The organism is Thiohalobacter thiocyanaticus (assembly GCF_002356355.1).
Lineage (GTDB): Bacteria > Pseudomonadota > Gammaproteobacteria > Thiohalobacterales > Thiohalobacteraceae > Thiohalobacter > Thiohalobacter thiocyanaticus_A.
Genome location: NZ_AP018052.1, coordinates 2,959,699 through 3,016,987, shown reverse-complemented (window position 1 = coordinate 3,016,987; position 57,289 = coordinate 2,959,699). Strand labels below are relative to the sequence as shown.

Genomic DNA, 57,289 nt, shown 5'->3' with positions numbered 1-57,289 from the left:
GCGCCGCTCGGCGATGGCGCGCGAAAGCTGGTGTACCGCCATGGCGTAGAGCGGGCTGCGGTTGTAACGGGTGATGACATAGAAATTGTTGAATATTACCCAGTACTCCTGGCCGGTGGCGGTCTCGAGCGCGATCAGGCCCACCTCGGCATCCGGGGCGATGGCCGCCTGGGGGCTGACCCCGTATCGGCTCAGTTCGTCGGCGCGGACGCTCGGCTTGATCCCGGCTTCCAGCAGCTGCTCATGTGCCTTGCCCTCGACCCGGGCCGGTATGGCCACCGGCGCGCTGTGTTCCCAGCCGTGTACCTGCAGGTAATTGCCCACGCTGCCGAGGATGTCCTCGGGGCTGTGCCACAGGTTGCGCTGGCCGTCCTGGTCGAAGTCCACCGCATAGTGGCGGTAGCTGCTGGGGATGAACTGGCCATGGCCCATGGCGCCGGCGTAGGAACCCAGGGCATCGGCCATGTCGATGCCTTCCTCGCGGCTGAGCAGGAAGAACTGATGCAGTTCCCTGCGGAAGAAGTCGGCCCGGGGCGGGTAGTCAAAGCCCAGGGTGGCCAGCGCATCCAGCACCCGGTAGCGGCCGGCGTGTCGGCCGTAGCGGGTCTCGACGCCGACGATGGCGACGATCACGTGGGGGTCGACGCCGAGTTCCTGCTCGACCCGGTCCAGGATGGTCTCGTGCTCATCCCAGTAGATGGCGCCGAGTTCGATGCGTTCGCGATTGACGAAGATGGGGCGGTACTCGAACCAGGGCTTGGCCTCGGCCGGCCGCGAAATCGCGTCCAGGATGCTCTGCTTCTTCTCCGCCGCGCGCAGCCAGCCGCGTACCTCGTCGGCCTCGAAGCCGGCGGCGACCAGTTCCTGCACGAAGGCGTCGGCCTGTGGGTGATCGGCATAGGATGCGGCGCCGGCCGGGCCAGAGAGCAGGGCGAGCAGGGCGAGAATCAGGGACTGGCGCATGGGCGGTTAACTCTGCAGCAATCTGCGGTGGGTGTGTATGGACATCAGCATACCGAATCCGGCCAGCAGGGTCACCATCGAGGTGCCGCCATAGCTGACCAGGGGCAGCGGTAGCCCGACCACCGGCAGCAGGCCGGTGACCATGCCGGTGTTGACGATCAGGTAGACGAAGAAGGTCAGCGACAGGCTGCCGCCGAGCAGGCGGGTGAAGGTGTCCTGGGCGCGGGTGGCCAGATACAGGCCGCGCAGCAGGATGAAGGCGTAGATCCCGAGCAGCAGCAGCACTCCGACCAGGCCGAATTCCTCGGCCAGCACGGCGAAGATGAAGTCGGTCGAGCGCTCGGGCAGGAACTCCAGGTGCGACTGGGTGCCGTTGAGCCAGCCCTTGCCGTACAGGCCGCCCGAGCCGATGGCGATCTTGGACTGGATGATGTGATAGCCCGCGCCCAGCGGGTCCTGCTCCGGATTGAGGAAGGTGATCACCCGCTGGCGCTGGTAGTCGTGCATGAAGTACCACAGCACCGGCAGCAGGGCGCCGGCCAGCACGCCCAGGCCGGCCAGCAGCCGCCAGGACAGTCCGGCCAGGAACAGGACGAAGAAGCCGGCGCTGGCGATCAGCAGCGAGGTGCCCAGATCCGGCTGGCGGGCGACCAACACGGTGGGAATGATGATCAGCAGTCCGGCACCCAGCAGCCGTTTGGCGTCGGGCGGCAGCCGGGCATCGGCCAGGAACCAGGCGATCATCATCGGCACCAGCAGTTTCATCACCTCCGAGGGCTGAAAGCGGATCACGCCCAGATCAAGCCAGCGTTGGGCGCCCTTGCCGACATCCCCGATCACCAGTACCGCCACCAGCAGGCCGATGCCGGCGCCGAACAGCCAGGGCGTCCAGCGGTGCAGCAGCGAGGGCGGGATCTGCGCCACCACGAACATGACCACGAAGGCCAGGCCGAGACGGATGAGTTGGCGCTGGAGTACGGCATCGCTCTGGCCCGAAGCGCTGTAGAGCACCACCAGGCCCAGCATGCACAGGCCGAGCAGGCCCAGCAACAGCATGCCGTCCAGGTGCAGGCGCTGCATCAGGGTGCGTCGGGTGCCGGAGCCGGGGTTGATTTCCATGTGGGTTGCGTTCGTCCCTTCAGCTCAAAAACATTTTAACCGCAACGGCGCAGACGGTGCGCAAAGGGATGAATGGATAAGTATATTCCTTGTTCGCCTTTGCGGTCCGCGTGTCTTCATGGTTGTCCGTCATTGTCCGTGGATGCCTGTTCCAGAGGATGGTCCGCGAAATAGCGGTCCAGGATCTTGCGCGCGATCGGCGCGGCCACGCCGCTGCCGGAACCGCCGTTCTCCACCACGACCGCCACCGCGATGCGCGGATTGTCGACCGGGGCAAAGGCGATGAACAGGGCGTGGTCGCGCAGGCGGAAGGCGATCTCCTCGGGATCGTATTCGTAGTCCTCCTCCTGCGGCATGCTGAATACCTGTGCCGTGCCGGTCTTGCCGCCGATGCGGTAACCCAGCCCCTCTCCGATGGCGCGGGCCGTGCCGCGCGGCCCGTGCACCACATCGATCATGCCCTGGATGACCTCGTCCCAGTTGCGGATGTCCGAGTGCGGGATGCGCTGGGCCTGGGGCTGGAATACCGGCTGCAGGCCGGGACTGCCGGGTGCGTGCAGCGCCTTGACCAGGTGCGGCTGATAGAAGTCGCCATAGGTGGCGAGTGCCGCGGTGGCGGCGGCCAGCTGCACCGGGGTGGTCAGGTTGAAGCCCTGGCCGATGCCGCTGATCAGGGTCTCGCCCGGAAACCAGGGTTCGTTTCTGGCCCGGCGCTTCCATTCGCTGGAGGGCAGCAGCCCGGGCAGTTCGCCGACGATATCGATGCCGGTGCGTTCGCCGAACCCGAACTGTGCGAGAAAGTCGTGCATGCGATCGATGCCCAGCGAGCGGGCCAGGTCGTAGAAATAGACATCGCAGGACTGCACGATGGAGTCGTGCAGGTCCATGTGGCCATGGCCGCTGCGTTTCCAGTCGCGATACAGGCGTTCCTTGCCGGGCAGGGTATAGAAGCCGGGGCAGAAGACATGGCTGTCCGGACGGATCACGCCCAGTTCCAGCCCGGCCAGACCGACGAAGGGCTTGAGCGTGGAGCCGGGCGGATACTGGCCGCGCAGGGCGCGGTTGAACAGGGGCTGATCGGGGTTGCGCTGCAGCGCCTGGTAGCGGTCGTATTCGATGCCCTTGACGAAGGGGTTGGGGTCGAAGCCCGGCAGGCTGACCAGCGCCAGCACCGAGCCGTCGCGCGGGTTTATGGCCACCGCCGAGCCGTTGAATTCGCCGAAGGCGGCCTCGGCGGCGGCCTGCAGTCGGGCGTCGAGGGTGAGATAGAGGTCGCTGCCGGGGAGCGGGGACTGACGTTCGAGTACCCGCAGGGTGCGGCCCTGGGCATTGGTTTCCAGCTGCTGGTAGCCGACCGTGCCGTGCAGGACGTCCTCGTAGGTCTTCTCGATGCCGGTCTTGCCGGTATGGGTGGTGCCGCGGTAGTTCTTCTCGTCCAGTACCTGCAGGTCGTTTTCGTTGATGCGACCGACATAGCCGACGGCGTGAGCGGCCTGGCTGCGCAGGGGATAGTGGCGGGTCAGGCCGGCCTGGATGTCCACGCCCTGGAAGCGATGCCGATTGATGGCGAAACGGGCCACTTCCTGGTCGTTGAGATGCAGCCGCAGCGGCACGCCCTCGAAACGGTGCATGCGCTGGCGCAGGCGGTGGAAACGCTCGAGGTCCTGCGCCCGGATCTCGATCAGCTCGCCCAGCCGGTCCAGGGTGGTATCCAGGTCATCGACCTGTTCGGGGACGATGTCCAGCCGGTAGGAAGGCAGGTTCACGGCCAGCAGCACGCCGTTGCGGTCGAAGATCAGTCCACGGGTGGGAGGCACAGGCTCGATGCGGACCCGGTTGTCCTCGGACAGGGTACGGAAATGCTCGTGGGAGACGATCTGCAGATAGGCCAGCCGGCCCAGCAGGACCAGCAGCAGCAGGAAGACGACCAGGATGGCGGCCAGGGTGCGACGCAGGAACAGGCGGCTTTCCTGGAGGTTGTCCTTGAGTGTGATCCTGCGTGCCACGGATGTTGGTCCCGGTGCCGGTTCAGCTGACGTGGAAGGCGCGGCGCAGCCCCCGCAGCAGCACGAACACGGCCGGCCACAGGGCCGCGCCCACCACCGAGGGCAGCCAGTACAGCCAGGACTGGATCGGCCGGCCGATGATGCCGTTGATCCAGAAGATGATCAGCTGGGCCAGCATCAGCAGCACCAGGATGCTCAGGCTCTGCTGCCACAGGGGGTGCAGACGCAGTCGCTGGTGCAGGTTGATGATGAGGTAGCTGGCCACGGCATAGGCCAGGGCATGCTGACCCAGCAGGGTGGCGGTGAGCACATCCTGGAACAGCCCGGTCAGCCAGGCGATGCCCACACCGATGCGCTGCGGCAGGGCCAGGCTCCAGTACAGCAGGATCAGCAATGCCCAGTCCGGGCGGTAGAGTTCCAGCACGCGCGGCAGCGGCACGATGCCGAGGACCAGGCCGATCAGCAGGCTGAGCAGGATCACGCCGCCGCCCTGGTGTCGAACCAGTGTGCTCATGGTGTCGATTCCCCGGCAGGTTCGTCTGCGGCCGGTTCCGTTGCGGCCGGATCCATGCCGGCCTCGCCCTGGGACCAGACCAGCAGCACCTCGCGGCTGCGATTGAGTTCGGCCAGCGGCCGGGCGAAGACCTGAGCAAAGGACTCGCCCGGGTCGCGGATCACGCTCTGTACCTCCGCCACCGGGTAGCCGGGGGGGAAGCGGCCGCCGAGTCCCGAGGTGATCAGCAGATCACCGGATTCGATGTCGGCGTTGTTGGGCAGATAGGGCAGGGACAGGCTGGTCAGTGAGCCGGTGCCCAGGGCGATGCTGCGCAGGCCGTTGCGGTTGACCTGCACCGGTACGGCGTGGGCGGGATCGGTGATGAGCATGGCGGTGGCGGAAAAGGGCCCGGCCTGGATCACCTGCCCCATCACCCCATTGGCATCGACCAGTGGCTGGCCGGTGTAGAGATCGGCATAGCGCCCCTTGTTGAGCAGAATCTGGTGGCGATAGGGGTCCAGGTCCACGGCCATGATCTCGGCGATCAGGACCCGTTCACGGACCTTGAAGGAAGAGTCCAGCAGTTCACGCAGGCGCAGATTTTCTGCCTCCAGCGCCTCCAGTTTCTGCAGTTCCGCCTTGAGAATGAGCTGCTCGGTGCGCAGGCGGGCGTTTTCCTCCTGCAGCGTCCGGCGGCTGGAGAGGGTCTCCTGAAACCAGTCCTGGCTGGCCGCCGGCAGATCGACCAGCCATTGAATGGGGAAGACCACCACCGACAGGGCCGAACGCAGGCTGTCCAGATGCTGCTGGCGCTGATCGAGGGTCATCAGGAGGATGGAGGCGAAGACGAAGACCACCAGCCTGGCAGTCAGGGAGGGGCCTTGTGTGAAGATGAGTTTGATGGTTCCGTGCTCCGCGTGTCCGGGTGTTGGACCAGCAGTAATGGTACCTGTCCGGGGCGGGATGGGCTATATGGGTAGAGCACTCAGCAGTGTTTGACGGTGAACTTCTCCCCCTTGATGGGGGAGGCCGGGAGGGGGTGAATGTCAATCAACGCACCCCCGCCTCAATCCTCCCCCATCAAGGGGGAGGAGGTTAGAGGTCACCCCTCCAGCGAGAATACGTCCCCGCCGCGCTCGTCCATCATCTCCAGGGCGCGGCCGCCGCCGCGGGCCACGCAGGTGAGCGGATCGTCGGCGACCACCACCGGCAGGCCGGTTTCCTCCATCAGCAGCCGGTCCAGATCGCGCAGCAGGGCGCTGCCGCCGGTGAGCACGATGCCGCGCTCGGCCACGTCCGCGCCCAGTTCCGGCGGGGTCTGTTCCAGCGCCGTCTTGACCGCGCTGACGATGCCGGACAGCGGCTCCTGCAGGGCCTCGAGGATCTCGTTGCTGTTCAGGGTGAAGCTGCGCGGCACGCCCTGGGCCAGGTTGCGGCCCTTGACCTCCAGTTCCTTGACCTCGTTGCCCGGGTAGGCCGAGCCGATCTCGTGCTTGATGCGTTCGGCGGTGGATTCGCCGATCAGGGTACCGTAGTTGCGGCGCACGTAGTTGATGATGGCCTCGTCGAAACGGTCGCCGCCGATGCGTACGGAGGAGGAGTAGACGATGCCGTTCAATGAGATCACGGCCACCTCGGAGGTGCCGCCGCCGATGTCCAGCACCATGGAGCCGCTGGCCTCGTCGACCGGCATGCCGGCGCCGATGGCTGCGGCCATCGGCTCCTCGATCAGGTAGACCTCGCGGGCCCCGGCGCCGGCGGCCGATTCCTTGATGGCGCGGCGCTCGACCTGGGTGGAACCGCAGGGTACGCAGATCAGCACCCGCGGGCTGGGCCGGAAGAAGCGGCCCTCGTGCACCTTGTGGATGAAGTGCTGGAGCATCTTCTCGGTGACGGTGAAATCGGCGATCACGCCGTCCTTGAGCGGGCGGATGGCGGTGATGTTGCCCGGGGTGCGGCCGAGCATGCGCTTGGCCTCGATGCCGACGGCGGCGATGCTCTTGGGGCCGCCCGGGCCGCGGTCCTGACGGATGGCGACGACGGAGGGCTCGTTGAGCACGATGCCGCGCCCGCGGACATAGATTAAGGTGTTGGCCGTGCCCAGGTCGATGGAGAGATCTTCCGAGAAGATCCCGACGAGACGTTTGAAACCCAGCATTGGTTGGTGATGCCTCCGCGAATTTCGGCGTACTGTAGCAACGGGTGGGGGTTTGGGCAAGACAGCTGTCGGCAGGCTGAGGCCGGCATCACAATGATTTCGCTGAAAAGCGGGGGCGCGCGATCGGTCCGGGAGCAGAATAACGCCTTTTCCCTGACAGGGGGGTGAGCAAGGCGGATCCGCCATGCATCACCCTCCCCTCGGTCGCCTCCCGTCAAGGAAGGGGAGAGGCTGGACAGCCTGGCGCTACACCCCGGGCCCGGGGTGTGTTAATTTTCGCGTTTCCCGCAAGCCTGATCAGTCATTCAAGGAGTCGTCCTCATGGCCCTGAAGCCAGCGGAAGTGGAAAAGATCGCGCATCTGGCCCGGCTGGCCATCGATCCGGCCGATGTCGAGGGCTATGCCCGCAACCTGTCCGATATCCTGGCCTTCGTCGAGCAGCTTGAAGCGGTGGATACCGGCGATGTGACCCCGATGGCGCATCCCCTGGAGGCGACCCAGCGCCTGCGCCCGGACGCCGTCACCGAGACTGATCAGCGCACGCACTTCCAGGCCAGCGCCCCGGCCGTCGAGGCCGGCCTGTACCTGGTGCCGCGCGTCATCGAGTAAGACGGTTCGAATTTCAGCGATCAGCAACGGATACCCCATGCATACCAAAACCCTGGCCGAACTGGCCCGCGGTCTGCGCGACCGGTCCTTCTCCAGCGAGGAACTGACCCGCCACTATCTCGAGCGTATCAAACGCCTCGATGGCGGGCTCAATGGTTTCATCACCCTGTGCGAGGACGCCGCCCTGGCCCGGGCGCGCGAGGCCGACATCCAGCTGGCCTCCGGCAGACCCGGGCCGCTCACCGGCATTCCCTTCGCCCACAAGGACATCTTCTGCACCGACGGGGTGAAGACCAGCTGCGGCTCGCGCATGCTGGACAACTTCATCGCCCCCTACGACGCCACCGTCACCGCCCGCTTCAAGCAGGCCGGGGCGGTCATGCTGGGCAAGACCAACATGGATGAGTTCGCCATGGGCTCGTCCAATGAAACCAGCCACTACGGTCCGGTAAAGAATCCCTGGGATACGAATACCGTCCCGGGCGGTTCCTCCGGCGGCTCGGCCGCGGTGGTCGCCGCGCGCCTGGCGCCGGCGGCCACCGGCACCGACACCGGCGGCTCCATCCGCCAGCCGGCGGCCCTGTGCGGCATCACCGGGCTGAAGCCCACCTATGGGCGGGTGTCGCGCTACGGCATGATCGCCTTCGCCTCCAGCCTGGACCAGGCCGGCCCCATGGCCGCCAGCGCCGAGGACGCCGCGCTGCTGCTGCAGGTCATGGCCGGTTTCGATCCGAAGGATTCCACCTGCGTGGACCGGCCGGTGGACGACTACAGCGCCGGTCTGAACAACGACCTCGAGGGTCTGAGGATCGGCCTGCCGAAGGAATATTTCGGCGAGGGGCTGGACACCGGCACGGCGAAGGCGGTGGAGGCCGCCATCGCGGAGTTGAAGAAGCTCGGTGCCGAGCCGGTGGAGATCAGTCTGCCCAATGCCGGCCTTGCTGTGCCCACCTATTATGTGGTCGCCCCGGCCGAGTGTTCCTCCAACCTGTCGCGCTTCGACGGCGTGCGCTTCGGCTATCGCTGCGAGAACCCGCGTGACCTGGAGGACCTGTACAAGCGCTCCCGCGGCGAGGGCTTCGGCCCCGAGGTCAAGCGCCGCATCATGATCGGCACCTACGCCCTGTCGGCCGGCTACTACGACGCCTATTACCTCAAGGCGCAGCAGGCGCGGCATCTGATCGCGGACGATTTCCGGGCGGCGTTCGAGCAGGTCGACGTCATTGCCGGTCCGACCGCCCCGAACACGGCCTTCCGCCTCGGCGAGAAGGTGGACGACCCGGTGACCATGTACCTGTCGGACGTGTTCACCATCGCCGTCAACCTGGCCGGCCTGCCCGGCATGTCGATCCCGGCCGGCTTCGTCGAGGAACTGCCGGTGGGGCTGCAGCTGATCGGCAACTATTTCGACGAGGCCCGGTTGCTGAGCGTGGCGCACCGCTACCAGCAGGTCACCGACTGGCATAGGCGCGTGCCGAAGGGCTATGAGTGATTTGCGGAATTCGGATTTCAACGCAGAGACGCAGAGGCGCAAAGTCTTATACAAGTATTCTTTGCGTCCTCTGCGTCTCTGCGCCTCTGCGTTGAATTGAGGATTTGAGTTATGGAATGGGAAGCAGTCATCGGGCTCGAGATCCACGCCCAGCTGGCGACGAAGAGCAAGATCTTCTCCGGCGCCTCCACCGCCTACGGCGCGGCGCCCAACAGCCAGGCCTGCGCGGTGGACCTGGGCCTGCCCGGGGTGCTGCCGGTGCTGAACGAGGAGGTGGTGCGCATGGCAGCCAAGTTCGGCCTGGCCACGCATTCCACTGTTGCCCCGCGCTCGGTGTTCGCGCGCAAGAACTACTTCTACCCCGACCTGCCCAAGGGCTACCAGATCAGCCAGTACGAGCTGCCCATCGTCCATACGGGGTATCTCGATATCGAGCTGGATGACGGCGAGACCAAGCGCATCGGCATCACCCGCGCCCACCTGGAGGAGGATGCAGGCAAGTCGCTGCATGAGGGCTTCCATGGCGTCACCGGCATCGACCTCAACCGCGCCGGCACCCCGCTGCTGGAGATCGTCTCCGAGCCCGACCTGCGTTCGGCGAAGGAGGCGGTCGCCTACATGAAGAAGCTGCACTCGCTGGTGCGCTACCTGGAGATCTGCGACGGCAACATGCAGGAGGGTTCCTTCCGTTGCGACGCCAACGTCTCCATCCGGCGCCGGGGCGAGCACCGCTTCGGTACCCGTGCCGAGATCAAGAACATCAATTCCTTCCGTTTCGTCGAGCGCGCCATCAACTTCGAGATCGAGCGCCAGATCGAGGTGCTGGAATCCGGCGGCGCCGTGGTGCAGGAAACGCGTCTGTACGATGCCAGCAAGGACGAGACCCGCTCCATGCGTACCAAGGAGGAGGCCAACGACTACCGTTACTTCCCCGATCCGGACCTGCTGCCGGTGGAGCTCGATGAAGCCTTCATCGAGGCGGTGCGCAACAGCCTGCCGGAGCTGCCCGATGCGAAAAAGAGCCGGTTCATGGAGCAGTACGGCCTGTCCGCCTATGACGCCGGCGTGCTGACCGCCAGCCGCGAGATGGCCGACTATTACGAGGCTGTGGTCGCCGCCGCGCAGGTGGACGGCAAGCTGGCCGCCAACTGGGTCATGGGCGAGTTGTCGGCCGCGCTGAACAAGGACGGCATCGAGATCGAGGATTCGCCCATCGACGCCGGCGGCCTGGCCGGGTTGCTCGCGCGCATCCACGACAACACTATCTCCGGCAAGATCGCCAAGACGGTGTTCGAGGCCATGTGGGCCGGCGAGGGCGATGCCGATGCGGTCATCGAGGCCAAGGGCCTGAAGCAGATCACCGATACCGGCGCCATTGAGCAGATGATCCGCGAGGTGATCGCCGCCAATCCGGAACAGGCTGAGCAGTACCGCTCCGGCAAGGACAAGCTGTTCGGATTCTTCGTTGGCCAGGTGATGAAGGCCTCCAAGGGCAAGGCCAATCCGGGTGAGGTCAACAAGCTGCTCAAGCAGCTGTTGAATGAATAGTTGCCTGCGCGACAGCAACACACAGGACGCGGAGACGCAGAGACGCAAAGCTTCGTGAAGCGGAGCGGTATTGGGTGTATCCCGTCGGTGTACTCTCCTGTTCCGTCATTCCGGCGCATGCCGGAATCCAGAAACCGCGGTGGTCAATGGATCCCGGCATGCGCCGGGATGACGGGATTCCTGGGTAGTCCGTAGGCCGGAATAAGGGCTGGATGCCCGTTTCCGGCATTATCCGCGTTGCCGGGAAAGTTGCGCTTATCCCGGCCGGCGAACTCTTCCGGTGGTCACCGGCAGGAGATTGCCACGCCGCTGACGCAGCTCGCAATGACAGGGAATCCGCCAGGTTTGTTCGCGTTCATTCGCGGCTCACGCAATAACGATTACCGCTTCTCTGGCATCACCGCCTCGAATCCACCAGCCCCTGACCTCGGGCGCATCCCGGTCCTGCAGTGAAATGATCAGATTCAGCGCCTCCGGGTAGGCGGCCTGCTCGATGTCTGTGGTCGAGGGGCGCGCCGGTGCGTCCGGATGGGAATGGTAGATGGCGAACAGCGTCTCGCCTTTCTCGCGCATGGTGCGCATGGCGGCGATCTGACCGGCCGGATCGAGTTCGAAGCGCGACTGCGGATGCTGCGCGACATTGGCAACCGGATAGATGTCATAACCGGCCTCCGGCCGGTGTCCGATCAGGCCGCAGACCTCCACTTCCGGCGTGGTCAGCGCTGTCTCCAGTAGCGGCTTGATCAGGGAAGAGGGCAGGGTGATACTGCGCGCAGGCATGATGTTCCGTTCTCTGAATATTTTTTGTGAGCATCGTAGGTCGGGTTAGTCCGAAGGGCGTAACCCGACATTGGGTCCGGATTCGTTGGGTTACGGCGCAGTTGCGCCTAACCCAACCTACAAGCCGCATGATAGTCCACGGAGTCCAAGATGTCCGAACGCCTGCTGCTGTGCAGCGATCTCGATCGCACCCTCCTGCCCAACGGCAATCAGCCCGAATCCCCCGAAGCGCGGCCGCGCCTGCGCCGACTGGCGCAGCACCCCGAGCTCATCCTGGCCTATGTGTCCGGCCGTAACATCGATCTGATCGAAGCGGCCATCGAACAGTATCACCTGCCGCACCCGGCCTATGCCCTGGCCGATGTCGGCACCTCCATCTACCGCTGGCAGGGCGGCGACTGGCGCCTGTGGGAGAGTTGGCGGCAGAAGATCGGCCATGACTGGCGGCATTACCGCAACCACGATCTGCGTCCGCGCCTGGACGACATCGAGGAACTGGCGCTGCAGGAGGAGACCAACCAGCACGACTACAAGCTCAGCTACTACGCCATGCCGGACCTGGTCGACAGCGGGGTGCTGCTGGAGCTGCGCCGGCGGCTGCGCGAGCTGCATATCGATTTCGAGATCGTGTGGAGCGTGGACGAGACCAGCAACACCGGCCTGCTGGACATCCTGCCGGCCAGCGCCACCAAGCTGGGGGCGGTGCGTTTTCTGATGCGGGAACTGGACCTGGGCCGGCATCACACCGTGTTCGCCGGCGACAGCGGCAACGATCTGAACGTGCTGACCAGCGACATCCCCGGCGTGCTGGTGGCCAATGCCACCGATGCCGTGCGTGAGCAGGCATTGCGCGAGGCCGGGGCGCGCAACCAGGCCGCAGGCCTGTACTGTGCCGCCGGCGACTTCATGGGCATGAACGGCAACTACAGCGCCGGGGTGCTGGAGGGGCTGGTGCATTTCCATCCCGAGACGCGGGGGTGGCTGGGGGGCTGAGTCGGGCGGTGGGAACGCGGAGCCGGGTAGGATGGGTGAAGGCGCCTGGCGCCGTAACCCATCTTCATGTACATGCCGATGGGTTGCGCTTCGCTCCACCCATCCTACCCTCTGGCGGCCAACTGCCGATCATGCACCCGCGACAGCGTCAGCAGCGCCACCGCCGCCCCGAGCAGCGCCAGGCCCATGTCCGACTGGGTGTCCCACACATAACCCTGGGTGCCGAGGAAGGATTCGGCGGCCTGTTCGTTGACCAGGGCCGCCCACCATTCGATCAGTTCATACAGGGCGCTGATGGCCAGGCAGATGGCCAGGATGAGGGGGGCGAGCCAGCCGCGCACACGGATGACCTCGAACCGCAGCAGGATCTCGCGGGCGACCATGGCCGGGACGAAGCCCTGCAGGAAATGCCCCAGCTTGTCGAAGTTGTTGCGCGGCCAGCCGAACCAGTCGCCGATGACATCGAAGACCGGCACCCGGGCATAGGTGTAGTGCCCGCCCACCATCAGGATGATGGCGAACAGCAGGATCAGGCCGTAGGCCAGCGGGGTGAGCGGGAAATGCCTGCGGGTGGCGATCAGCACCGCCAGGCCGAGCATGGCCGGCAGTACCTCCATCCACCAGGTCAGGCGGTCGTAGGGTTCGATGCCTGACCACACCAGCACCCCGACATAGATTGCCAGCCACAGCCAGCCGGTGGGGCCGGGCAGGAACCGCACGGCCTTCATTGATCCCAGTCCAGCAACTCGCCTCCAGGCGCGGCGCGTTCCCATTGGGCATACAGCACCTGCCAGTCGCCGCCGGTGCGTCGCAAACTGAGTTCGAGGCGCCGGCTGTCGAAGGCCAGGCGTCCGGTGTCGGCCGTGCCCAGCCACAACGCGACCTCGGCCCGGTCGGGGGCGGGAAAGCGGATATCCCGGATGCGGGTCAGCAGCTTCGGTTGCCGGTAGCGCAGAAACAGCAGCCGCAGACGGTTGAGGACCGCGGCGCGGTCGTTGCCGCGGCTGTCGCTGTAGTCCGCGGCGATATGGTCCCTGAACAGGTCCAGGTCGCGGTCCTGGGCGGCCTGCTCGGCGGCAGCGATCAGTTCGCGGATGGCGGCTTCCGGATCCGAGGGTGCTTCCCCGCAGCCGCTCAGGGCGAGCAGCAGAAACAGTGCCGCCAGCGGGCGGGCGAATCGGGCTGTCGCGGGTTGGCGCATCAGCCGGTGCCGGCCGGGTGGGCGGGTGTCTGCACGCGGGTCCCGCTGCACACCGGGCAGTCCGGGTCCGGATGCAGTTTCAGGGTGCGCAGTTCCAGACTGCGGCCATCGAGGATCAGCAGGCGGCCGTCCAGGGGCTCGCCGAGCCCGGTCAGCACCTTGATCGCCTCCAGCGCCTGCAGGCTGCCGATGATGCCGACGATCGGCGCCAGGATGCCGTTTTCGGCGCAGGTCTGTTCGGCCTCCGTGCCGTCGCGGTACAGACACTGATAGCAGGGTCCGGCGGCGAGATCGCCCCGGAACACGCTCAGCTGACCCTCGTAGCGGATGGCCGCGCCCGAGACCAGTGCTCGTCCGGCCTGCCAGCAGGCGGCATTCACGGCGAAGCGGGTGGCGAAGTTGTCGCTGGCATCGACCACCAGGTCGGCCGCGGCGACCGCCGCCTGCAGGGCGGCGTCTTCCAGCCGTTCAGCGATGGGAACGACCCGGGTGTCCGGGTTGATGTCCGCCAGTCGCTCACGGGCCGAATCCACCTTGGGCCGGTCCAGGTCGCGCTGGCCGTGCAGGATCTGGCGCTGCAGGTTGCTTACATCGACCCGGTCCGGATCGGCGATGGTGAGTCGGCCCACGCCGGCCGCGGCCAGGTACAGGGCGGCCGGGGAGCCCAGTCCGCCGGCGCCGATAATCAGCACATGTGCGTCATTCAGCCGCTGCTGCGCCTCGACACCGAAGTCGGGCAGCATGATCTGGCGGCTGTAGCGCAGGAGTTGATCGTCGTTCATGGGGAGAGTAAACGGTTGCGATATTGCGGGATGGTAGCCCCGGGCCGATCAAAGGTGAAGGGGCGGCAGTATGACAATGCAGTTTAAGGGGAAGATGTATGCCAGCCCGCATGAGTCGTATTTCACCTTACCCGTCATTCCCGCGAAGGCGGGAGTCCAGTGCCTGGCAGGGCAAACGCGCGTTGGATCCCCGCCTTCGCGGGAATGACGAAGTAAGTGCAATAGGATCAGAGGTAACGCCGCCAGTGTTCCGGCCGGCCGTCGCGGCAGCCGTGCGGTCGCTGCTGGTATTTCTCGATGAACACGGCCTGGGTGCAGTTGCCGCGGCCGCGCAGGCAGCCCAGCTGTTCCTGCTGGGCCTGTTCGCTGTAGTAGTAGAGGGCGCGCTTGAGCTTGATCATCAGGTTGTTGTCCAGATGGAAGCCCAGTTCCACCAGCAGTTCCTCGATGACCTGCAGGGTGAGCAGGGTGACGTCGTAGCTGACGTGCAGGAGTTCGGGCTGGGCCGGGTGGATGTGGAGCACGCCTTCGACATTGCTCAGGATGAGTGCGGCCGCCTGGGCCTGATGCGGCTCATGGTGGGGGCCGCGAAACAGGATCTCGCGGTGCTTGATGTGTTCCTGCAATTCGCTCATGGCTCCATGCTAGCCGGGTCGGGGCAGGAATCAAGCAGAATTGCCCGCTTCAGCCGCTGCCGGGGTGGCGGGCCGCCGTGGCGCGCGGCTGGCCGGCCAGGTCATGACGGCACTGGATGTCGATAAACCCCTTTTCCCTCAACAGGCTGGCGACGCTGTCGGCCTGGTCGAAGCCGTGTTCCAGCACCAGCCAGCCGCCGGGCTCCAGGTGCTCCGGCGCCTGCATGATCAGCTGTTCGAGAGCATCCAGACCGGCGGCGCCGGCGGCCAGGGCGCGGCGTGGTTCGAAGCGCACGTCACCGGCATCCAGATGCGGATCGCGCTCGGCCACATAGGGTGGATTGCTGACGATCAGCTGGAAGCGCCGGCCGGCGACCGGCGTGAACCAGTCGCCCTCCAGCAGTTCCAGGTTATCCACCCCGAGACGCTCCCGATTGCGGCGGGCCACGGCCAGGGCGGCGGAAGAGATGTCGATGGCGGTCACCCGGCAGCCGGGGCGTTCCAGAGCCAGCATCAGGGCCAGCGCCCCGCTGCCGGTGCCGAGGTCCAGCAGCGCCCGGTCGGCCCCGACCGGGATCTGCTCCAGCGCCAGTTCCAGGGTGATCTCGGTCTCGGGCCGCGGGATCAGGGTGTCGGGGCTGACTTCGAGTTCCCGCGACCAGAATTCGCGCCGCCCCAGCAGGTGGGCGATGGGATGCCCTGTCAGCCGCTGCTCCAGCAGGGCCTCGGCCTGCTGCCATTCTGATTCGGTGAGCAGGTCCTCGCCATGGGCATAGAGATAGCTGCGCGGCCGAGTCAGTACATGTCCTAACAGGATCTGGGCGTCCAGGCGCGGGGAGTCGCTGCCGGCCTCGTGCAGGCGCTGCGTGGCCCGGCGCAGCCAGTCCTGCAGGGTCTGGGGAACATCACTCGGCATGGATGGCGGCGAGTTGATCGGCCTGGTATTCGCTGATCAGCGGGTCGATCACCGGGTCCAGGTTGCCGGCCAGGATCTCGTCGAGTTTGTGCAGGGTCAGGTTGATACGGTGGTCGGTGACCCGGCCCTGAGGGAAATTGTAGGTGCGGATGCGCTCGGAGCGGTCGCCGCTGCCGACCAGGCTGCGCCGTGTCTGCGCCTGTTCGCTGGCGCGGCGGTCGCGCTCGATCTGTTCCAGCCTGGCCGCCAGCAGCGACAGGGCCCGGGCCTTGTTCTTGTGCTGGGAGCGCTCGTCCTGGCATTCGACCACGATGCCGCTGGGCAGGTGGGTCAGGCGCACGGCCGAGTCGGTGCGGTTCACGTGCTGGCCGCCGGCGCCGGAGGCGCGGTAGGTGTCCACGCGCAGGTCGGCGGGGTTGATGTCCACCGCTTCGGCTGCCTCCAGTTCCGGCAGTACCGCCACGGTGGCGGCCGAGGTGTGGATGCGGCCCTGGGATTCGGTCTCCGGCACGCGCTGGACCCGGTGGGCGCCGGATTCGAACTTGAGCCGCGAGTAGGCGCCCTGGCCGACGATGCGGGCGATGACCTCCCTGTAGCCGCCGTGTTCGCCCGGGGATTCGCTCAGAATCTCCACGTTCCAGTGATGCGTCTCGGCGTAGCGGCTGTACATGCGCAGCAGGTCGCCGGCGAAGATGGCGGCCTCGTCGCCGCCGGTGCCGGCGCGGATCTCGAGGAAGATATTGCTGTTGTCGTGCGGATCCTTCGGCAGCAGATGCTTCTGCAGTTCCAGTTCCAGCGCCTCGAGCCGTTCGGCGGCCGCCCGGCGTTCCTCGCCGGCCATTTCCCGCACCTCCGGGTCCGGGTCGTTCTGCATTTCCTCAGCGCTGTCCAGGTCGGCCCGGGCCCGGCGATAGTCGCCGTAGCACCTGATCACCGGCTCCAGCTGGCTGTATTCCACCGACAGGCCGCGGAAACGGTTCTGGTCGGCGATGATCTCGGGCTGGGACAGCAGGGCGCCGACCTCCTCGAAGCGGTCGCTGAGCTGATCGAGCTTTTTCCGGATCGAATCCTTCATGCGGGTATGCCCGCATATCGCGCAGCTATCCGGTTTCTCCCTTTCCCTCTCCCACCGCTCGCTTTGCGAGCGGTCCCCCCTCTTCCGCTGTGCGGGCGAGGGAAGGTCGCAGGTGGCCTGCGGCCACCGGTTCCTGGGTAGGGCCGGGGTGAGGGTGTCGGGGTAGCAGCGACAGTGAGGGCGCGTAGTGTCATTTCCCGGACTCGTCCAGCCCGAACAGCTCGCGTGCCGCCTCGATCAGTTCGGCGCGGCCATCGTAGCCGGCCTGGCGCAGATTGGCGCTGGGGGCATGCAGCAGCTTGTTGGTCAGGGTATGGGCCAGAAACTCCAGCACCGCTTCGGGTTCCCGGCCCTGGCGCAGCTGGGCCAGGGCCTTGTCCAGGACCTCCCGGCGGCTGGCATCGGCCCGGTCGCGGCAGGCACGGATGGTCTGCACGGCGTCCAGCGAGCGCAGCCAGCCATAGAAGTGTGAAGCCTGCACCTCGATGATCTCCTCGGCCTGATGGGCCGCCTCGCGGCGCGACTTCAACCCCTCCTGGATCACCTGCTGCAGGTCGTCGATGGTGTAGAGGTAGACGTCCTCGAGTTTGCCGACCTCGGGTTCGATGTCGCGTGGCACGGCGATGTCGACCATGAACACCGGCTTGTGCTTGCGAGCCTTGAGTGCGGTCTTGATCGTGTCGCGCCGCAGCACCGGGGTCTGGCTGGCGGTGGAGGCGATGATGATGTCGGCCTCGGCCAGATGGGCGGGGATCTCGTCCAGGGCGATGGCGTAGCCGTTGAACTGGCTGGCCAGGGCGTGGGCGCGTTCGACCGTGCGATTGGCGATGATCATGCGGCCGAGCTGCTGCTCGTGCAGGTGGCGGGCCGCCAGTTCGATGGTCTCGCCGGCGCCGATCAGCAGGGCGGTGGTCTCGCCGAGATCACCGTAGATCTGGCGGGCCAGGCGCACCGCGGCGAAGGCCACCGAGACCGGGCTGGCGCCGATGGCGGTGTCGGTGCGGATCTGCTTGGCCACGCTGAAGGTGTGCTGGAACAGGCGGTTGAGCAGGTGCGAGACCGTGCCCGCCTCGCTGGCCGCCTGGAAGGCATCTTTCAGCTGACCGAGGATCTGGGGCTCGCCCAGGACCATGGAGTCCAGCCCGGAGGAGACCCGCAGCAGGTGCTTGACCGCCTCCAGGTCCGGATGCACATAAACGTAGGGCTGAAGCTGGTCGCGCCCCAGTCGATGATAGGCGGACAGCCAGTCCAGCAGCTGCTGGTGTCCGGTCTGGTCCAGGTGGCAGTAGATCTCGGTGCGGTTGCAGGTCGACAGGATCGCCCCTTCCTGCACCATGGGCAGGGCGGTCAGTTCGCGCAGGGCCTCGGGCATGCGCTCGGGCGGAAACGCCACGCGCTCGCGGATATCGACCGGTGCGGTGCGGTGATTGATGCCGAGTGCGATCAGGGACATGGAAGGGCTGGTGGATGCAGTCGAACCGGAAATTCTGCGGGATATGCCGGGGGATTACAAGAAACCCCTGAACGGCCGGAGGGGCGTGGCTTGATAGAAATCGGTCGGCAAGTCGTCGTACACTGAGGTTTGGATTACGCATTGGCACAATACCCCAGATGAAGACTTCCGTTTCGATCCCGGCCGGATTGCTGGCCGCGCTGCTGCTGGGCGGCTGCCAGCACCTGGAACCCCTGGCGACGGCCCCGGAGGCCGCCGGGCCGGCCACCGAGACCGCGCCCGGGGCGGAGGCCGTCCAGCCAGTCGCGCCGCCGTCGGCCGCGGCCCCGGCCGTGGCCGAGCTTTCCGGCGATGTCCTGTTCGATATCCTGCTGGGGGAGATCGCGGGGCAGCGCAACCGGCTGGATGTGTCGGTGGAGCACTATCTGCGGGCCGCCGAGTCAAGCCGCGACCCGCGCGTGGCCGAACGGGCCCTGCGTATCGCCGCCTTCGCCAAGGATGAGCGGGCGGCGCTGGCCGCCTCGCGGCGCTGGGTGGAACTGGCGCCTGACAGCCTGGATGCGCGCCAGTCGCTGGCGGTGCTGGCGCTGCGCGCCGGCATCGAGGATGAGGCCTTCACCCAGCTGGAGCAGATCATCACCGAACTGGGCGCCGGTGACCAGGCCTTCACCGCGATTACCGGCCTGCTGGCCCGCGACGAGGACCGGCAGGCCGCGCTGCAGCTGATGCAGCGCCTGGCGCAGCAGTATCCCGACCTGCCCGATGCCCAGCTGGCACTCAGCCGTCTGGCCCAGCATGCGGGCAGGCCCGAGGTGGGCTTGGCCGCCGTGGAGCGGGCCCTGACGCTGCGTCCCGACTGGTCCGAGGCCCTGATCCAGCGGGCCCGGCTGCGGGTCCAGGACGGAGAGCAGGAGCTGGCGCTGCAGGAACTGGCCGCGGCGGTCCAGCGCCAGCCCGACTCCCTGCCGGTGCGCATGACCTACGCCAGGCTGCTGCTGGAGGCGCGTGAATTCCAGGCGGCCGAACAGCAGTTCCGGCAGGTGGTCGAGCAGGACCCCGAGCACCTCGATGCGATCTATTCCCTGGGCCTGCTGGCACTGGAAGCCGAACGTTACGATGCCGCCGGGACACGCTTCGAACGGCTGCTCGAACTGGGCGGGCGCACCCAGGAGTCACGCTACTATCTGGGGCGGATCAGCGAGGCGCAGGACGCGCCCGAGTCGGCGATCGAATGGTATGACCGGGTGCGCGAGGGCGACTATCTGCTGGATGCCCAACTCCGCTCGGCCCGGCTGCGGGCGCAGCTGGGTGAGGTGGAGGCGGCACGACGTCAGCTGCACGGCATGCGGGTACGCAATCCCGAGATGGCCGTGCAGCTGTATATCGCGGAGGGCGAACTGCTGGTCTCAGTGGGGGCGGAACAGCAGGCGATGGATCTGTACGACTCGGTGCTGGAAAACATGCCGGATAACCCGGACCTGCTCTATGCCCGCGCTCTGCTGGCGGAGAAGCTGGGCAACCTGGAACAGACCGAGCAGGATCTGCGCCGGGTTCTGGAGGTCGAGCCGGACAACGCCCATGCCCTCAATGCCCTGGGTTATACCCTGGCCGATCGCACCGACCGCTATGGTGAGGCCCTGACCTATATAGAGAAGGCCCTGGCGCTGCGGCCCGAGGATCCGGCCATCCTCGACAGCATGGGCTGGGTGCAGTACCGACTGGGCAACCTGGAGCAGGCCGAGGCCTATCTGCGCCGGGCGCTGGAGCAGGCGCCGGACGGGGAGATTGCCGCCCACCTGGGCGAGGTCCTGTGGCAGCAGGGGCGCCGGGCCGAAGCCCGCGAGGTGTGGGAGGCCGCGCTCGAGGCCGGGTCCGACAATCCGGTGCTCGAGCGCACCATGCAGCGTTTCCTCCAGCCCTGATGCCGATGTCTGCGCCCGGTGCCCTGCTCCGGTTCGCCGGCCTGGTGCTGGTGGTTGCGCTGACCGGCTGCAGCGGGCTCGCCACCCGTGAACCGGCCCGGGTGCCGGCCGCGGACACCTGGACCCTGGAGGGACGCATCGCCCTGCGGCTGGAGGACGAGGGCTGGCATGCCAGCGTCGTCTGGCAGCAGCGCCCGGGCAGCTATCGTCTGCGCCTGCAGGGGCCGCTCGGCCAGGGGGCGCTGGAACTCAGCGGCAGTGCAGCGGGTGTGATCCTGGAGCGGGCCGACGGTCGCATCAGCCAGGCCCGCGATCCGGATATCCTGTTGTACCAGGAGACCGGCTGGCAGCTGCCGGTCAGCGGTCTGCGCTACTGGGTGCGCGGCCGGCCGGTACCGGACATCGGGACCCGCAGCCGCCGTGACGACCAGGGGCGGCTGGTCGAGCTGCATCAGGCCGGCTGGGATATCCGCTATACCGATTTCTTCCAGACCGGTGCCCTGCCGCGCAGGATCGAGCTGGTCAATGGCGAGGTGCGGGTCAAGCTCATCATTGATCAGTGGCAGCACCTGCCGGCCGCAGACGAGGCGGATGATGCGAGCTGAGTCCGGCTGGCCGGCGCCGGCCAAGCTCAACCTGTTCCTGCACATCACCGGCCGCCGGCCGGACGGTTACCACACCCTGCAGAGCCTGTTCCAGTTCCTGGATCAGGGCGACCGGCTGGAGTTCTCCCTGACCGAAGCCCCTGCCATCCGACTGCTCACACCCATGCCGGGTGTCCCTTCGGATCAGGACCTGACGGTGCGCGCCGCCCGCCTGCTGCAGCAGCGGGCCGACGTGAGGCGGGGGGTGGAGATCCGGCTGGACAAGCGGCTGCCGCTCGGCGGCGGCCTGGGCGGCGGCAGTTCGGATGCCGCCACCACCCTGGTCGTGCTGAACCGGCTGTGGGAAGCCGGACTGGACGAGGACGAACTGGCCGCCCTGGGCCTGCAGCTGGGCGCCGACGTGCCGGTGTTCGTGCGCGGCCGCGCCGCCTGGGCCGAAGGAGTGGGGGAGCGGCTCACCCCGGTCGAGGTGCCCGAGCCCTGGTACCTGGTGATCGTGCCCCCGGTCAGCGTCAGCACTGCCGCGGTGTTCCAGCATCCGGAATTGACACGGGATTCCCGCCCAATCACAATATCCGACTTTCTCGCGGGCCGGTCGCGCAATGACTGCGAGGCCATTGTGCGTCAGCTCTATCCCGAGATCGCCGCTGCGCTGGACTGGCTGAACGGCCGGACGCGGGCGCGTCTGACCGGGACCGGCGCCTGCGTGTTCGGTGCCTTCCGCGATCACGCAGCGGCACTGGCGGCGCAGCAGGCCCTGCCCGCCGGCTGGGAAGGCTTCATCGCCCGGGGCTGCAACCGCTCGCCGCTGCATGCCGCACTGGCAGCGGACCGGATGTGAACCGTCGCTTTGCCATTGAACATTGGGGCGTCGCCAAGCGGTAAGGCACTGGTTTTTGGTATCAGCATGCGCAGGTTCGAATCCTGCCGCCCCAGCCAAACAACGATTCGCGCAGCGAATCTATAGAAACACCGGGCGGCAGGATGAGAACCTCAAGGTTCGACTTGAGCGCGCAGCGCGAAAGAACGGCGCAGCGCAGCGGAGCCGGCCCCGCAGGGGCGAGGCCGCAGGCCGAGTAATCCTGCCGCCCCAGCCAAACAACGATTCGCGCAGCGAATCTATAGAAACACCGGGCGGCAGGATGAGAACCTCAAGGTTCGACTTGAGCGCGCAGCGCGAAAGAACGGCGCAGCGCAGCGGAGCCGGCCCCGCAGGGGCGAGGCCGCAGGCCGAGTAATCCTGCCGCCCCAGCCAAACACATCACCGGTCAGCGGCCGAGCCGCTGGCCGTTTTTTAACCGGCCGCATCAATGAACCGGATGGTCACTGCAGACAACAGACGAGGTGGGATGGTGCCTGATGTCGACGGCCGCATGATGGTCTTCGCCGGCAACGCCAATCCGCAGCTGGCGCAGAACATCGTCAACCATCTGCGTATTCCGCTGGGCAAGGCGGTGGTGGGCCGGTTCAGCGACGGCGAGGTGATGGTCGAGATCATGGAGAACGTCCGCGGCAAGGACGTCTTCATCGTGCAGCCGACCTGCGAGCCGACCAACGACAACCTGATGGAACTGCTGGTCATGGTCGATGCGCTGCGCCGCTCCTCGGCCGCGCGCATCACCACCGTGATGCCCTATTTCGGCTACGCCCGCCAGGACCGGCGGCCGCGCTCGGCGCGGGTGCCGATCACCGCCAAGGTGGTGGCCGACATGATCTGCAAGGTCGGCGCCGACCGGGTGGTGACGGTGGATCTGCACGCCGACCAGATTCAGGGATTCTTCGATATCCCGGTGGACAATGTGTATGCCTCGCCGATCCTGCTCGGCGACATCTGGCGCAACAAGCACCCCGATCTGATGGTGGTGTCGCCGGACGTGGGCGGCGTGGTGCGCGCCCGGGCCCTGGCCAAGCGCCTGGACGACGCGGACCTGGCCATCATCGACAAGCGCCGTCCGCGCGCCAACGTCTCGCAGGTGATGCACATCATCGGTGACGTCGAGGGCCGCGACTGCGTGCTGGTTGATGACCTGGTCGACACCGCAGGCACCCTGTGCAAGGCGGCCGGCGCGCTCAAGGAGCACGGCGCCTCGCGGGTGGCCGCCTACTGCACCCACCCGGTGCTGTCGGGGCCGGCGATCAAGAACATCGAGGGCTCGCAGCTCGACGAGTTGGTGGTGACCGACACCATCCCGCTGCGCCCCGACGCGCAGAAGTGCTCGCGCATCCGCCAGCTCAGCATCGCCGAGATGCTGGGCGAGACGCTGCGGCGCATCAGCGAGGAAGAATCCGTCAGTTCGCTGTTCATGGACTGACGCCGGACAGGCCCGGCCTGTCCGTTACGGCCTCCCCTGGTCGCGGGGGAGTAAACGCAACGCCGCCATGGGCGGCAACCGGAGTGCAAAACATGAGTATCTCATTCGAACTGGACGCCGAGCTGCGTTCCGACAAGGGGAAAGGTGCGAGCCGCCGCCTGCGTCGGGCCGGCAGACTGCCGGCGATTCTCTACGGCGGCAGCGAGCCGCCCATGCCGCTGACCCTGGATCACGACAAGGTCCTGCACAGCCTGGACTACGAGGCCTTCTACTCGCACATCCTCAAGGTCAAGGTCGACGGCAAGCCCCACAGCTGCGTGCTGCGTGATCTGCAGCGCCATCCCTACAAGCCCACCCTGGTGCATGTGGACCTGCAGCGCGTCAGCGGCGAAGACACCATCCACATGCTGATTCCGCTGCACGTGGTCGGCCAGGAAGCCTCCCCCGGCCTGAAGGCCAGCGGTCTGCTGACTCACGAGCTGACCGAGGTGGACATCACCTGCAAGGCCAAGGATCTGCCCGAGTACATCGAGGTCGATATCTCCGGTCTGGGTCTGAACGAGGCCATTCACCTCTCCGATCTGAAGCTGCCGGCCGGCGCTCAGGTCACCGAGCTGCTCAAGGGCGAGGAGCACGACCTGCCGGTGGTGACCATCCATCCGCGCAAGGGCGGCGGTGACGAGGAAGAGGTCGAAGGCGAGGCCGCCGAGGGTGAGGGCGAGGCCTGAGGCCGACCCCGCGGAGCCATACGCGTGTCCGCTGTCGCCCTCATCGTCGGGCTCGGGAATCCCGGTGCCAAGTACGACCAGACCCGGCATAACGCCGGGTTCTGGTTTCTGGACGGGCTGGCCCGGCGCTTTCACTGCACGCTGAATCCGGAGAATCGCTTCCAGGGCGAGGCCGGACGCTGCGACATCGACGGCGCCGACTGCCGGTTGCTCAAGCCGACCACCTTCATGAACCGCAGCGGCCAGTCGGTCGCCGCCCTGGCCGGTTTCTTCAAGATCCCGCCCGAGGCCATCCTGGTGGTGCACGACGAGTTGGACCTGGAGCCGGGCACCGTACGGCTCAAGCGCGGCGGCGGCCACGGCGGCCACAACGGCCTGCGCGATCTGATAAGTGCGCTGGGCAGCAGGGAGTTTCTGCGTCTGCGCGTGGGCATCGGCCATCCCGGGCATCGCGACGACGTGGTCAACTATGTGCTGAACCGGCCCAGTTCCGAAGACCGCATCGCCATCGATGCCGCCATCGAAAGCGCCCTGCTCGAGGTGCCGAAAATCGTCAGTGGCGATCTCGATGCGGCCATGAACGCGCTGCATCGCCCGAACTCCGGCGGTGATACCGCCATCAACGGTTGAAGTCACTCATATGGCAATCCAATGCGGTATCGTGGGCCTGCCCAATGTCGGCAAGTCCACCCTGTTCAATGCCCTGACCCAGGCCGGCATCCAGGCCGAGAACTATCCCTTCTGCACCATCGATCCCAACGTGGGCGTGGTGCCGGTGCCCGATCCGCGCCTGGATAAACTGGCCGAAATCGTCAAGCCGCAGCAGGTGCTGCCGGCGACGGTGGAGTTCGTCGACATCGCCGGCCTGGTGGCCGGCGCCTCCAAGGGCGAGGGCCTGGGCAACAAGTTCCTGGCCAACATCCGCGAGACCGACGCCATCGCCCATGTGGTGCGCTGTTTCGAGGACGAGAACGTCATCCATGTGGCCGGCCGCATCCACCCGCTGGAGGACATCGACACCATCAACACCGAACTGGCGCTGGCCGACATGGAAAGCGTGGACAAGGCGCTCACCCGCACCGCCAAGGTGGCCAAGAGCGGCGACAAGGAGGCGCGGGCGAAGCTGGAAGTGCTGGAGAAGGTCAAGGCGCATCTGGATGCAGGCCATCCGGTGCGCTCGCTGGAACTGACCGAGGACGAGCGCAAACAGCTGCGCGACCTGCACCTGCTCACCATCAAGCCCACCCTCTACATCGCCAACGTGGCCGAGGACGGGTTCGACAACAACCCGCATCTGGAAGCCGTGCGCGAACTGGCTGCGAACGAGGGCGCCGAGGTGGTGCCGGTGTGTGCCGCCATCGAGGCCGAACTGGTGGCCCTGGACGCCGAGGACCGGGCCGCCTTCCTGGACGAGCTGGGCCAGGACGAGCCGGGTCTGAACCGGGTCATCCGCGCCGCCTACCGCCTGCTGGGCCTGCAGACCTATTTCACCGCCGGGGTGAAGGAGGTCCGCGCCTGGACCATCCGCGTGGGCGACACCGCCCCACGGGCCGCCGCCGCCATCCATACCGACTTCGAGAAGGGCTTCATCCGCGCCGAAGTCACCGCCTACGACGACTTCATCGCCTGCAACGGCGAGCAGGGCGCCAAGGAGGCCGGCAAGCTGCGCCTGGAGGGCAAGGACTATGTGGTCAGGGACGGCGACGTGATGCATTTCCGCTTCAATGTCTGAGGCGGGCCCGGGAGTGGACATCCGTCCCGCAAACCCCTAGAATTCCGCCTCTTCCCGAATACGGCTACGTAGCTCAGCTGGTTAGAGCACATCACTCATAATGATGGGGTCCCCTGTTCGAATCAGGGCGTAGCCACCATTTTCGTTCACATTCTCTGCGCATTGGCGGCATAATCGCCGCCCATGTCCGTTCCGATCTATCTCGACTACAACGCCACCACCCCGGTTGCCCCCGAAGTGGCCGAAGCCATGCTGGCGTATCTGCGCGAGCATTTCGGCAATCCGTCCTCCGATCATGTCTATGGCCGGCGCGCCGCCCAGGCGGTGGCCGCGGCCCGGGAGGCCGTCGCCGGTCTGATCGGTGCACCGGCCGGGAGCCTCTGTTTCACCGGCTGCGCCACCGAGGCCAACAACCTGGCCCTGCGCGGCGTGGCCCGGGCGCTGCGCGAGTCGGGCCGGCACCTGATCATCTCCGCGGTGGAGCATCCTTCCGTGATCGGGCCGGCCGAGCGGCTGCGTGCCGACGGCTGGGCGGTTACAGTACTCCCGGTGGATGAGTGCGGTCAGGTGGACCCGCAGGCGCTGGAAGCGGCCCTGCGCCCGGACACGGTGCTGGTGTCGGTGATGCTGGCCAACAACGAGGTCGGCACCCTGCAGCCCGTCGCTGAACTGGCTGCGCTCACCCGGCCGCGCGGCATCCTGCTGCATACCGATGCCGCCCAGGCGGTGGGCAAGATCCCGGTGAACGTGGACGATCTGGGCGTGGACCTGCTGACCCTGGCCGGGCACAAGTTCTACGCCCCCAAAGGTGTGGGAGCGCTGTATGTGCGGCCCGGCACATCCATTGAGCCGCTGCTGGTCGGCGGCGGTCAGGAGCAGGGGCTGCGGCCGGGCACCGAGAATGTCCCTCACATCGTCGCCCTGGGCGCGGCGGCGCGTCTTGCCGCCACATCACTGGTTGCCGAGGCCGAACGGCTGCAGGGCCTGCGCGACCGGCTGCACGCCCGGCTGCAGGCAGCCATTGCGGGGCTGCGACTCAACGGCCATCCCGATCAGCGCCTGCCCAATACCCTCAATCTGTCCTTCCCGGACGTCACCGGCCGCGCCCTGCTGGATGCGGTCGCGGACAGTATTGCGGCCTCGGTCGGCTCGGCCTGCCATGAGGACAGCGCGACGGTCAGCGGCGTGCTGGCCGCAATGGGGCTGTCCCCGGCGCGGGCGCGGGGGGCGGTGCGTCTGTCCGTGGGGCGGTTCACGGCAAACGGGGATATCGACCGGGCGGCGGACGTGTTGCGGCAGGCGCATGCCAGGCTTTCCGCACGGGACTGATTTACCGGGCTGAGGCGTCTACCCTGTAATGAGTGCCGCGCCGCCCGTTTCTGAAGCGCTTTGACCCAAAGGGGCATCGTAGGATGGGTGGAGCGAAGCGCAACCCATCGTGGCGTGGTCAATCGATGGGTTACGGCGCAGACGCCTTCACCCATCCTGCGCCTGACACGAATCTATACACCTGGGAAGACCGAATAAGGAGATGATGATGAGAGTCCACACCCTCTGGCGCGCTGCTATCCTGAGCCTGATCGCGCTGGCATTCAGTCCGGCGCAGGCCGAGGAGGTCAAGCTGGAACACGACGGCCTGACGCTAAACGCCGAGCTGGAACTGGCGCCGGGAAGTGAGTTGGCCGACGGCGTGATCCTGATGACCCACGGCACCCTGGCCCATGCGCGCATGGGTATCATGCGCGGCCTGCAGAACGTGTTCAGGGAATACGGCTACAACACCCTGGCCATCAACCTGGGGCTGGGGATCGACGACCGTCACGGCATGTACGACTGCGCGCAGACCCACACCCACAGGCACACCGATGCCCTGGACGAGATCGGGCTCTGGCTGGACTGGCTGCGCGAGCAGGGCGCGGGCCGGGTCACCCTGCTGGGTCATTCGCGCGGCGGCAACCAGACGGCCTGGTACGCGGCCGAGCGCGACATGAGCGATGTGAATGCCGTGGTGCTGATCGCGCCGATGCTGTGGGACGAGGAATATGACCGCAAGGAATACAAGGACCGCTATGAAGTCGAGCTGCAGCCGCTGCTCGACCGGGCCCGGGGACTGGTCGAGGACGGCAAAAGCGGCACCCTGATGGAAAGCGTGGACTTCCTGTATTGCGAGAACACCACGGTCAGCGCCGGGGCCTTTCTCAGTTACTACGCCCCCGATCCGCGTCGCGACACGGCCCACCTGGTGCCGGAGATCGAGGCGCCGGTGCTGGTCATCGCCGGCACGGCGGATACGGTCGTCCCGGGCGTGGAAGAGGCCATGGCGCCGGTGGCCGAGGCGGACGGAATCAGCCTGACGGTGATCGAGGGCGCCGATCACATGTTCCGCGACCTCTACTGGTATGACGTGGCCGAGGCCGTCGAGGGTTTTCTGTCAGCGCAGGAGTAAAGCGTGCAGATCGGGCCGGCGCAGCCTGAGCCGGTGCTGTGCAAACACCGTCATCCCCGCCTTCGCCGGGATGGCGGAGGGACGGAGGTCTGGTTCTGGAATGGTATCCGTTCTTCTGGAATGAATGTTCGGGTACCCATCGTTCCATGTGACTCCGTGGACAACCGACCTTCGGCATGACACACGATCCAGCTGACTATGAAGCCTGGTATCACAGCCCGCGCGGACGCTGGATCGCCGGGCGCGAGGCCGCACTTATGCTGCGGCTGCTGCGTCCGCAATCCGGCGCCAGTCTGCTGGATGCGGGTTGCGGTACCGGGCACTTCAGCCGCCGCTTCGCCGCCGCCGGCCTGGCAGTCACCGGGGTGGATCCGGATCCGGCCATGCTCACCCAAGCACGCGCACTTTCCACCGGCCTTGATCTGGATTATGTCCGGGCCGATGCCCGCGCCTTACCCTTCCCCGATGCCAGCTTCGATTACGCCGCTGCAGTGACCAGCCTGTGCTTCGTGCCGGAGCCGGTGCGGGCGCTGCGGGAACTGTGGCGGGTGAGTCGCCGTGGCCTGGTGCTGGGACTGCTCAACCGCCGCAGTCTGCTGTACCGTGGCAAACACGACCGTGGGAGTTACCGCGGCGCCCGCTGGGATGACTGGCGACAGGTGCGACAATGGCTGGCTGTGCTCGAGCCGGCCCCGGTGTGTGAGCGTCAGCGCACGGCAATCTTTTTCCCCGACGGGGGATTGCCGGCGCGGCTGGCCGAGGCGATGCTGCCCGGTATGCTGCCCTGGGGCGGATTCCTGGCCGTGCATATTGCCGGGCGGAAGGTGTAGGCTCAGGCGGGACGCAGCGCCCGCATGATGTGTCATCACGTCTGCGCCCTCTTGTCCGCCGTTGTTCATTTTTCCCTGACGGGGAGGAACTGCATGGCTGAACCGCCGGCACCAGCCGGCCCATGATGTCCCTCAGCTGCGTCGACCTCACCTGTGGAAACGAACGGATCATGCGCATCATGACTGATACTCACAACTTCGATCCGCGTCCTCATCCGCGGGGGCTGTGCGCGCGCTTGCTTGTCCCGGTTGCCGCTTCCGTCAACTTGCAAGGACGGCCCGGGCCGGTGTTGGTCGCATGAGCCGTTCAGTCCGGCTGAAAAGGGTCCTGCCGGCAGCCGGTGCGCTGGTCATTGGCGTCGCCTTCATCATCCTGATGGTGAACCTGAAACCGCCGCCGGCGCAGCAACCCGGTGACGATGCACTGCGCACAGTGCGGGTGATCGAGGCCGAGGCACTGCCCTACCGGGTCGAGGCGCGCGGCTTCGGCAGTGTGACGCCGGCGCGCAGCTGGCGCGCCGTGGCCGCTGTCGGCGGACGGATCGTCTACCGCCACCCGGAACTGGAAAGCGGCAACCTGATCGAGACCGGCACCCGGCTGCTGGAAATCGATCCCACCCGCTATGAACTGGCCGTGGCCGCGGCCGCAGCGGAACTGGCCGCGATCGAAACCGAGATCCGCCAGCTGGAGCAGGAACGGGAAAACACCGCAGACCTGCTGGCGCTGGAACGCCAGCGGCTGGAACTGGCCGAGCAGGAACTGGACCGGGTCGAGCGGCTGGCCCGGACCGGGGCCCTGTCGCAGACCCGGCGCGACGAACAGACCCGGGCCACGCTGGCGCAGCGCCAGGCGGTGCAGTCGCTGGATAACCGGCTGCGGTTGATTCCGAGTCAGCTCGATTACCTGCGCGCCCGTCGGGACGGTGCGCAGACCGCGCTCGAACGGGCGCGGGAGGATCTGGCCGATACCCGCTTCACCGCCCCCTATGACATCCGTGTGCACCAGGCCGAAGTCGAACTGCACCAGCAGGTGCGCAGCGGCGAACTGCTGTTCATCGCCGACGGCATCGAGACGGCCGAGGTGGAGGTGCAGGTGCCCATTCCGCAACTGCGTCAGCTGCTGGGCGCGGCGGAGTTGCCAGCCGATCCGGTCGCGCTGGAGCTTGCCGAGCGGTTGGGGTTCGACACCATCGCGGCCGAGTTGCGGCTGAGCGCAGCGCCACTGGTGCGCTGGCCGGCACGGGTCAGCCGCATCGCCGGCGCGCTTGACCCGAAGACCCGCACCGTGCCGGTGGTGTTGACGGTCACCGCACCCTATCGCAACGCCGACCCGCCCCGGCAGCCGCCGCTGGTGCGCGGCATGTACGTGGAAGCGGTCATGGCAGCGCCGGCCGCCGCACCCCGCATCCTGGTGCCGCTTGCGGCGGTGCACCAGGGCGAGGTTCATGTCGCCGATGCCGGGGACCGGCTGCGCCGCCGCCCGGTCGAACTGCTGCTCAGTCAGCGTGACCTGGCGGTCATCGCCGCCGGCCTGGCGCCCGGGGAGCGCGTCATCCTCGATGACCTGGCGCCGGCCATCGAAGGCATGCGGCTGCGGGTCGAGCCTGATCCCGAGGCCCGGCGGGCGCTGGCCGAGCGCGCTGCCGGGACGGCGCCGTGATCCGCTGGTTCGCCGGCCACCCCACGGCGGCCAATCTGCTGCTGATCCTGATCCTGGCCGTCGGGGCGCTGGCCGCCCCCACCCTGACCCGCGAGACCTTTCCCGATTATCTGCCGCCCGAGGTCGGCATTCAGATGGAGTACCGCGGCGCGGCCGCCGCCGATGTGGAAGAGGCCATCTGTCAGCGTCTGGGCGAGGCGCTGGCGCGGGTGGAGTTCATGGACGAATTCCGCTGCACCGCCCGCGACAACCTGGCCGAGGCCCTGGCTGCGATGGATCCGCGCGGGAATATGGGCCGCTTCCTCGATGACATTCGCACCGAGATCGAGGCCCTGACCGACCTGCCCGAGCGGGCCGAGGCCCCGATCATCCGTGAACTGCACCGCACCGACCTGGTCGCCGCCCTGGCCGTGGCCGGCGACATGCGCCTGCCGGATCTGGAGACCTACGCCGGCCAGCTGGAGGACCGGCTGCTGGCGCTGCCGGACGTGGTGGATGTGGTCAGCCGCGGCCTGTCCCAGCTTCAGTGGCAGATCGAGGTCCCGCGCGACCGGCTGCGCCAGTACGGACTGGGGGTGGAGGACATCGCCGCCGCCGTGCGCCGGCAGAATGTGGATCTGCCGCTGGGCGTGCTGGAAACCGAAGCCCGCGATATCCAGCTGCGCTTCGTCGATCAGCGCCGCCGGCCGCAGGAATTGGCCGAGCTGGTGGTGATCGCCGGTCCGGCCGGCGGCGAGCTGCGCCTGGGCGAGATCGCCACCATCACCGAGACCTACGAGCGGGCCGAGGAACAGGTGCGCTTCAACGGCGAACGCGCCCTGGTGCTGGAGGTGCACAAGGCCCGCTACGCCGATGCCCTTGATGTCATGGACCGGCTGCGTGCCTTCGTCGCCGGCGAGCGTGGCCGGCAGGGCGAAGGCGTGCGCCTGACCCTGACCCAGGACATGACCTCCATCGTGCGCGACCGCCTGCAGATGCTGGTGGAGAACGGTCTCCTCGGTCTGGTACTGGTGGGCCTGGTGCTGAGCCTGTTCTTCCGCCCGCGGCTGGCGCTGTGGGCGCTGTTCGGGCTGCCGGCGGCCTTCGCCGGCGCCTTCGCGGTGATGGCGCTGACCGGTCTGTCGCTGAACATGATCACCCTGGTCGGGCTGCTGATGGCCATCGGCATCGTCATGGACGATGCCGTGGTCATCACCGACAACATCGCCCGCCACGCCGGCGAAGGGCGAACGCCGCTGGAGGCCGTGGTCGCGGGGGCGCGGGAGGTGCTGCCGGGGGTGCTGTCTTCCTTTCTCACCACCGCCGCGGTGTTCGTGCCGCTGTCCTTTCTCGCCGGCGAACTCGGGTCGGTGCTGGAGGTGCTGCCGGTGGTGCTGATCGCCGCCCTGCTGGCCAGTCTGGTCGAGGCCTTCTGGATCCTGCCGCATCACCTCAAGGGCGGGGTGGCGGCCCTGACCGCGGGACATGACTCGCGCCTGCGGGCGCGTTTTGCCGCTGCCTTCGAGCGTTTCCGCGATCGGATCGGGATTCTGGCCGATGGCGGTGTAAAATATCGTTATGCCGTGCTGGCCGTCATGCTGGCGGTGCTGCTGGGCTCGGCCGGCTTCATCGCCGGTGGCCATGTGAAGATGGAGGCCATGCCGGAGATCGACGGCGATGTGCTCGAGGCCCGCATCCTCATGCCCCAGGGCACGCCGCTGGCGCGTACCGAGGCGGTGGTCGAACGGGTGACGGTCGCGGCGGAATCGCTCGACGCCGAGTTGTCGCCGCAGCAGCCGGGCGGTGCCGCGCTGGTCCGGGCGGTGCAGACCCGCTTCAGTCACAACCCCAGCGCCGGTGAGACCGGGCCGCATGTGGCCACCGTCATGCTGGACCTGCTGAGCACCGAGAACCGCAGTACCGATCTGGATACCCTGAGTCGGCGCTGGCGCGAGGCCATCGGTGACATCCCCGGCCTGATCAGCCTGGTGATCCAGGAGCCGGGCTTCGGGCCGGCCGGTATCCCCATCGAGCTGCGGCTCTATGGCGAGGATCTCGACCGGCTCAAGCAGGCCGCCGATGCGCTGGCCGTGAAGCTGGCCGGTTACCGCGGCGTGTCCAACGTGCTCGATGACCTGCGTCCCGGCAAGCCGCAGCGTTGGCTGGTACTGGCCGAGGGGGCGCTGCCGCTGGGACTTACCGCGGCCGATGTGGCCGGGCAGCTGCGCACCGGCATCCTGGGCGAGATCGTCGACACGGTCCAGGTCGGTGATCAGCACATCGAGATCCTGGTGCGGCAGAGCGGTGCCGAGCGCGCCACGCTGGATTTCCTACGCGACGCGGTGATCCTGGACGGGCAGGGCAATGCCGTGCCGCTGGGGGAGGTGGTCGAGATCCGCGCGGCCCGCGACTGGGCCCAGATCACCCGCATCGACGGCCGTCGCACGGTGACGGTCAGCGCTGACGTGGACGGCCGCCGGGCCAATGCCGATGCCATCGTCACCGATCTGAGCCAGAGTTGGCTGCCGGAATTGCTCGCCCGCTATCCCGGCGTGGAGGTCGGCATCGAGGGCCAGGCCGCGCGCTCGCGCGAGACCGGCCAGTCCATCGCCCGCGGCCTGCTGCTCGGGCTGCTGGGGATCTTCCTGATCCTGTCGTTCCAGTTCCGCAGCTACCTCGAGCCGCTCATTGTCATGTTATCCATCCCGCTGGCCTTCATGGGCGCGATCTGGGGGCATGTGCTGATGGGCTACAACCTGTCCATGCCCTCGCTGGTCGGCGCGGCCTCGCTGGCCGGCATCGTGGTCAACAACGCCATCCTGCTGGTGATGTTCATCAAGCAGTACCGTGCCGAGGGCATGGAGGTGCGGGCCGCCGCCGGCCGGGCCAGCCGCGAGCGTACCCGCGCCATCTTCATCACCTCCTCGACCACCATCGCCGGCCTGCTGCCGCTGCTGGCCGAGACCAGCACCCAGGCCACCGCCATCATCCCGTTGGTGATCGCCGTGGTGTTCGGACTGCTGGTCTCCACCGTGCTGATCCTGATCGCGCTGCCGGCGTTGTACGTCATCCTCGACGACCTCGGCATCGCCCGCCCGCCGAGCGCGCAGGATGGGTAAAGCGCAGCGCAACCCGTCGCCTCCCGATGTCCTGTTCGCGTAGGATGGGTGAAGCGCAGCGTAACCCATCGTTTGCCGCCACGGCCGGACCGGCATGAAGCGTAAATCAGAGGTGACCAGAGGGTTAATGCGATACCGCTCGCCCTTCCCACCAGCCCGGCAGATCGGCAACGGACTCCAGCACCGCGTCGGGCGTTACCCCCAACTCCAGGTCCGCCGGCCGGAACTTGCCTGTGCGCACCTGCACGGCCTGCAGGCCGGCGCGTTGCGCGCCCTCGATGTCGCCGCGGATATCGTCGCCGATCATGACGGCGTGCCCCGGTTCGACGCCGAGCATGTCACAGGCAGTCCGGAAGAAGGGCGCGGCCGGCTTGCCCAGCACCACCGGTTCCACTCCCGCGGCATGACTGAGCGCGGCGACAAAGGCGCCGGCGTCCAGCCGCAGACCGTCGGCCGCCTGCCAGTAACGGGTCATCCCCAGCGCGACCAGCGCCGGCTGCGGCTGCTGCATCAGCAGCCGGAAGGCGCGGTTGAGGATGGCGTAGTCCCAGCCCGCGCCCAGATCGCCGACCACCACCGCCGCCGCCTCCAGCGTATCCTCCGTAACGAGATCCAGTGACTCGAATTCCGCCCGGGTGGCTTCAGGCACGAACAGCGCAACCGGTCCGTGAACATGCGCCTCCAGCCAGCGTACCGCCGCCACCGGCGGGGTGAGCAGCCTGTCGGCACCGATGTCGATGCCCATGCGCCCCAGCTTGTCCACCAGTGCCGAACGCGGGCGCGAGGTGGTGTTGGTAAGAAACAGGTGCGGGATATCCTGCTCCCGTACCCAGGCGAGGGTTTCGACGGCACCCGTGACAGGCGTCTCGCCCTGATAGAGCACGCCGTCGAGATCGAACAGCAGGCACTGCTGTGTCCTCGTGTGCATTAGCGCCGGTCCTTCGTCATAAACGGGATGCAGAGAACATAGTCCCCATTAACCGGTGAATCCAGGGTAGGTTGGGTGGAGCGAAGCGTAACCCAACATTGTCCATACGATGGTGCGAACCAGAATGGTGCGCTCAGGCTGTCCGGCCGCTCCATGACATGCTATGGTTGGGGTGAGTGAAAATAATAAGCAGAGACAGTTGGATAAATTCGACCGCATCTACGAACTGGATCGGATCCTCAAATCCCGGCGATACCCGGTGCCGTTGAAGACACTGGTGGCCGAGCTGGAATGCTCGGAACCCACCGTCAAGCGCATCATCAGGCACTTCCGTGAGCGCCTGGGCGCCCCCATCGACTATGACCCCGAGCGCCAGGGCTATTGTTATGCCCGCGACGAGACGCCCCGGTATGAGCTGCCAGGGCTCTGGTTCAACGCGGAAGAACTGCATGCGCTGCTGACTACCTACCATCTTCTGGGCGGCATCCAGGAAGGCCTGCTGGATGAATGCATCCAGCCCCTGCGCGAGCGCCTGGAGCGGCTGCTGCGCGATGAACGCATAGGCGCAAACGAGATCGAGAAACGGGTGCGCATCCTGCCCCTGGCGACCCGCCAGACCGACCTGAAATTCTTCCGCCGGATTGCCGGTGCCATGATGCAGCGCCGGCGCCTGCGCATGCTCTACCATGGCCGGGCGCGTGATGCGATCACCGAGCGCGTCGTCTCGCCCCAGCGGCTGGTCTACTACCGTGACAACTGGTACCTGGATGCCTGGTGCCATCTCCGCGCAGGCCTGCGCAGCTTCGCCGTCGACCGCATCCAGCCCGTCGAGGTGCTGCAGGAGGCGGCGCTGGAGCGGGACGAGGATGAACTGGACCGCCATTACGCCGCCGCCTATGGCATCTTCGCCGGTCCGGCGGACAAGCTCGCCCACCTGGTGTTCAGCCAGACCGCCGCCAGATGGGTGGCCGATGAACACTGGCATCCCCGCCAGCAGGGCGAGGTGTTGTGGGACGGCCGGTATGAGCTGAAGATCCCCTACAGCGAGCCCACCGAACTGATCATGGACATCCTCAAGTACGGCCCCGAGGTCGAGGTGCTGGGACCGGAGGAACTGCGACACCAGGTGCGCTCACGGCTGGAGGCGGCGCTGGCGAGGTATCGGTAAGGGAGGACGGATTCTGATCCCGAGACCTGATACAAGATGGATAGGCAGAAATGGGCCTTGTGGTCAGGCGACATCCTCAGTATGGACGATCAGGCGCTTACCCAATGCATCCAGGGCGGCTTCAATCCGGGGAAGACGGGTGGCATGGCGGGGGTCGAGCATGCGGCGCACCTCTTTTTCATCACAGCCCAGACGACGGGCCAGGCCCGATTTGGAAAGGCCGGAATCCCGCAATGCGGCATACAGCGCTGCCTTGGCGGCCGTCTGTGCGGGAAGCATGATCCAGTGGACCCGGCCTTTCACGGCTTGCGCAGGATGCGGCAGCGGCATGCCTTCGGCAATGCGGGCCGCCACGGCTTCATCCAGGCAGTCAGTCGCCTCCTCCAGAAGGGTTTCGAGGTCCGGCGCATCCGTGAGGGCTTCCGGAAAGTCAGGGAAGCGTGCGAGCAGACGGCCGGCATCGTCTTCTGTCACCAGCATGGGATATGCGAATTGGAGTTGCGACTTGGCCATGGTTGATACACTCAGTCGATGTCGTGCTTCTCGATGCCCAGCTGTCGCAGTATCGCGTTCAGAAGACCGGGCCCGATTTCCTGCTTTCGGTCTTTCAACACAGTCCGCCGTGCCCCAAGGTAGAGTGTGACATGACTGCCTTTGCCGCGATGCGAAACCAGCCGCAGCCTTATTCCGTGCTCCTTCGCATACCGCCTGAGTTTTCTGAGCAACTCGTTTCCGGTCATGATCCCGATCCCTGGGAACGGAAAGAGTATCGGACAATAATGTCCGGGCGTCAAGTCAGATGTCCGCTCAGAACAGAGGTTCGGTAGGGACTGAATTCAACGGCATGACACCGATATGCCAGAAATCCCAGACTTTAGGAGGCCGCGGTGAGTATTGGCAGGAGTGGATCAGGTTTTGATCCCCGGAGGGGGTAGACTGCTTTCAGAAAACACAATAACTGAGAAAGTGAAGTGGTGCAGAAAACATATCCAAATTACTACAAGTATTGGGGGAAGAGCGGAGAGGGGGGCTTGTGCCACCTCTTACCATACCATTGTTTGGATGTTGCTGCGGTAGGTGACGTGTACCTCGCTAGAAATGAGTATGTTCGTCGGCAACTGGCACAGATGTTGGGTCTTGACGAGGAAGACTTTGTTTCTTTTGTTGTGTTTTTTCTGGGCTTGCACGATATCGGGAAATTCGCCCGCCATTTTCAGGCATTGCAGCCTGAGTTGTTCAACAAACTCCAAGGTGAACAGGCGGAACTTCCCTATGTGCGCCATGATGTGCTCGGTGAATTGCTTTGGCGCACCACACTGTACCCCTATGGTGCCGAACGAGGCCTGCTCAGCCTGACGGCCGGCGGACGACGTCCCTCTTATGATACAGCCGCCGACTACTGGTTGCATACGGTGCTTGGGCACCATGGTAAACCTGTCTCCGCAAAAGATGCCTCAGTGCGAGAGGTTCCGGAATCCTATTTTCCCGAGACCGCCAGGGAAGCAGCCAAGGACTTCTTTGATGACTGGCGCGAGTTGCGCGGGCTTGGTGCCGATACGCCGCTACCCCCGGCGGAAACGGTCGCGAAGGCCTCCTGGTGGTTGGCCGGGTTGGCGGTGCTGTGTGATTGGCTGGGTTCGAATCAGAGATACTTCCCTTTGGTTGAAGAAGTCATCCCTCTTGAGGAATACTGGCAGCGCGCCTTGGTGCAGGCGGAAAAGGCGGTCCAGCGCTCAGGGGTGGTGCCGACACCTATTGCGCCTGTCAAGAAGCCCACTGAGCTTTTCGGTTCATACTTTACGACTCTGACACCCCTTCAGGCCCACTGCCAGTCACTGCAGTTGTACTCCGGCCCGGCGCTCTATCTGCTGGAGGACGTCACAGGCGCCGGCAAGACCGAGGCGGCACTCATCCTCGCCCACCGTCTGATGGCTGAGCAGGGTGTCCGGGGGCTTTACTTTGCTCTCCCCACCATGGCTACCGCCAATGCCATGTTTGAGCGCATGGGACAGGTCTATCGCCATCTTTATATCGAGAAGGCGGCGCCGTCGCTGGTGCTGGCCCATGGTGCGCGGCGGCTGCATAGGGGCTTTCGCGACGCCATCGAGGACTATCCGGTCGCGGGGAACAACGATTACGGCGACGGCACTGAGCCGGCCCAGTTCCACTGTGCCGGTTGGCTGGCCGATAATCCGAAAAAGTCGTTGCTGGCCGAGGTGGGAGTGGGGACCGTCGACCAGGCGGTACTGGGGGTGCTTCCTTCGCGACACCAGTCTCTGCGACTGCTGGGGCTGCTCGGCAAGGTGCTGATCGTCGATGAGGTTCATGCCTATGACGCCTATCTCTTCCATCTGCTCAAGGCCCTGCTCACATTCCATGCCTCCTCCGGCGGCAGCGCCATTCTGCTCTCCGCCACCCTGCCGCAAAACCAGCGGCAGGCCCTTCTCGACGCCTTTTACGTTGGCATCGAAAGTCAGACAAAGCGGATAGAGCGAGTAGGCGAAGAGGACTACCCGTTGATGACCTGTGCCAATAGCGAAGCATTGCAGGAGAAGGTGCTCGAATCCCGTCCCGAGGTCTGCCGTACCGTTGCAGTCGAACGCATCGATTCCCTGGAGCAGGCCGAGGCGCTCATGACTCAGGCGATGGAACGGGGGGAATGCCTCTGTTGGATACGCAATACCGTTCACGACGCCCGCTGGGCGTGGCGCGAGCTGACGGCGCGCCATCCCGAATGGGAAATCGATCTCTTTCATGCCCGCTACGCCCTCGGCGATCGACTGGCCATCGAGACACGTGTAGTCAAACGTTTCGGCAAGGAGGGAGGGGCGAGCGTGCGCAAAAGGCAGATTCTCATCGCCACCCCGGTGGTAGAGCAGTCGCTGGATATCGACTTCGATTACATGATATCCGACCTGGCTCCCATTGATCTCATCATCCAGCGTGCCGGGCGGCTGCATCGCCACCGGCGTGATCAAGCCGGGAATCCCATCGACGGCGAGGATTGCCGCGGCACGCCAGTGCTTCACCTCTACGCGCCGGAGCCGTTGGACGAGCCTGAAGAAACATGGTTTTCCGCGTTTCTCCCAAAGGCCGCCTACGTCTATCCCAACCACGCCCGCCTCTGGCTGGGCCTGCGTCTGCTGATGGCGAAAGGCAGCTTCGTCATGCCGGATGATGCCCGCGGCCTGATCGAAGGTGTCTATGGTGACGACGTGGCGTTTCCGGCAGGATTGGAAACCAGCGATATCGCTTCAGCCGGTGTGCAGAGCAGTGAAGGGAGTCTCGCCGACTACAACGCCTTCAGGATAACGGCCCATTATGGTGCTACCGGGGTTGGACGCTGGTGGTCCGAGGAGAGGGCGCCGACCCGTCTCGGCGACAGCACTCCGGTTTATCTGGCGCGCAGGGAAGGCGGTGACATCGTGCCCCTGCGACAGGAGGGTGAATTTCCCTGGCAGCTATCCTCGTTATCGATGTTGACGGCGAAGATTGCCTCCGCGCAGCGGCCGGCGGCGGTTACCGAAGCACTGTGGGAACAGACGCTCGAAACATTGCCCGCCAAAGGGCGCTGGGGCGTGCTGCTGCTGCTCGATCAGGAGGATAAGGGGATCGCAGATAACGGCTATGGCGATAGTGTGACGGTGCGTTACAGTGGCCTTGAAGGGCTGTTGGTAGGGGATGAGTGCTAATTATGTGGCGCAAAACCGTTGAGTTGGAGTGAGAGGTACGGATAATGAATTTGATTAATGATCAATGGCTCCCCGTCCGCAGAAGGAGCGGCCGACGCGAACGGATCGCCCCTTGGGAACTAACCGACGGCCACGACAGCGATCCGGTCACCGCCCTGGACGCTGCCCGGCCCGATTTCCAGGGGGCGCTGGCGCAGTTTCTGATCGGTCTGTTGCAGACGGCGGCTGCCCCCGACGCGCAGAGGGGGATCGACTGGGACGAGTGGTTGGAAGCGCCGCCCTCACCGCAGCAGCTGCAGGAGCTGGTTGGTCCCTATGTCGACTATTTTGAACTGGGCGGTGAGGGGCCGCGCTTCTTGCAGGATTTTGATGAACTGGACGACGATCCCAAGCCGATCGCCTCGTTGCTGATCGAGATCCCTGGCGCCAATACTCTCCGCAACAACACCGACCACTTCATCAAGCGTGGCGGTGTGAACCACATCTGCCCCGCCTGCGCCGCCGCCGCCCTGTTTACGCTGCAAACCAGTGCTCCGGGCGGCGGCGCGGGGCACCGTACCTCCTTGCGTGGCGGCGGCCCGCTGACGACGCTGGTGGTGCTCGACCCCAAGGGGGAAAAGGTGGCGGCAACCCTGTGGCGCGATCTCTGGCTCAATATCCTGCCGCAGTCGCATATCTGCCAACTTACCGGTAACTCCGAGCGCGCCGAACCGGCCGCCATTTTCCCCTGGCTCGCGCCGACACGAATCAGCGGCAAGGGGGGTGAGGACACCCTGCCCGAGCATGCCCACCCCTTGCAGATGTACTGGGGCATGCCGCGGCGCATCCGTCTGGAGCTGGAAGCGCCGGTTGAGGGGGAGTGCGATATCTGCTCCACGGCGAGTGAAACGCTGCTGAGCCGCTATGTGACGAAGAACTACGGTATCAATTACAGCGGTGCTTGGGAGCATCCGCTGACACCCCACTACATCGACGAGAAAAGCGGCATGCCGATGCCAAACCATGCCCAGCCCGGCGGCTTCAGCTTCCGCCACTGGAGCGGTTGGATCACGCCGGGCGAGGCGCGCAAACCGGCCCAAGTGGTGAGTTACTTCCATGAGCATCGCAGAATGGACAATGCGCAACTGCGCCTCTGGTCCAGTGGCTATGACATGGACAACATGAAGGCGCGAGCCTGGTATGAGACCACGGTTCCACTCTATCTGTTGCCCGAAGGGGAGGGGCGGCGGCGCTTCATCCGTCAGGTGGACAATCTGATCGACGCAGCCACACAGGCTGCCTATTACACCCGGAGTGCCGTCAAGGAGGCGTGGTTCAGCAGGCCCGGCGACGCCAAGGGCGATACCAGCTTTATTCGCCATGAGTTCATGGTGCGAACCGAGGAAGCCTTCTATACCCTGCTGCGCGAGAGTCATGAAGTGGCGCTGAACGGTGGAGATGAGGTCCCACTACGTGAGCGCTGGCTGCAACGCCTGCGAAGTGAAGCGGAAAGGCTGTTCGAGGAGCGCGCCGAGAGCGGCGCGCTCGATGAAGGGGAACTGGCGCGCATCGCCCGCGCTCACATCGACCTGCGCAAGAGGCTGAAAGGTAACAAGCTGTATGAACTGCTTGGGCTTTCCAAGCCAAAGAAGGTTAAGACAATGGGAGTAAAGGAGACCGCTAATGCAGATTGACTTCCGCCCAGACAAGCCCGCCGGCGAGATCCTGGCCGAATGGTGGGAGGGTTTGCAGAACGACACTGGCGGGCGAGCGCGGTTGCGCCGCTGTAAAACGCCTGAAGAAGTAATGCTGGAACCGGCATTCCACCGTCTACTCCGGCGCCTTGGCGCACTGACAGAAAAGAGCGATGACACACAGCTGGAGGGATATGAGATTCACCGCCTGGCGGCTATCGCCGGCCTGCTCGCCCACGTCAGGGTCAAGAGGTCGAAACCTCTGGCCGAGCAGATGGCCGAGTCGGAGTCGAAAGGGGGTAAGCCACTGCTCAGCTCGTTACGTTTCCGCCGCCTGCTCAAGGAACCGTTTGAGGACATCTATCCTTCGATGATCCGGGTCATCCGTCAACTGGACGAGAAGGCCAATATCAGCGACCTGGCCACGTCAATCTATTACTGGGGTGACAGGGTGCGCAAGCGCTGGGCACTTGCCTACTTTCCCAAGGTAGTGGACTGAAACAGATAACCATATTAACGAAACAAGGAGTAAGTCATGAGCCGATTTGCACAACTTCATCTTCTCACTGCCTACCCGCCGGCCAATCTCAACCGCGACGATCTGGGTCGGCCAAAAACCGCCATGATGGGCGGCGCACAGCGCCTGCGTATTTCCTCCCAGAGCCTGAAACGAGCTTGGCGGACTTCGGAGTTGTTCCAGCAATCGCTGCGTGGTCATCTGGGCGTTCGCACCAAAGAGATGGGGCGAGAGATCTACAAGGATCTTGTCAATAAGGGTGTGAAGGAGAAGGATGCCAAGGCGTGGGCCATAGCTATCGCTGGTATTTTCGGTAAGGCCAAAAAGGAAGACAAAAAGAATAAGGATCCACTGCATATGCTGGATATCGAGCAGCTTGCGCACTTCAGTCCGGAAGAGCGTGAGGCGATCAGCGCACTTTGTGATAAGTTGGCCGAGCGTGGTGACGGGCCGGAAAATGATGAGCTGAACCTTTTGCGCAAACACCACAGTGCTGCTGATATCGCGCTTTTTGGTCGCATGCTTGCCAGTGACCCAGGGTACAATACCGAGGCGGCTGCGCAAGTTGCTCATGCCATCAGCGTGCACAAGGTGACGGTGGAGGATGATTTTTTCACCGCCGTGGACGATCTCAATAACGGCGAAGAGGATGTCGGAGCCGGGCATATGGGTGAAACCGAATTTGCTGCCGGTCTCTTCTATCAATATATCTGTGTCGATCGTGAGTTACTGAAGAATAATCTCGGTGGCGACGAGGCCCTGGCCGACAAGGCGTTGGCAGCGCTGACCGAGTCGGCCGCGACCATTGCGCCGACAGGAAAGCAGAACAGCTTCGCCTCGCGGGCGCGCGCCTCTTACATTCTCGCCGAGGTGGGTGATCAGCAGCCCCGCTCGCTTTCTGTGGCCTTCCTCAAGCCGGTAAATGGTGCCGATATTTTGGAGCAATCGGTGACATCGCTGGACAAAACCGTGTCTGCAATGGACAAGGCCTACGGCGCCTGTGCCGACAAACGAGAGGTGATGAACCTTGTCAGCGGCAAGGGTGGGCTCAGGGAGATCATCGACTGCATCACGGAGTGAACCCCATGAGCGAGTATCTGTTATTACGCCTCTACGGCCCGCTTGCCTCATGGGGCGAGACTGCCGTGGGGGAAGTCCGGCCCTCGGCGGCTTGGCCTGGTCGTTCCGCTATTATCGGCCTTTTGGCCGCGGCGCTTGGGATCCGTCGCGATGAAGAAGCACGCCAGCGAGAACTGGCCTCCTCCCTCGGGCTTGCGGTTTGTGTTGAACGCAGTGGTGAACTGCTGCGCGACTATCACACCGTGCAGGTGCCGCCGGAACGCCGGGGGGTGGTCTACCGCACCCGCCGCGACGAGCTTGGCGCCGACAGGGTGAACACCCTGCTCTCCCAGCGCGACTATCGAACCGATGCCCTCTACACCGTCGCGCTCTGGCGCACAGAAGAGAGTCCGGCACCGACCCTGGCGCAGCTGGAAGAGGCCTTGCGCCGTCCGCACTTTACCCTATATCTGGGCCGCAAGGCTTGTCCGCCTGCGCTGCCACTGGCGCCGCATATCGTGACGGCGGCGAATCTCAGAGAGGCGTTTGACCGGGCGAGCTTTCCGCAAGAACCGATTCTGGATTTGCTGCCGGAGAGTGAAGAGCGAATTTTTGCTTGGGAGGCGACAGATGCCCCCGGCATGGAGGCGCTACACATCAGCCCGCGACGCGACGAACCGACCAGCCGTAGGCGATGGCAGTTCGGTGAGCGCGATGAGTATTACCGTAGCGAACAGATGGCGACAACGGGTAGGGGGGAGTGATGTATCTCAGCCGTATCGAACTTAACCGTTCCGGACCGGGCGTGACAAGTTTGCTCAAAAGCCTGGCAGTCGATGATTATCGCCACCATCAGTTTGTCTGGCGGCTCTTTGAGGGGGTGGATGAGCGCGATTTTCTCTACCGCCGTGAGGATGCCGGTCACTGGCCGCGTTATTACACCGTCTCGGAGCGAGAGCCGCAGGATGATGATGGGCTCTGGACCATCGACATCAAACCCTATACGCCCAGGATCGAAAAGGGGATGAGGCTGGCTTTCAGCCTGCGCGCCAATCCGGTGGTGACGCGAAAAAATGGCGACGGCAGACGTCAGCGTCATGACGTGGTGATGGATCATAAAAAACGTATTGGATTCAAAGATATGCCCCCCCGTGAGCGCCCGTCGCTACAGGCAATCATCCGCGATGCTGGACTCGCTTGGCTGAGGCCGCGTGCGGAACGGCACGGTTTCAGCTTTGAAGAAGGGCTGATCACTGTGGATGGTTACGAGCAGCACAAAAGCAGCAAACGGCGTGGGACAAAAACCATCAGTTTCAGTACGCTTGACTTTGGTGGTCTTTTGACGGTCACCGATGAACAGGCTTTTAGGGAGGCGCTGTTCTCTGGGATAGGGCCAGCCAAAGGGCTCGGATGTGGCTTGCTCATGGTTCGTCGTGTCTAGATCCTGAACTAATCACAGGCGAGCGCATGTAGGCGATGCTTCCTGATATAGACCCTATCCCCCTAAAGGAGCGAAACTCCATTCTCTTTGTCGAGCGCTGCCATGTGGATGTGCGTGACGGCGCTTTCGTGATGATCGACAAGAATGGTGTGCGAACCCATGTTCCGCTCGGCGGAACCGCCTGCCTCTTGCTTGAGCCGGGTGTGCGGTTATCGCATCGCGCCGCGGCATTAGCCGCCAAGGTGGGTACGTTGTTGGTTTGGGTGGGCGAGGGTGGTGTGCGACTATACTCTGCCGGTCAACCCGGAGGTGCCAGGTCCGATAAGTTGCTGTATCAAGCGAAACTTGCGCTCGATGACAAGTTGCGCCTCAACGTTGTGCGAAAGATGTATGCCCTGCGCTTCAATGAAGAGCCGCCCAGTCGTCGCAGCGTCGAGCAACTGCGCGGCATCGAAGGGGCGCGGGTTAAGAAAACCTATGAACTGCTCGCCAAACGCCATGGTGTGTCATGGAAAGGCCGGCGCTACGATCAGCAGGAGTGGGATAAAGCGGATCTCCCTAACCGCTGTCTCTCCGCCGCTACTGCGTGCCTGTATGGTGTTACTGAAGCCGCAATACTCGCCGCCGGCTACGCTCCCGCGATCGGCTTCATCCACACCGGTAAGCCGCTTTCCTTCGTCTATGATATTGCCGATATCGTCAAGTTTGATACCGTCGTTCCCGTAGCCTTCAAGGTCGCAGCCCAGTCGCCCGGTACTCCCGAGCGCAGGGTGAGGCAGGCATGCCGAGATGTTTTTCGCGAAAGTAGATTGCTTGACCGTATTATCCCCATGATCAACGATGTTCTGGATGCGGGTGGTGAGAAGCCGCCAGAGCCGCCGCCTGAAGCAGTCCAGCCTGCCATACCCAACAAAAAGGGCTTGGGCGATGCTGGTCATCGTAGTTGAGAATGCACCACCACGTCTGCGAGGACGACTCGCTGCCTGGCTGCTCGAAATCCGTGCCGGCGTTTATGTCGGGAACTATTCGGTCAAGGTGCGAGATATGATCTGGGGACAGGTTGAGGCAGGCATCGAGGATGGGAACGCCGTTGTCGCGTGGCGGACTAATAATGAAGCTGGATTCGACTTCATAACTCTTGGTGTCAATCGGCGTATTCCCAAAGACGTGGACGGCATGAAACTTGTGACCTTTCTTCCCGAAATCCCCGATGAAGAGGATTTCAGTGCTCTTTAACAATTCGGAAAAATACATCAAAATCGGCATGATTTTTCGGTGGAAAATTCACGGGTCATTTTCTTTCGATAAATCATAAAGATGTAGGAAGTGTGTTCCCCGCGCCTGCGGGGATGAACCGACCTTTACGACAGATGCGGTGCTGCCTGTTGGGTGTTCCCCGCGCCTGCGGGGATGAACCGGTAACTTTCGGCGGACGTACAGACCGCGCTCAGTGTTCCCCGCGCCTGCGGGGATGAACCGGCTGTCGTTCCGAGCGGCCAACCCATCATCCAGTGTTCCCCGCGCCTGCGGGGATGAACCGCAATGCCATCAGGTCTTTCATGCTACCTCCCCGTGTTCCCCGCGCCTGCGGGGATGAACCGGTGGTGACAGCCGCAATTGTTTGTTGTGTTTTGTGTTCCCCGCGCCTGCGGGGATGAACCGACATTGCCGGTGGAGCCGGTGTCGGTCTGATAGTGTTCCCCGCGCCTGCGGGGATGAACCGTTGATCTTGCCGCCGAACTCGGCCGCATCGAAGTGTTCCCCGCGCCTGCGGGGATGAACCGGTGCACGGGCGCGCGCGAATCCGCCTGGCCGCGTGTTCCCCGCGCCTGCGGGGATGAACCGATGTTCACGTCAATCAGATCAGGAGGGCAGGTGTGTTCCCCGCGCCTGCGGGGATGAACCGATTTGGTGTGCCGATAACGCCAACAGCATCGGGTGTTCCCCGCGCCTGCGGGGATGAACCGTGATCAGCATCCGCCCCGGCGGGAGGTGAACTGTGTTCCCCGCGCCTGCGGGGATGAACCGCGCACCACCCGTGCCCAGAACTTCCTGCAGCGCGTGTTCCCCGCGCCTGCGGGGATGAACCGAAGCTGGAGATCGACCACCGCCAGGCCACGCTGTGTTCCCCGCGCCTGCGGGGATGAACCGCCAACCAGAATGGGGATGAGGGCTGGCAGAACGTGTTCCCCGCGCCTGCGGGGATGAACCGCCTGGACGGACGGCCGCAGCATCCCGACCGATGTGTTCCCCGCGCCTGCGGGGATGAACCGCAGGTAGAAATCCTCCGCACTGGCATTGCTGAGTGTTCCCCGCGCCTGCGGGGATGAACCGTAAATACTTTTCGATGTGGTACAGGTCCGGGTGTGTTCCCCGCGCCTGCGGGGATGAACCGGTTCGCCACTATGCCTATTACGCCACTTTCGCGTGTTCCCCGCGCCTGCGGGGATGAACCGGACGCTCAGGAGCTACTGAGTAAATACCACCGGTGTTCCCCGCGCCTGCGGGGATGAACCGCCATATTCAGTATCACACCTGGAAGCAGCGGAGTGTTCCCCGCGCCTGCGGGGATGAACCGATATAAGCGCCGAGCCAAGCTCGCCGCCGATTGTGTTCCCCGCGCCTGCGGGGATGAACCGTTGACTGATGGGACTCAAGCGTGATCCTAAGAGTGTTCCCCGCGCCTGCGGGGATGAACCGCTGGATGAGTACAAACGCCAGCAGCGTCAGCGGTGTTCCCCGCGCCTGCGGGGATGAACCGTAGAGCGCGTCGCCGGGAATTGTGTAGCTGTAGTGTTCCCCGCGCCTGCGGGGATGAACCGGTCTGCGCCGATTTCGATGCAGTGCTGGTAGAGTGTTCCCCGCGCCTGCGGGGATGAACCGCGGCTCATGCGGGAGAGACGCCTATACCCACTGTGTTCCCCGCGCCTGCGGGGATGAACCGATGACCCCAGCCGGAAAGGTGTCATATCTCGAGTGTTCCCCGCGCCTGCGGGGATGAACCGCGTTGCATGTCTTCAGGCGTGCTACCGCCCTGGTGTTCCCCGCGCCTGCGGGGATGAACCGGATGCCCACAAGTGGTGTCAGGACACTACCGAGTGTTCCCCGCGCCTGCGGGGATGAACCGCCTTTTTTACCGCGCAGATACTCGGGGCCGATGTGTTCCCCGCGCCTGCGGGGATGAACCGGTGCCGGGCGCCCGTTGACTGGCAATTGTCAGGTGTTCCCCGCGCCTGCGGGGATGAACCGGCGAATTTGCCCGCCCACAGGCCGGCGGCCTTGTGTTCCCCGCGCCTGCGGGGATGAACCGCCCGGTTTCGGGATTCGCTCTGCCTGTTGCCCGTGTTCCCCGCGCCTGCGGGGATGAACCGCCCGGTTTCGGGATTCGCTCTGCCTGTTGCCCGTGTTCCCCGCGCCTGCGGGGATGAACCGCCAGCGACAGCGGCAACAGCGATGATCAGGGTGTGTTCCCCGCGCCTGCGGGGATGAACCGGCATGTCGGGATCAATCGGCAATTACTGGCCAGTGTTCCCCGCGCCTGCGGGGATGAACCGACGCCATTGGCGCCCCGGTAAAACACGTTGTCCGTGTTCCCCGCGCCTGCGGGGATGAACCGATCGGCACCGGCGATCCCAACGATCCGACTCCGTGTTCCCCGCGCCTGCGGGGATGAACCGTGGTCGGCATGCTGACTTCGTGGCTGTCGCAGGTGTTCCCCGCGCCTGCGGGGATGAACCGGTCGGCGCTACAGGCAGTGGCACCGGACAGGAGTGTTCCCCGCGCCTGCGGGGATGAACCACCGCCGATGTTTCCACCAGGATTGCGCTCGGCGTGTTCCCCGCGCCTGCGGGGATGAACCGGAATTTTAGGGCATGACTGACATGCTCGAACGGTGTTCCCCGCGCCTGCGGGGATGAACCGAGAGTCGATCAGCTCCGCATGCAGGCTCTCCGCGTGTTCCCCGCGCCTGCGGGGATGAACCGCACTGCTGACCAACTTCGGGATCTTGCCAATGCGTGTTCCCCGCGCCTGCGGGGATGAACCGGGACTCTGTGTATTGTAGGCCCGCCACAGACCGTGTTCCCCGCGCCTGCGGGGATGAACCGGACCGCGATTGGGCAGGAGAGCAGCAGGAGCGGTGTTCCCCGCGCCTGCGGGGATGAACCGGCACGATACATGTGGGCTGACGCAATGCTCAAGTGTTCCCCGCGCCTGCGGGGATGAACCGCCACTCTAACCGACGCCAGGACTAGCGGCCTTGTGTTCCCCGCGCCTGCGGGGATGAACCGGGCTCCAACCGCTATGTGACTGTTGACCTGGCGTGTTCCCCGCGCCTGCGGGGATGAACCGGCATGGGCTTGAAAATCTACGGAACAAGCGCAGTGTTCCCCGCGCCTGCGGGGATGAACCGTTTGTCGAGTCGACGCCCTCCAGCTCGAAGCTGTGTTCCCCGCGCCTGCGGGGATGAACCGGTGATGATCCCCGTGGTGGTGTCCACGGCCCAGTGTTCCCCGCGCCTGCGGGGATGAACCGCCGGCAGGGCGCATTACCGGGCGTCTCAGTATGTGTTCCCCGCGCCTGCGGGGATGAACCGGCGGCCGACAGCAAGGGCCAGGGCCCCGCCGAGTGTTCCCCGCGCCTGCGGGGATGAACCGACTACCGCGACTGGCTGCGCCGCACCGGGGCGGTGTTCCCCGCGCCTGCGGGGATGAACCGCACAAACTCCCACACCGGGCCATTGGCCTCTCGTGTTCCCCGCGCCTGCGGGGATGAACCGGCGACGGAATCGCCGGCGTGGTATCGGGGATCGTGTTCCCCGCGCCTGCGGGGATGAACCGATCGGATGCGAGCGCCATTCCATTGATGAATGGTGTTCCCCGCGCCTGCGGGGATGAACCGCCAACCTGGAGCAGATCGCCCGCGAGAAGCGCGTGTTCCCCGCGCCTGCGGGGATGAACCGACATAATGGCACTGATGGAAACACAGCAGATGGTGTTCCCCGCGCCTGCGGGGATGAACCGGTCCGTCCTGTGGACTCTGTGGGCGACCCGGAGTGTTCCCCGCGCCTGCGGGGATGAACCGGCGCCGACCTGGGTGGGGATGACCAGCGGGGCGTGTTCCCCGCGCCTGCGGGGATGAACCGGTGTCACGTGCGGCGCGCGCAGCACCGCCGTATGTGTTCCCCGCGCCTGCGGGGATGAACCGTCTTCGGCTTTCCAAGATACACCTTTTTTCGGGTGTTCCCCGCGCCTGCGGGGATGAACCGTAGAGCAGACTGGTTAAAAGAGGTACGTCAAGAGTGTTCCCCGCGCCTGCGGGGATGAACCGACCTGGTGCCCGTCCTTGAAGGCCCACAATTCGTGTTCCCCGCGCCTGCGGGGATGAACCGAACACCCGGCAGGCAACAGCGCGACGATCAGCGTGTTCCCCGCGCCTGCGGGGATGAACCGGAAGTGCCGCCGCGCTCCAATACGATTTTTCCGTGTTCCCCGCGCCTGCGGGGATGAACCGAAAATGGAAAATGTGAAATATTATATTGTGGTGTGTTCCCCGCGCCTGCGGGGATGAACCGCGGATATTCTCAATCCGTTGGGTAAGCTCGCCGTGTTCCCCGCGCCTGCGGGGATGAACCGAAACCTTCCCCGACGCGGGCTATGTCGGGCATGTGTTCCCCGCGCCTGCGGGGATGAACCGCGCCCAGCAGGATCCGGAGATCTTCAGCACACCGTGTTCCCCGCGCCTGCGGGGATGAACCGTGCCCCTTTACGGTAGAGAGGTCGGTGGCAGCCGTGTTCCCCGCGCCTGCGGGGATGAACCGTGAGGACACCGCACAGAAACAGCGGCGGCGAAGTGTTCCCCGCGCCTGCGGGGATGAACCGGTCTCTGATTCTGAGAGTTGCGGGGCATAATCGTGTTCCCCGCGCCTGCGGGGATGAACCGTGCCCATGCAGCGGTATGAACTCGTGCCGCCCGGTGTTCCCCGCGCCTGCGGGGATGAACCGCTGGCAATATCAGCCACTGTCACCTACCCCTGGTGTTCCCCGCGCCTGCGGGGATGAACCGTCCGCGCGTTCCACGCTCATTCCTCACCTCCCGTGTTCCCCGCGCCTGCGGGGATGAACCGGAAGGAGACACAGCAGAGCCGACGCTTGTGACGTGTTCCCCGCGCCTGCGGGGATGAACCATATGTCCTTCCCATCCTGCTGCGGGACGATGAGTGTTCCCCGCGCCTGCGGGGATGAACCGGCCATGGCGCCGCAGAAGTCTTTAAGCCGTCTGTGTTCCCCGCGCCTGCGGGGATGAACCGGGTGGCGTGACGACCGCCGCCGGGTTCCCGCTGTGTTCCCCGCGCCTGCGGGGATGAACCGCCGTGTTAGCGCTGATATCTGACTGATTCGCCGTGTTCCCCGCGCCTGCGGGGATGAGCCGGACTTTGTGCGATACACCAGCAGCGAGACAATGTGTTCCTTGCGATTGCTGACGATTTGTTTGCTTATAATTCCATTGAATAACCTCTCATATATCCTCGTGGTTAACTCCAGTAATCATAAGTACCATGTCTGAATGCCAGATTACACGTTCAATACTTAAGGGGTTTCTGATTAATCCAACTCCGCTTTTTTGTTTGCACACCGATGCAGTCGAGGATATATCCACCAGTCAACGCTGACGGCGAGCATTTTCCCGCAGCCGCTTCCACAGGGTGGTGCGCGACATGCCCAGGCGGCGGGCGGCCTCGGCCTTGTTGCCGCCGGTTGCGCGCAGGGTCTGCCGGATTCGTGTCCATTCGTCGGCGTCGTTGATCGGAGCGCGGTAGTAACGGGTCAGGCCGGCCTTGCCCGGTGCCGGTACTGCGGACAGCACCGCGTCGCCGGCGATGTCCGGCGGGAGATGGCGGGGCAGAATGCGCTCGCCGTCGCAGTGGACCAGGGCGTATTCGATGGCATTGGCCAGCTGCCGCACATTGCCCGGCCAGTCGCAGGCTTCCAGCTGCAGCACGGTTTCATGCGCCAACTCCGGCGGGGGGCGTTGATAGTTCTGGGCCACGTCCTCCAGCAGTCGGGTGGCGAGCATGGCGATGTCCTCGCGGCGCTGGCGCAGGGCCGGGACCTCCAGCGGCAGTACCCGCAGCCGGTAATACAGATCCTCGCGGAATTCGCCGCGCTGGACCATGGCGGCCAGGTCGCGGTGGGTGGCCGCTATCACGCGCACGTCGATCGCCCGGGCGTGGTTCTCGCCCAGGCGCACGATCTCGCGCTCCTGCAACACCCGCAGCAGCTTGACCTGGATGCTGGGGGGAATCTCGCCGATCTCGTCCAGCAGCAGGGTGCCGCCGTGGGCTGCCTCGAAGCGGCCGGCGCGCGCCGTGGCCGCACCGGTGAAGGCGCCGCGGGCATGGCCGAACAACTCCGCCTCCAGCAGGTTCTCCGGCAGGGCGGCGCAGTGCACGGCGATGTAGGGGCCGCTGCTGCGGGGCGAATTGTCGTGCAGGGCGCGGGCCACCAGTTCCTTGCCGGTGCCGGACTCGCCCATCACCAGCACGGTGGCGTCGCTGGTGGCGGCGCGCAGGATCTTCTCGTACAGGGTCTGCATCACCGGGCTGTGGCCGACGATGCCGCCCAGGCGCAGCCGCTCGCGCACCTCGCCTTCCAGTTCCACCTCGCGCGAGCGGTCGCGCAGGATGATGGCGCTGTACAGGTCGGCCTGGTTGGGCGGCAGCAGCAGCGACCACATGCGCAGATGCACCGCCAGGCCGTCCGGGCGGGTCAGGCTGATGTCCTGCAGCTGGCGGGCGCTGGCGTGGGCCTGGCTCAGGGTGCAGTGGCCGCGCGCCTCGCAGGCGCGGGCGCAGGCGGTATCGGCGAAGATGCCAGGACAGGGCCGGCGCAGTACCTCGTCCCGAGCCCGGCCGAGCAGCGCGCTGGCGGCCTCGTTGATGGCGACCACGCGGCGCTCGCGATCCAGGAACAGGACCCCTTCCTCCAGGCTGTCCAGGAACCGGCTCAGGGTATTCAGCGTGAACATGGGCGGAGATCCGGATGTTCAGAGTGAACGTCAAGCGTGGCGGGAGTGTGAACACATATTAACATTCATATAGAATACATGTATTAAATTATCCCGTAAAGTCAATTGGTTGTTATCTGGCATGGTTCTGGCAAACAGGAGGCGCGCCGGGCATCCGCCCGGTGTGACTGTGTTCAACCGAATGACGGGGACTTCTATGTATCAGACGCTTGCCTGGCAGCTCAGCCTCATCCTCATGGGGGCTCTGCTCATCGCCTTCCTGTTCGTGGCGCGGCGGGCGCGCGACCGCGCGGACGCGGACGCCTCCGTGGTCAGCCGCGCCTACCGCATCCGCGGGATCCTGTTCTGGGCCCTGCTGGTCGTGGTCACGCCGGTGATGCTCTACACATTGCTCGACCTGCCCTATGCCAGCGCCGGGATCGACCGCCGGGAGTCCCAGGTCATCGAGGTGGTCGGCAAACAGTGGGCCTGGGATCTCAGTACGGATCGGGCCAGTGTCGGCACCCCGGTGGAATTCCGGGTCACCAGCGCCGACGTCAACCACGGGCTGGGCATCTATGACGCGGACATGCGCCTGGTCGCCCAGGTGATGGCCATGCCTGACTACACCAACACCCTGCGCCACACCTTTGCCGAGCCCGGCACCTACAAGCTGCTGTGCCTGGAGTACTGCGGTCTGATTCATCACGACATGATCGCCGAGTTGAAGGTGGTGGCGGTTGCCGAAGAGGAGAACTCACATGAGTGAAGTCGATGCCAAGGGCGCGCCGGATCCCGCGCGGCGCGCATCCGCGCCGGTACTGGCCTACCTGGTCACGGCCGGGGCGGTGGTGCTGCTGATGATGGCCTTCGGGCTGCTGATGCGCCTGGCCCAGGGCGGGTTGCTGCAACTCGGACCCGATACCTTCTATGAACTGCTGACACTGCACGGCGCCGGCATGGTGGGCATCGCCGCGCTCGCCAGCGTGGCGGTGATGTGGCACTTCCTGGGCCAGTATGTGCGCTTGTCGCGCGGCATGTTCATCGCCAACCTGGTGCTGTTCCTGGCCGGAGTGGTGATGATCCTGGCCAGCGTGCTGGCCGGCGGCTTCGCCGGCGCCTGGACCTTCCTGTATCCGCTGCCGGCCCGGCCCATGGGGGTGTGGGACACCCAGGCCGCAGCCCTGTTCGTGGGCGGGCTGCTGGTGATCGGCACCGGCTTCCTGCTGCTGTATCTGGATGCGGCGCGTGCCATCCTCGGGCAATACGGCAACCTGGGCCGCGCCCTGGGCTGGCCGCAGCTGTTCGGTCGCGACGACGGCCGGGCGCCGCCGGTGGCGGTGGTGGCCAGCACCATGGTGCTGATCATCAACAGTATCGGCATCACCGTCGGCGCGGCCATCCTCGCCATGACCCTGATCAACCTCTATGTGCCGGCCTTCGCGATCGATCCGCTGCTGGCCAAGAACATGACCTACTTCTTCGGGCATGTGTTCATCAACGCCACCATCTACATGGCCGTGATCGCCGTCTACGAGATCCTGCCGCGCCATACCGGTCGGCCCTGGAAGTCGAACAAGGTGGTGCTGGCGGCCTGGAACGCCTCGCTGATCATGGTGATGACCAATTATCCGCATCATCTGCTGATGGACTTCGCCATGCCGCAGTGGGCGCTGGTGGCCGGCCAGGTGATCTCCTACGCCAGCGGTCTGCCGGTGCTGGTGGTGACCGTGTTCGGCGCGCTCACCAATGTCTACCGGTCCGGTATCCGCTGGGACCTGACTTCCGGTCTGCTGCTGCTGTCGATGTTCGGCTGGGGGGCGGGCGTGATCCCGGCCATCATCGACGCCACCGTGGTGATCAATCAGGTGATGCATAACACCATGTGGGTGCCGGGGCATTTCCATACCTATCTGCTGCTGGGCATGCTGCCCATGGTGTTGGGCTTCATGTATTTCCTGACCGGCGACCGGCAGACCGCCGCCGGCCGCGGCCTGGACCGGATCGGTTTCTGGGTGTTCGCCGTGGCGGGGCTGGGTTTCGTGCTGGCCTTTCTGGCCGGCGGGCAGGCCGGCGCGCCGCGCCGCTATGCCGAACACCTGGCCCAGTGGCTGCCCTATGACCGCGCCGGTGCGTTGTTCGCCGCGCTGGTGCTGGCGGCCACCCTGGTGTTCGTCGGCCGGTTCCTGCTGCGCCTGGGCCAGGCCCGGAGCCGGGCGGTATGAGGTGCAGCCTGCTCACGGCGCTGGCGGTGACGCTGCTCGGTGTCGCTGTTCTGGCCTGGGGCACGGACGGCTTCCGTGCCTTCACCGACGAGGGCGCGCGGCGCCTTGCCGTGCACACCAGCCCCCGGCCGCTGCCCGCGGTGACGCTGCAGGACCAGAGCGGCCGGCGCTTTGCGCTGGCTGATCTGCAGGGCCGGTTGCTGGCGGTGGAGTTCATCTATGTGAACTGTCCGAGCGTGTGCCGGGCCCTGGGGCAGGCCTTCCAGCGGGTGCGCGATGCCCTGCCGGCGTCCGTGCCGGGCCGGGAACTGATGTTGCTCAGCATCAGTTTCGATCCCGAGCGCGACCACCCGGCGCGGCTGGCCGATTATGCGGCACGCTACCATGCGGACGGCGAGGCCTGGCGGGTGGCGCGGGTTGAGGATCCGGACGAGTTGCAGGCCCTGCTGCACAGCTTCGGCATCGTGGTCATTCCCGACGGCTTCGGCGGCTTCGAGCACAATGCGGCCCTGCACCTGGTCGACCGCGACGGGCGGCTGGTGCGGATAGAGGATTACGACCGGCCGCTGGCCTTCGTTGAGCGGGTGCGGGAATGGCTGTGAATCCAATGGTCGGGCCGGGCCGCGGCTGGATGCTGGTGGCGGTTTATGCGTTGTTGGCCGCGCCGCCGCTGCGCGGCTGGCTGGAGGCGGGCATGGTCAGCCACATGCTGGTGCAGCTGCCGCTGCTGGTCGGGATCGGGGCGCTCGCCTGGCGCTGGCTGCCGCCCCGGTTGCATCAACGTCTGGATCGCTGCAATGCCGCCGGCCTGCCGCTGACCCTGCTGGCGCTGTTCGCCGCGGCCTTCTGGATGCTGCCGCGCTCGCTCGATGCCGCCCTCAATGCGCCGCTGATGGAACTGGCCAAGTTCCTCAGTCTGCCGCTGCTGGTGGGGATGCCGCTGGCGCTGAGCTGGCGCCGCCTGCCGCTGATCGGCCGCGGCTTTCTGTGGAGCAACCTGCTCAGCATGCTGGTGGTGCTGGGCTGGCTCTACAGCGCCGCTCCCGTGCGGGTATGCACCAATTACCTGGTGGATCAGCAGCAACTGCTGGGCCGCAGCCTGCTGCTGCTGGCGTCGGGACTGGCGCTGTGGCTCGCCGGCCGGGTGCTGTTCGGCACCGGTTCCGCCGGCGCGGTACAACGGCCGCGGCCTGACCGGCGGCTCAGGTGGTCGCGCTGATGTCTAGCCGTGTCGGGTGCGGCGGCGCAGTGCGGGCAGCAGGGCCGGCAGGGCCAGGCCCAGCAACCAGGCGGTGCCCGGTTCCGGGATCTGGCTGGGCGGGAGGGGGGCGGTGCCGATGCGGCCCTTGACCCGGGTGCTGGTGAAGTCCTGGGCGAAGCTGCCGGTGAAGCTGGAGTTCTCCAGTGTCATGGCCACGCCGATGCCGAAGCCGGCGAACTGGCCGGCGAGGCTGCCGCCGCTGACCTCGAACAGCAAGTCCATTGCATCCACCGTGGCGGTCAGGTTCTGAAAACCGAAGTCGCGGATCTCGCCGGCCAGCAGCAGGCCGGTGAAATCCGCAAGGCCGTCGCCGTCGCTGTCGATTTCGCCGAACAGTTCGAAGTCGTTGCCGGCAATGCCGCCGGTGACGATGCCGCTGCTGTCCACGAAGAAGTCCATGCTCAGGGAGCGCGGTCCGCTGATACCGGTGAAGGGGCCCGGCAGGACGAATTGCAGTGCCTGCGGATCGCCAGTGATGCTGAGCCGGCCGCTGGCGCTGTCATAGTCGGCACCCTGATTCAGCAGGCTGCCGAAGCGCAGCAGGGGGGCATCGGGATCGATGTCCAGCAGGGTGGCCTGAGCCGGTGCGAGCGTCAGTGCCAGCAGCAGGGCCGCGGCAGTGCGTCCGATACGAGTTTTCAGTTCCGTCACGGTTGTGCTCCTTGTCTTGTGTGCAGACTGAAAGTCCATTTTCAGTGCCGGCGTCGGGCGGCGGCGGCCAGGCCCAGCAGGCCGCTGCCGAACAGCCAGACGGCGGCCGGTACCGGGACGACGGCGGCGAAGGTGTCGTTGGACGTGCTGGCGGCAGTGAAATCGATACCGAAGTCTCCGGTGAAGTCGCTGGTGTCAGTCACGATGATGATGCCGCCCAGCGCGCCGAAGTCGCCGGCCAGAGCGCCGCCGGTCACGTCGAACAGGAATTCGAATACGTCTTTGCTGCCTGCATCGGTGTAACCGAAGGCGGTGAGGCTGCCGCTGAGTTGGGTGACGCTGGACCCGTCCTGGATCTCCAGGCTGCCGGAGGTCAGGGTGCCGGTGCCGCTGTCCAGGCTGGCGGTCAATGAATAGGTCCAGTCATAGTACTGGGTCGAGGTGATGCCGTCGGAATAGGTGAACATGGCGAAGGTGGGCTGGTTCGCGCTAAGGCTGCCCGTGCCGGCGTCATAGCTGATGTTCAGATCCGAGGTCTGGATATCCGGGAACTGCTGCGTCAGGCCCAATGGGGCCGCGCTGACTGCTGAGGCATACAGCCAGGCCGTTCCCAGCGCGACGGCAACCCGTTTCATCCACCCTGATGTGGTTATAGTGTGCGGCATGGGCTCCCCCTCAAACTTTAATAATCGTTATCACGTCTGGCCTGTCGCCGGCCGGTGGGGGCGGGCAACAGCAGATCCGTCCCGGACGGGCCGGTAAACGGAGTAATCGCTGTTGAACAAGCAAGAGGCCTGCCAGGTGAAATTTTGTTCTGGATAAACAGAGATATATGATGTCGTCAGGCCGGCTCACGTGACATCGGCACGCTCGCGGGCAACAAAACGTAAGGTTTTCCATAAGCGGGTGAGATCCTGTCTCCGCCCCTTGTCTGAGTTTGCGCTGTTTAAAATATGAAAAACAATAAATTGCGGTCTATGTGTCGGATCCTTCGGGTTCCGGCGGCAATGCCCCCGGTTCCCGGGCGCAGCCGCCGGCCATCCCGTATATTCGGTGTTACCGGCTGATTTAACGGCTGTTGTCACAAGATATGGAAGTTGATGTCGTGTAA

General features: G+C 65.3%; 49 protein-coding genes, 2 tRNA genes, 2 other RNA genes and 1 CRISPR repeat array (1 of these 54 cut by a window edge). Of the genes, 33 read left to right on the top strand and 20 right to left on the bottom strand.

Annotation, left to right across the window (positions count from 1 at the left end):
- The 6 genes from mltB to CFK21_RS13925 all read right to left on the bottom strand — a co-directional run.
- Window positions 1–963 carry the 5' portion of a lytic murein transglycosylase B gene (mltB, locus tag CFK21_RS13950; RefSeq protein ID WP_096367222.1) on the bottom strand. Its footprint begins 24 nt before the window's first position, so the window shows 963 of its 987 coding nt (coding positions 1–963); its start codon is at window positions 961–963; its stop codon lies beyond the left edge, outside the window.
- Between the two features lie 6 nt (window positions 964–969).
- Window positions 970–2,082 carry a rod shape-determining protein RodA gene (gene rodA, locus CFK21_RS13945; protein ID WP_096367221.1) on the bottom strand — a complete coding sequence of 371 codons (1,113 nt, stop codon included), beginning with the start codon at window positions 2,080–2,082 and terminating at the stop codon, window positions 970–972.
- 116 nt (window positions 2,083–2,198) lie between these two features.
- On the bottom strand, window positions 2,199–4,088 hold the full coding sequence (gene mrdA, locus CFK21_RS13940; RefSeq protein ID WP_096367220.1) for a penicillin-binding protein 2: 1,890 nt from the start codon (window positions 4,086–4,088) through the stop codon (window positions 2,199–2,201).
- A 22-nt stretch (window positions 4,089–4,110) separates the two neighbouring features.
- Entirely contained in the window at window positions 4,111–4,602 is a 492-nt protein-coding gene (mreD, locus tag CFK21_RS13935; RefSeq protein WP_096367219.1) for a rod shape-determining protein MreD, read from the bottom strand.
- Window positions 4,599–5,441 (bottom strand): rod shape-determining protein MreC, encoded by an 843-nt coding sequence (gene mreC / locus CFK21_RS13930; protein ID WP_231971523.1) that lies wholly within the window; start codon window positions 5,439–5,441, stop codon window positions 4,599–4,601. The genes mreD and mreC overlap by 4 nt, the downstream gene beginning before the upstream one ends.
- A 245-nt stretch (window positions 5,442–5,686) precedes the next feature.
- The gene (locus CFK21_RS13925) at window positions 5,687–6,742 is read right to left on the bottom strand and encodes a rod shape-determining protein (RefSeq protein ID WP_096367217.1); all 1,056 of its coding nucleotides are present in this window, start codon (window positions 6,740–6,742) and stop codon (window positions 5,687–5,689) included.
- Window positions 6,743–7,063: 321 nt separating this feature from the next.
- Here CFK21_RS13925 and gatC point away from each other — a divergent pair, with 321 nt between their 5' ends.
- The 3 genes from gatC (at window position 7,064) to gatB (ending at window position 10,391) form a co-directional block, all read left to right on the top strand.
- On the top strand, window positions 7,064–7,351 hold the full coding sequence (gatC, locus tag CFK21_RS13920) for an Asp-tRNA(Asn)/Glu-tRNA(Gln) amidotransferase subunit GatC (RefSeq protein ID WP_096367216.1): 288 nt from the start codon (window positions 7,064–7,066) through the stop codon (window positions 7,349–7,351).
- A 37-nt stretch (window positions 7,352–7,388) separates the two neighbouring features.
- On the top strand, window positions 7,389–8,843 hold the full coding sequence (gene gatA / locus CFK21_RS13915; RefSeq protein WP_096367215.1) for an Asp-tRNA(Asn)/Glu-tRNA(Gln) amidotransferase subunit GatA: 1,455 nt from the start codon (window positions 7,389–7,391) through the stop codon (window positions 8,841–8,843).
- A 111-nt stretch (window positions 8,844–8,954) separates the two neighbouring features.
- Window positions 8,955–10,391: an Asp-tRNA(Asn)/Glu-tRNA(Gln) amidotransferase subunit GatB gene (gatB, locus tag CFK21_RS13910; RefSeq protein WP_096367214.1), complete on the top strand. Its 1,437-nt coding sequence runs from the start codon at window positions 8,955–8,957 to the stop codon at window positions 10,389–10,391.
- A 366-nt stretch (window positions 10,392–10,757) separates the two neighbouring features.
- Here the strand turns inward: gatB and CFK21_RS13905 are convergent, their stop codons facing one another.
- Window positions 10,758–11,171: a Mov34/MPN/PAD-1 family protein gene (locus tag CFK21_RS13905; RefSeq protein ID WP_096367213.1), complete on the bottom strand. Its 414-nt coding sequence runs from the start codon at window positions 11,169–11,171 to the stop codon at window positions 10,758–10,760.
- 150 nt (window positions 11,172–11,321) lie between these two features.
- Between CFK21_RS13905 and CFK21_RS13900 the strand changes: the two genes are divergently transcribed.
- Window positions 11,322–12,164 carry an HAD-IIB family hydrolase gene (locus tag CFK21_RS13900; RefSeq protein ID WP_096367212.1) on the top strand — a complete coding sequence of 281 codons (843 nt, stop codon included), beginning with the start codon at window positions 11,322–11,324 and terminating at the stop codon, window positions 12,162–12,164.
- A 104-nt stretch (window positions 12,165–12,268) separates the two neighbouring features.
- Here the strand turns inward: CFK21_RS13900 and CFK21_RS13895 are convergent, their stop codons facing one another.
- From CFK21_RS13895 to hemA, 7 genes are all read right to left on the bottom strand, one after another.
- Entirely contained in the window at window positions 12,269–12,892 is a 624-nt protein-coding gene (locus CFK21_RS13895) for a DUF2238 domain-containing protein (RefSeq protein WP_096367211.1), read from the bottom strand.
- Window positions 12,889–13,365, bottom strand: a complete 477-nt coding sequence (locus CFK21_RS13890) for a hypothetical protein (protein WP_096367210.1) — start codon at window positions 13,363–13,365, stop codon at window positions 12,889–12,891. Before CFK21_RS13890 ends, CFK21_RS13895 begins: the two co-directional genes overlap by 4 nt.
- A complete protein-coding gene (locus CFK21_RS13885) occupies window positions 13,365–14,147 on the bottom strand; it encodes a HesA/MoeB/ThiF family protein (RefSeq protein WP_096367209.1) in 783 nt (260 codons plus the stop codon). Before CFK21_RS13885 ends, CFK21_RS13890 begins: the two co-directional genes overlap by 1 nt.
- 227 nt (window positions 14,148–14,374) lie before the next feature.
- Window positions 14,375–14,782, bottom strand: coding sequence for a hypothetical protein (locus tag CFK21_RS13880; protein ID WP_096367208.1), 408 nt, complete (start codon window positions 14,780–14,782; stop codon window positions 14,375–14,377).
- A gap of 49 nt (window positions 14,783–14,831) precedes the next feature.
- Window positions 14,832–15,698 carry a peptide chain release factor N(5)-glutamine methyltransferase gene (gene prmC / locus CFK21_RS13875; RefSeq protein ID WP_096367207.1) on the bottom strand — a complete coding sequence of 289 codons (867 nt, stop codon included), beginning with the start codon at window positions 15,696–15,698 and terminating at the stop codon, window positions 14,832–14,834.
- Entirely contained in the window at window positions 15,688–16,773 is a 1,086-nt protein-coding gene (gene prfA / locus CFK21_RS13870; RefSeq protein WP_096367206.1) for a peptide chain release factor 1, read from the bottom strand. Before prfA ends, prmC begins: the two co-directional genes overlap by 11 nt.
- A gap of 190 nt (window positions 16,774–16,963) precedes the next feature.
- A complete protein-coding gene (hemA, locus tag CFK21_RS13865) occupies window positions 16,964–18,226 on the bottom strand; it encodes a glutamyl-tRNA reductase (RefSeq protein WP_096367205.1) in 1,263 nt (420 codons plus the stop codon).
- A 158-nt stretch (window positions 18,227–18,384) separates the two neighbouring features.
- Between hemA and CFK21_RS13860 the strand changes: the two genes are divergently transcribed.
- From CFK21_RS13860 to CFK21_RS13785, 16 genes are all read left to right on the top strand, one after another.
- The gene (locus tag CFK21_RS13860) at window positions 18,385–20,148 is read left to right on the top strand and encodes a tetratricopeptide repeat protein (RefSeq protein WP_096367204.1); all 1,764 of its coding nucleotides are present in this window, start codon (window positions 18,385–18,387) and stop codon (window positions 20,146–20,148) included.
- Window positions 20,148–20,753, top strand: coding sequence for a lipoprotein insertase outer membrane protein LolB (gene lolB / locus CFK21_RS13855; RefSeq protein WP_096367203.1), 606 nt, complete (start codon window positions 20,148–20,150; stop codon window positions 20,751–20,753). Before CFK21_RS13860 ends, lolB begins: the two co-directional genes overlap by 1 nt.
- On the top strand, window positions 20,740–21,594 hold the full coding sequence (ispE, locus tag CFK21_RS13850) for a 4-(cytidine 5'-diphospho)-2-C-methyl-D-erythritol kinase (RefSeq protein ID WP_096367202.1): 855 nt from the start codon (window positions 20,740–20,742) through the stop codon (window positions 21,592–21,594). Before lolB ends, ispE begins: the two co-directional genes overlap by 14 nt.
- Window positions 21,595–21,617: 23 nt before the next feature.
- Window positions 21,618–21,692 (top strand) — tRNA-Gln (locus CFK21_RS13845).
- A 24-nt stretch (window positions 21,693–21,716) separates the two neighbouring features.
- Window positions 21,717–21,850: non-coding RNA, RtT sRNA (locus CFK21_RS13840), on the top strand.
- Window positions 21,851–21,874: 24 nt separating this feature from the next.
- Window positions 21,875–22,008: non-coding RNA, RtT sRNA (locus tag CFK21_RS13835), on the top strand.
- Between the two features lie 118 nt (window positions 22,009–22,126).
- Entirely contained in the window at window positions 22,127–23,065 is a 939-nt protein-coding gene (locus CFK21_RS13830; protein WP_096367632.1) for a ribose-phosphate diphosphokinase, read from the top strand.
- A 92-nt stretch (window positions 23,066–23,157) separates the two neighbouring features.
- A complete protein-coding gene (locus CFK21_RS13825) occupies window positions 23,158–23,793 on the top strand; it encodes a 50S ribosomal protein L25/general stress protein Ctc (RefSeq protein ID WP_096367201.1) in 636 nt (211 codons plus the stop codon).
- A 24-nt stretch (window positions 23,794–23,817) separates the two neighbouring features.
- Window positions 23,818–24,423: an aminoacyl-tRNA hydrolase gene (pth, locus tag CFK21_RS13820; protein WP_096367200.1), complete on the top strand. Its 606-nt coding sequence runs from the start codon at window positions 23,818–23,820 to the stop codon at window positions 24,421–24,423.
- 10 nt (window positions 24,424–24,433) lie between these two features.
- Entirely contained in the window at window positions 24,434–25,525 is a 1,092-nt protein-coding gene (ychF, locus tag CFK21_RS13815) for a redox-regulated ATPase YchF (RefSeq protein ID WP_096367199.1), read from the top strand.
- A 62-nt stretch (window positions 25,526–25,587) separates the two neighbouring features.
- Window positions 25,588–25,664: transfer RNA gene (locus CFK21_RS13810), tRNA-Met, on the top strand.
- A 44-nt stretch (window positions 25,665–25,708) separates the two neighbouring features.
- Entirely contained in the window at window positions 25,709–26,854 is a 1,146-nt protein-coding gene (locus CFK21_RS13805) for a cysteine desulfurase family protein (protein ID WP_096367198.1), read from the top strand.
- Between the two features lie 208 nt (window positions 26,855–27,062).
- Window positions 27,063–27,971 (top strand): alpha/beta hydrolase, encoded by a 909-nt coding sequence (locus CFK21_RS13800; RefSeq protein ID WP_157745700.1) that lies wholly within the window; start codon window positions 27,063–27,065, stop codon window positions 27,969–27,971.
- Window positions 27,972–28,147: 176 nt separating this feature from the next.
- Window positions 28,148–28,801, top strand: a complete 654-nt coding sequence (locus CFK21_RS13795) for a class I SAM-dependent methyltransferase (RefSeq protein ID WP_096367196.1) — start codon at window positions 28,148–28,150, stop codon at window positions 28,799–28,801.
- A gap of 298 nt (window positions 28,802–29,099) precedes the next feature.
- On the top strand, window positions 29,100–30,461 hold the full coding sequence (locus CFK21_RS13790; protein WP_096367195.1) for an efflux RND transporter periplasmic adaptor subunit: 1,362 nt from the start codon (window positions 29,100–29,102) through the stop codon (window positions 30,459–30,461).
- Entirely contained in the window at window positions 30,458–33,559 is a 3,102-nt protein-coding gene (locus tag CFK21_RS13785; RefSeq protein WP_096367194.1) for an efflux RND transporter permease subunit, read from the top strand. The genes CFK21_RS13790 and CFK21_RS13785 overlap by 4 nt, the downstream gene beginning before the upstream one ends.
- A gap of 124 nt (window positions 33,560–33,683) precedes the next feature.
- On the opposite strand, the gene CFK21_RS13780 is transcribed toward CFK21_RS13785, so the two are convergent.
- A complete protein-coding gene (locus CFK21_RS13780) occupies window positions 33,684–34,487 on the bottom strand; it encodes a TIGR01458 family HAD-type hydrolase (protein WP_096367193.1) in 804 nt (267 codons plus the stop codon).
- Between the two features lie 199 nt (window positions 34,488–34,686).
- Here CFK21_RS13780 and CFK21_RS13775 point away from each other — a divergent pair, with 199 nt between their 5' ends.
- Complete coding sequence (locus CFK21_RS13775) at window positions 34,687–35,655, top strand: helix-turn-helix transcriptional regulator (protein WP_096367192.1); 969 nt, start codon at window positions 34,687–34,689, stop codon at window positions 35,653–35,655.
- A gap of 63 nt (window positions 35,656–35,718) precedes the next feature.
- On the opposite strand, the gene CFK21_RS13770 is transcribed toward CFK21_RS13775, so the two are convergent.
- Entirely contained in the window at window positions 35,719–36,168 is a 450-nt protein-coding gene (locus CFK21_RS13770) for a type II toxin-antitoxin system HicB family antitoxin (protein ID WP_096367191.1), read from the bottom strand.
- An 11-nt stretch (window positions 36,169–36,179) separates the two neighbouring features.
- Window positions 36,180–36,395: a type II toxin-antitoxin system HicA family toxin gene (locus CFK21_RS13765; protein WP_096367190.1), complete on the bottom strand. Its 216-nt coding sequence runs from the start codon at window positions 36,393–36,395 to the stop codon at window positions 36,180–36,182.
- Window positions 36,396–36,626: 231 nt separating this feature from the next.
- On the opposite strand from CFK21_RS13765, the gene CFK21_RS13760 reads away from it, so the two are divergent.
- From CFK21_RS13760 to cas2e, 8 genes are read left to right on the top strand one after another with little or no spacing between them, the layout of a single operon-like run.
- Complete coding sequence (locus CFK21_RS13760; protein ID WP_096367189.1) at window positions 36,627–39,347, top strand: CRISPR-associated helicase/endonuclease Cas3; 2,721 nt, start codon at window positions 36,627–36,629, stop codon at window positions 39,345–39,347.
- Window positions 39,348–39,391: 44 nt separating this feature from the next.
- A complete protein-coding gene (gene casA / locus CFK21_RS13755; protein ID WP_096367188.1) occupies window positions 39,392–41,020 on the top strand; it encodes a type I-E CRISPR-associated protein Cse1/CasA in 1,629 nt (542 codons plus the stop codon).
- Window positions 41,010–41,519 carry a type I-E CRISPR-associated protein Cse2/CasB gene (gene casB, locus CFK21_RS13750; protein WP_096367187.1) on the top strand — a complete coding sequence of 170 codons (510 nt, stop codon included), beginning with the start codon at window positions 41,010–41,012 and terminating at the stop codon, window positions 41,517–41,519. Before casA ends, casB begins: the two co-directional genes overlap by 11 nt.
- Before the next feature lie 36 nt (window positions 41,520–41,555).
- Complete coding sequence (gene cas7e, locus CFK21_RS13745; RefSeq protein ID WP_096367186.1) at window positions 41,556–42,617, top strand: type I-E CRISPR-associated protein Cas7/Cse4/CasC; 1,062 nt, start codon at window positions 41,556–41,558, stop codon at window positions 42,615–42,617.
- A gap of 5 nt (window positions 42,618–42,622) precedes the next feature.
- Complete coding sequence (gene cas5e / locus CFK21_RS13740) at window positions 42,623–43,360, top strand: type I-E CRISPR-associated protein Cas5/CasD (protein ID WP_096367185.1); 738 nt, start codon at window positions 42,623–42,625, stop codon at window positions 43,358–43,360.
- Complete coding sequence (gene cas6e, locus CFK21_RS13735; protein ID WP_096367184.1) at window positions 43,360–44,037, top strand: type I-E CRISPR-associated protein Cas6/Cse3/CasE; 678 nt, start codon at window positions 43,360–43,362, stop codon at window positions 44,035–44,037. Before cas5e ends, cas6e begins: the two co-directional genes overlap by 1 nt.
- A 35-nt stretch (window positions 44,038–44,072) precedes the next feature.
- A complete protein-coding gene (gene cas1e / locus CFK21_RS13730) occupies window positions 44,073–44,984 on the top strand; it encodes a type I-E CRISPR-associated endonuclease Cas1e (RefSeq protein WP_096367183.1) in 912 nt (303 codons plus the stop codon).
- Entirely contained in the window at window positions 44,965–45,273 is a 309-nt protein-coding gene (gene cas2e, locus CFK21_RS13725) for a type I-E CRISPR-associated endoribonuclease Cas2e (protein WP_096367182.1), read from the top strand. The genes cas1e and cas2e overlap by 20 nt, the downstream gene beginning before the upstream one ends.
- Before the next feature lie 92 nt (window positions 45,274–45,365).
- A CRISPR array of direct repeats spans window positions 45,366–50,466; the repeat unit is 29 nt; unit sequence GTGTTCCCCGCGCCTGCGGGGATGAACCG.
- A 231-nt stretch (window positions 50,467–50,697) separates the two neighbouring features.
- Here cas2e and CFK21_RS13720 read toward each other — a convergent pair.
- Window positions 50,698–52,062 (bottom strand): sigma-54 interaction domain-containing protein, encoded by a 1,365-nt coding sequence (locus tag CFK21_RS13720; protein WP_096367181.1) that lies wholly within the window; start codon window positions 52,060–52,062, stop codon window positions 50,698–50,700.
- A 196-nt stretch (window positions 52,063–52,258) separates the two neighbouring features.
- Between CFK21_RS13720 and CFK21_RS13715 the strand changes: the two genes are divergently transcribed.
- The 4 genes from CFK21_RS13715 to CFK21_RS13700 are packed head-to-tail and all read left to right on the top strand — an operon-like array spanning window position 52,259 to window position 55,485.
- Window positions 52,259–52,810 (top strand): cytochrome C oxidase subunit II, encoded by a 552-nt coding sequence (locus CFK21_RS13715; protein ID WP_096367180.1) that lies wholly within the window; start codon window positions 52,259–52,261, stop codon window positions 52,808–52,810.
- Window positions 52,803–54,266, top strand: a complete 1,464-nt coding sequence (locus CFK21_RS13710) for a cbb3-type cytochrome c oxidase subunit I (RefSeq protein ID WP_096367179.1) — start codon at window positions 52,803–52,805, stop codon at window positions 54,264–54,266. Before CFK21_RS13715 ends, CFK21_RS13710 begins: the two co-directional genes overlap by 8 nt.
- Window positions 54,263–54,868 carry an SCO family protein gene (locus CFK21_RS13705; RefSeq protein ID WP_096367178.1) on the top strand — a complete coding sequence of 202 codons (606 nt, stop codon included), beginning with the start codon at window positions 54,263–54,265 and terminating at the stop codon, window positions 54,866–54,868. The genes CFK21_RS13710 and CFK21_RS13705 overlap by 4 nt, the downstream gene beginning before the upstream one ends.
- Complete coding sequence (locus CFK21_RS13700) at window positions 54,859–55,485, top strand: hypothetical protein (protein ID WP_197702961.1); 627 nt, start codon at window positions 54,859–54,861, stop codon at window positions 55,483–55,485. The genes CFK21_RS13705 and CFK21_RS13700 overlap by 10 nt, the downstream gene beginning before the upstream one ends.
- A gap of 3 nt (window positions 55,486–55,488) precedes the next feature.
- On the opposite strand, the gene CFK21_RS13695 is transcribed toward CFK21_RS13700, so the two are convergent.
- Both CFK21_RS13695 and CFK21_RS13690 read right to left on the bottom strand, forming a co-directional pair.
- Window positions 55,489–56,178 (bottom strand): hypothetical protein, encoded by a 690-nt coding sequence (locus tag CFK21_RS13695; RefSeq protein ID WP_096367176.1) that lies wholly within the window; start codon window positions 56,176–56,178, stop codon window positions 55,489–55,491.
- A gap of 41 nt (window positions 56,179–56,219) precedes the next feature.
- Window positions 56,220–56,813, bottom strand: coding sequence for a VPLPA-CTERM sorting domain-containing protein (locus tag CFK21_RS13690; RefSeq protein WP_197702960.1), 594 nt, complete (start codon window positions 56,811–56,813; stop codon window positions 56,220–56,222).
- Window positions 56,814–57,289 lie beyond the last annotated feature (476 nt).

Bases quoted from the DNA above. Each gene is read 5' to 3' on its own strand.
- rodA (WP_096367221.1), bottom strand. From the start codon at position 2,082: ATGGAAATCAACCCCGGCTCCGGCACCCGACGCACCCTGATGCAGCGC.
- mreD (WP_096367219.1), bottom strand. From the start codon at position 4,602: ATGAGCACACTGGTTCGACACCAGGGCGGCGGCGTGATCCTGCTCAGC.
- CFK21_RS13925 (WP_096367217.1), bottom strand. From the start codon at position 6,742: ATGCTGGGTTTCAAACGTCTCGTCGGGATCTTCTCGGAAGATCTCTCC.
- gatC (WP_096367216.1), top strand. From the start codon at position 7,064: ATGGCCCTGAAGCCAGCGGAAGTGGAAAAGATCGCGCATCTGGCCCGG.
- gatA (WP_096367215.1), top strand. From the start codon at position 7,389: ATGCATACCAAAACCCTGGCCGAACTGGCCCGCGGTCTGCGCGACCGG.
- gatB (WP_096367214.1), top strand. From the start codon at position 8,955: ATGGAATGGGAAGCAGTCATCGGGCTCGAGATCCACGCCCAGCTGGCG.
- CFK21_RS13905 (WP_096367213.1), bottom strand. From the start codon at position 11,171: ATGCCTGCGCGCAGTATCACCCTGCCCTCTTCCCTGATCAAGCCGCTA.
- CFK21_RS13900 (WP_096367212.1), top strand. From the start codon at position 11,322: ATGTCCGAACGCCTGCTGCTGTGCAGCGATCTCGATCGCACCCTCCTG.
- CFK21_RS13895 (WP_096367211.1), bottom strand. From the start codon at position 12,892: ATGAAGGCCGTGCGGTTCCTGCCCGGCCCCACCGGCTGGCTGTGGCTG.
- CFK21_RS13890 (WP_096367210.1), bottom strand. From the start codon at position 13,365: ATGCGCCAACCCGCGACAGCCCGATTCGCCCGCCCGCTGGCGGCACTG.
- CFK21_RS13885 (WP_096367209.1), bottom strand. From the start codon at position 14,147: ATGAACGACGATCAACTCCTGCGCTACAGCCGCCAGATCATGCTGCCC.
- CFK21_RS13880 (WP_096367208.1), bottom strand. From the start codon at position 14,782: ATGAGCGAATTGCAGGAACACATCAAGCACCGCGAGATCCTGTTTCGC.
- prmC (WP_096367207.1), bottom strand. From the start codon at position 15,698: ATGCCGAGTGATGTTCCCCAGACCCTGCAGGACTGGCTGCGCCGGGCC.
- prfA (WP_096367206.1), bottom strand. From the start codon at position 16,773: ATGAAGGATTCGATCCGGAAAAAGCTCGATCAGCTCAGCGACCGCTTC.
- hemA (WP_096367205.1), bottom strand. From the start codon at position 18,226: ATGTCCCTGATCGCACTCGGCATCAATCACCGCACCGCACCGGTCGAT.
- CFK21_RS13860 (WP_096367204.1), top strand. From the start codon at position 18,385: ATGAAGACTTCCGTTTCGATCCCGGCCGGATTGCTGGCCGCGCTGCTG.
- lolB (WP_096367203.1), top strand. From the start codon at position 20,148: ATGCCGATGTCTGCGCCCGGTGCCCTGCTCCGGTTCGCCGGCCTGGTG.
- ispE (WP_096367202.1), top strand. From the start codon at position 20,740: ATGATGCGAGCTGAGTCCGGCTGGCCGGCGCCGGCCAAGCTCAACCTG.
- CFK21_RS13830 (WP_096367632.1), top strand. From the start codon at position 22,127: ATGATGGTCTTCGCCGGCAACGCCAATCCGCAGCTGGCGCAGAACATC.
- CFK21_RS13825 (WP_096367201.1), top strand. From the start codon at position 23,158: ATGAGTATCTCATTCGAACTGGACGCCGAGCTGCGTTCCGACAAGGGG.
- ychF (WP_096367199.1), top strand. From the start codon at position 24,434: ATGGCAATCCAATGCGGTATCGTGGGCCTGCCCAATGTCGGCAAGTCC.
- CFK21_RS13805 (WP_096367198.1), top strand. From the start codon at position 25,709: ATGTCCGTTCCGATCTATCTCGACTACAACGCCACCACCCCGGTTGCC.
- CFK21_RS13800 (WP_157745700.1), top strand. From the start codon at position 27,063: ATGAGAGTCCACACCCTCTGGCGCGCTGCTATCCTGAGCCTGATCGCG.
- CFK21_RS13795 (WP_096367196.1), top strand. From the start codon at position 28,148: ATGACACACGATCCAGCTGACTATGAAGCCTGGTATCACAGCCCGCGC.
- CFK21_RS13790 (WP_096367195.1), top strand. From the start codon at position 29,100: ATGAGCCGTTCAGTCCGGCTGAAAAGGGTCCTGCCGGCAGCCGGTGCG.
- CFK21_RS13780 (WP_096367193.1), bottom strand. From the start codon at position 34,487: ATGCACACGAGGACACAGCAGTGCCTGCTGTTCGATCTCGACGGCGTG.
- CFK21_RS13770 (WP_096367191.1), bottom strand. From the start codon at position 36,168: ATGGCCAAGTCGCAACTCCAATTCGCATATCCCATGCTGGTGACAGAA.
- CFK21_RS13765 (WP_096367190.1), bottom strand. From the start codon at position 36,395: ATGACCGGAAACGAGTTGCTCAGAAAACTCAGGCGGTATGCGAAGGAG.
- casA (WP_096367188.1), top strand. From the start codon at position 39,392: ATGAATTTGATTAATGATCAATGGCTCCCCGTCCGCAGAAGGAGCGGC.
- casB (WP_096367187.1), top strand. From the start codon at position 41,010: ATGCAGATTGACTTCCGCCCAGACAAGCCCGCCGGCGAGATCCTGGCC.
- cas7e (WP_096367186.1), top strand. From the start codon at position 41,556: ATGAGCCGATTTGCACAACTTCATCTTCTCACTGCCTACCCGCCGGCC.
- cas5e (WP_096367185.1), top strand. From the start codon at position 42,623: ATGAGCGAGTATCTGTTATTACGCCTCTACGGCCCGCTTGCCTCATGG.
- cas6e (WP_096367184.1), top strand. From the start codon at position 43,360: ATGTATCTCAGCCGTATCGAACTTAACCGTTCCGGACCGGGCGTGACA.
- cas1e (WP_096367183.1), top strand. From the start codon at position 44,073: ATGCTTCCTGATATAGACCCTATCCCCCTAAAGGAGCGAAACTCCATT.
- cas2e (WP_096367182.1), top strand. From the start codon at position 44,965: ATGCTGGTCATCGTAGTTGAGAATGCACCACCACGTCTGCGAGGACGA.
- CFK21_RS13720 (WP_096367181.1), bottom strand. From the start codon at position 52,062: ATGTTCACGCTGAATACCCTGAGCCGGTTCCTGGACAGCCTGGAGGAA.
- CFK21_RS13715 (WP_096367180.1), top strand. From the start codon at position 52,259: ATGTATCAGACGCTTGCCTGGCAGCTCAGCCTCATCCTCATGGGGGCT.
- CFK21_RS13710 (WP_096367179.1), top strand. From the start codon at position 52,803: ATGAGTGAAGTCGATGCCAAGGGCGCGCCGGATCCCGCGCGGCGCGCA.
- CFK21_RS13705 (WP_096367178.1), top strand. From the start codon at position 54,263: ATGAGGTGCAGCCTGCTCACGGCGCTGGCGGTGACGCTGCTCGGTGTC.
- CFK21_RS13700 (WP_197702961.1), top strand. From the start codon at position 54,859: ATGGCTGTGAATCCAATGGTCGGGCCGGGCCGCGGCTGGATGCTGGTG.
- CFK21_RS13690 (WP_197702960.1), bottom strand. From the start codon at position 56,813: ATGAAACGGGTTGCCGTCGCGCTGGGAACGGCCTGGCTGTATGCCTCA.